The sequence below is a fragment of the Streptomyces sp. NPDC052721 genome, from assembly GCF_040678315.1.
In the GTDB taxonomy this organism is placed as follows: Bacteria; Actinomycetota; Actinomycetes; order Streptomycetales; family Streptomycetaceae; genus Streptomyces.
Genome location: NZ_JBFATL010000029.1, coordinates 57,467 through 110,335, shown reverse-complemented (window position 1 = coordinate 110,335; position 52,869 = coordinate 57,467). Strand labels below are relative to the sequence as shown.

Annotated in this window: 48 protein-coding genes, 1 tRNA gene, 2 pseudogenes and 1 riboswitch (1 of these 52 running past the window's edge); of the genes and pseudogenes, 30 read left to right on the top strand and 21 right to left on the bottom strand. The window is 71.9% G+C overall.

The genetic code is table 11. The features are described from left to right. Positions 1–110: 110 nt before the first annotated feature. A complete protein-coding gene (locus AB0L21_RS25920; protein WP_365786656.1) occupies positions 111–620 on the bottom strand; it encodes an SDR family NAD(P)-dependent oxidoreductase in 510 nt (169 codons plus the stop codon). A gap of 221 nt (positions 621–841) precedes the next feature. On the opposite strand from AB0L21_RS25920, the gene AB0L21_RS25915 reads away from it, so the two are divergent. Next, positions 842–1,558 (top strand): HNH endonuclease family protein, encoded by a 717-nt coding sequence (locus tag AB0L21_RS25915; RefSeq protein WP_365786654.1) that lies wholly within the window; start codon positions 842–844, stop codon positions 1,556–1,558. A gap of 205 nt (positions 1,559–1,763) precedes the next feature. Here AB0L21_RS25915 and AB0L21_RS25910 read toward each other — a convergent pair whose 3' ends face one another. Both AB0L21_RS25910 and AB0L21_RS25905 read right to left on the bottom strand, forming a co-directional pair. Continuing rightward, positions 1,764–2,516, bottom strand: coding sequence for a hypothetical protein (locus AB0L21_RS25910; RefSeq protein ID WP_365703269.1), 753 nt, complete (start codon positions 2,514–2,516; stop codon positions 1,764–1,766). A gap of 117 nt (positions 2,517–2,633) precedes the next feature. Then, entirely contained in the window at positions 2,634–3,323 is a 690-nt protein-coding gene (locus tag AB0L21_RS25905) for a hypothetical protein (RefSeq protein ID WP_365703267.1), read from the bottom strand. A gap of 188 nt (positions 3,324–3,511) precedes the next feature. Between AB0L21_RS25905 and AB0L21_RS25900 the strand changes: the two genes are divergently transcribed. From AB0L21_RS25900 to AB0L21_RS25845, 12 genes are all read left to right on the top strand, one after another. Then, on the top strand, positions 3,512–5,908 hold the full coding sequence (locus AB0L21_RS25900; protein WP_365786652.1) for an N-6 DNA methylase: 2,397 nt from the start codon (positions 3,512–3,514) through the stop codon (positions 5,906–5,908). A 175-nt stretch (positions 5,909–6,083) separates the two neighbouring features. Next, positions 6,084–6,746: a hypothetical protein gene (locus AB0L21_RS25895; protein WP_365786650.1), complete on the top strand. Its 663-nt coding sequence runs from the start codon at positions 6,084–6,086 to the stop codon at positions 6,744–6,746. Between the two features lie 17 nt (positions 6,747–6,763). Then, entirely contained in the window at positions 6,764–8,278 is a 1,515-nt protein-coding gene (locus AB0L21_RS25890) for a protein kinase (RefSeq protein ID WP_365786666.1), read from the top strand. Between the two features lie 369 nt (positions 8,279–8,647). After that, the gene (locus AB0L21_RS25885; RefSeq protein WP_365703261.1) at positions 8,648–9,298 is read left to right on the top strand and encodes a SurA N-terminal domain-containing protein; all 651 of its coding nucleotides are present in this window, start codon (positions 8,648–8,650) and stop codon (positions 9,296–9,298) included. A gap of 109 nt (positions 9,299–9,407) precedes the next feature. After that, entirely contained in the window at positions 9,408–10,397 is a 990-nt protein-coding gene (locus AB0L21_RS25880; protein WP_365703259.1) for a nucleoside triphosphate pyrophosphohydrolase, read from the top strand. A 74-nt stretch (positions 10,398–10,471) separates the two neighbouring features. Continuing rightward, complete coding sequence (locus AB0L21_RS25875; protein WP_365786648.1) at positions 10,472–11,764, top strand: cytochrome P450; 1,293 nt, start codon at positions 10,472–10,474, stop codon at positions 11,762–11,764. A 253-nt stretch (positions 11,765–12,017) separates the two neighbouring features. Continuing rightward, on the top strand, positions 12,018–13,091 hold the full coding sequence (locus AB0L21_RS25870) for a transglycosylase family protein (RefSeq protein ID WP_365786646.1): 1,074 nt from the start codon (positions 12,018–12,020) through the stop codon (positions 13,089–13,091). A 183-nt stretch (positions 13,092–13,274) separates the two neighbouring features. Further along, positions 13,275–13,447: riboswitch (cyclic di-AMP (ydaO/yuaA leader) on the top strand. A gap of 4 nt (positions 13,448–13,451) precedes the next feature. Next, a complete protein-coding gene (locus tag AB0L21_RS25865) occupies positions 13,452–14,144 on the top strand; it encodes a transglycosylase family protein (RefSeq protein WP_365786644.1) in 693 nt (230 codons plus the stop codon). Positions 14,145–14,454: 310 nt separating this feature from the next. Then, positions 14,455–15,741, top strand: coding sequence for a phosphopyruvate hydratase (gene eno / locus AB0L21_RS25860; protein WP_365703251.1), 1,287 nt, complete (start codon positions 14,455–14,457; stop codon positions 15,739–15,741). 105 nt (positions 15,742–15,846) lie between these two features. Further along, on the top strand, positions 15,847–16,323 hold the full coding sequence (locus tag AB0L21_RS25855) for a septum formation initiator family protein (protein ID WP_365703249.1): 477 nt from the start codon (positions 15,847–15,849) through the stop codon (positions 16,321–16,323). A gap of 50 nt (positions 16,324–16,373) precedes the next feature. Beyond that, entirely contained in the window at positions 16,374–16,934 is a 561-nt protein-coding gene (locus AB0L21_RS25850; RefSeq protein ID WP_365703247.1) for a DUF501 domain-containing protein, read from the top strand. Then, entirely contained in the window at positions 16,931–17,872 is a 942-nt protein-coding gene (locus tag AB0L21_RS25845; RefSeq protein ID WP_365786642.1) for a Ppx/GppA phosphatase family protein, read from the top strand. The genes AB0L21_RS25850 and AB0L21_RS25845 overlap by 4 nt, the downstream gene beginning before the upstream one ends. Before the next feature lie 4 nt (positions 17,873–17,876). Here AB0L21_RS25845 and AB0L21_RS25840 read toward each other — a convergent pair whose 3' ends face one another. Both AB0L21_RS25840 and AB0L21_RS25835 read right to left on the bottom strand, forming a co-directional pair. After that, on the bottom strand, positions 17,877–18,146 hold the full coding sequence (locus tag AB0L21_RS25840; protein ID WP_365786640.1) for a type II toxin-antitoxin system RelE/ParE family toxin: 270 nt from the start codon (positions 18,144–18,146) through the stop codon (positions 17,877–17,879). Then, a pseudogene (locus AB0L21_RS25835) lies at positions 18,143–18,244 on the bottom strand (prevent-host-death protein); the annotation flags it as partial. The gene AB0L21_RS25840 and the pseudogene AB0L21_RS25835, both read right to left, overlap by 4 nt. 510 nt (positions 18,245–18,754) lie before the next feature. Here AB0L21_RS25835 and AB0L21_RS25830 point away from each other — a divergent pair. Both AB0L21_RS25830 and AB0L21_RS25825 read left to right on the top strand, forming a co-directional pair. After that, a complete protein-coding gene (locus AB0L21_RS25830) occupies positions 18,755–20,137 on the top strand; it encodes an NAD(P)/FAD-dependent oxidoreductase (protein ID WP_365703241.1) in 1,383 nt (460 codons plus the stop codon). Between the two features lie 222 nt (positions 20,138–20,359). After that, complete coding sequence (locus AB0L21_RS25825; protein ID WP_365786638.1) at positions 20,360–21,652, top strand: cyclopropane-fatty-acyl-phospholipid synthase family protein; 1,293 nt, start codon at positions 20,360–20,362, stop codon at positions 21,650–21,652. A gap of 59 nt (positions 21,653–21,711) precedes the next feature. Here AB0L21_RS25825 and AB0L21_RS25820 read toward each other — a convergent pair whose 3' ends face one another. Both AB0L21_RS25820 and AB0L21_RS25815 read right to left on the bottom strand, forming a co-directional pair. Beyond that, positions 21,712–24,240 carry an FtsX-like permease family protein gene (locus tag AB0L21_RS25820; RefSeq protein ID WP_365703237.1) on the bottom strand — a complete coding sequence of 843 codons (2,529 nt, stop codon included), beginning with the start codon at positions 24,238–24,240 and terminating at the stop codon, positions 21,712–21,714. Further along, entirely contained in the window at positions 24,240–25,010 is a 771-nt protein-coding gene (locus AB0L21_RS25815; RefSeq protein ID WP_365786636.1) for an ABC transporter ATP-binding protein, read from the bottom strand. The genes AB0L21_RS25820 and AB0L21_RS25815 overlap by 1 nt, the downstream gene beginning before the upstream one ends. A 404-nt stretch (positions 25,011–25,414) precedes the next feature. Here AB0L21_RS25815 and AB0L21_RS25810 point away from each other — a divergent pair. Next, positions 25,415–25,498: transfer RNA gene (locus AB0L21_RS25810), tRNA-Leu, on the top strand. A gap of 11 nt (positions 25,499–25,509) precedes the next feature. On the opposite strand, the gene AB0L21_RS25805 is transcribed toward AB0L21_RS25810, so the two are convergent. Continuing rightward, positions 25,510–26,094: an HD domain-containing protein gene (locus AB0L21_RS25805; RefSeq protein WP_365786634.1), complete on the bottom strand. Its 585-nt coding sequence runs from the start codon at positions 26,092–26,094 to the stop codon at positions 25,510–25,512. Between the two features lie 13 nt (positions 26,095–26,107). Continuing rightward, positions 26,108–27,235 (bottom strand): helix-turn-helix transcriptional regulator, encoded by a 1,128-nt coding sequence (locus tag AB0L21_RS25800; RefSeq protein ID WP_365786664.1) that lies wholly within the window; start codon positions 27,233–27,235, stop codon positions 26,108–26,110. Between the two features lie 109 nt (positions 27,236–27,344). Here AB0L21_RS25800 and AB0L21_RS25795 point away from each other — a divergent pair, with 109 nt between their 5' ends. From AB0L21_RS25795 to AB0L21_RS25770, 6 genes are all read left to right on the top strand, one after another. Then, the gene (locus AB0L21_RS25795; protein WP_365786633.1) at positions 27,345–27,914 is read left to right on the top strand and encodes an ATP-binding protein; all 570 of its coding nucleotides are present in this window, start codon (positions 27,345–27,347) and stop codon (positions 27,912–27,914) included. A gap of 601 nt (positions 27,915–28,515) precedes the next feature. Beyond that, positions 28,516–28,776 (top strand): putative ATP-grasp-modified RiPP, encoded by a 261-nt coding sequence (tgmA, locus tag AB0L21_RS25790; RefSeq protein WP_365786631.1) that lies wholly within the window; start codon positions 28,516–28,518, stop codon positions 28,774–28,776. Next, complete coding sequence (tgmB, locus tag AB0L21_RS25785) at positions 28,776–29,741, top strand: ATP-grasp ribosomal peptide maturase (RefSeq protein WP_365786629.1); 966 nt, start codon at positions 28,776–28,778, stop codon at positions 29,739–29,741. The genes tgmA and tgmB overlap by 1 nt, the downstream gene beginning before the upstream one ends. Next, a complete protein-coding gene (tgmC, locus tag AB0L21_RS25780) occupies positions 29,738–30,865 on the top strand; it encodes an ATP-grasp peptide maturase system methyltransferase (RefSeq protein WP_365786627.1) in 1,128 nt (375 codons plus the stop codon). The genes tgmB and tgmC overlap by 4 nt, the downstream gene beginning before the upstream one ends. Positions 30,866–31,017: 152 nt before the next feature. Further along, positions 31,018–32,193 carry a 4-hydroxybenzoate 3-monooxygenase gene (locus tag AB0L21_RS25775; protein ID WP_365786625.1) on the top strand — a complete coding sequence of 392 codons (1,176 nt, stop codon included), beginning with the start codon at positions 31,018–31,020 and terminating at the stop codon, positions 32,191–32,193. Between the two features lie 149 nt (positions 32,194–32,342). After that, complete coding sequence (locus tag AB0L21_RS25770) at positions 32,343–33,197, top strand: Bax inhibitor-1/YccA family protein (protein WP_365703231.1); 855 nt, start codon at positions 32,343–32,345, stop codon at positions 33,195–33,197. Between the two features lie 56 nt (positions 33,198–33,253). Here the strand turns inward: AB0L21_RS25770 and AB0L21_RS25765 are convergent, their stop codons facing one another. Then, complete coding sequence (locus AB0L21_RS25765) at positions 33,254–33,484, bottom strand: DUF4287 domain-containing protein (RefSeq protein WP_030653267.1); 231 nt, start codon at positions 33,482–33,484, stop codon at positions 33,254–33,256. 99 nt (positions 33,485–33,583) lie between these two features. On the opposite strand from AB0L21_RS25765, the gene AB0L21_RS25760 reads away from it, so the two are divergent. Beyond that, positions 33,584–33,895, top strand: coding sequence for a hypothetical protein (locus AB0L21_RS25760; RefSeq protein WP_365703229.1), 312 nt, complete (start codon positions 33,584–33,586; stop codon positions 33,893–33,895). 9 nt (positions 33,896–33,904) lie between these two features. On the opposite strand, the gene AB0L21_RS25755 is transcribed toward AB0L21_RS25760, so the two are convergent. The 3 genes from AB0L21_RS25755 to AB0L21_RS25745 all read right to left on the bottom strand — a co-directional run bounded on the left by AB0L21_RS25755 (position 33,905) and on the right by AB0L21_RS25745 (position 37,380). Further along, a complete protein-coding gene (locus AB0L21_RS25755; protein WP_365786623.1) occupies positions 33,905–34,696 on the bottom strand; it encodes a hypothetical protein in 792 nt (263 codons plus the stop codon). Positions 34,697–34,979: 283 nt separating this feature from the next. After that, positions 34,980–36,200 carry an acetyl-CoA C-acetyltransferase gene (locus AB0L21_RS25750; protein WP_365703225.1) on the bottom strand — a complete coding sequence of 407 codons (1,221 nt, stop codon included), beginning with the start codon at positions 36,198–36,200 and terminating at the stop codon, positions 34,980–34,982. 160 nt (positions 36,201–36,360) lie between these two features. Then, positions 36,361–37,380 (bottom strand): SGNH/GDSL hydrolase family protein, encoded by a 1,020-nt coding sequence (locus tag AB0L21_RS25745; RefSeq protein ID WP_365786620.1) that lies wholly within the window; start codon positions 37,378–37,380, stop codon positions 36,361–36,363. A gap of 158 nt (positions 37,381–37,538) precedes the next feature. On the opposite strand from AB0L21_RS25745, the gene AB0L21_RS25740 reads away from it, so the two are divergent. Further along, positions 37,539–38,930 carry a cystathionine beta-synthase gene (locus tag AB0L21_RS25740; RefSeq protein ID WP_365786618.1) on the top strand — a complete coding sequence of 464 codons (1,392 nt, stop codon included), beginning with the start codon at positions 37,539–37,541 and terminating at the stop codon, positions 38,928–38,930. A gap of 310 nt (positions 38,931–39,240) precedes the next feature. Here the strand turns inward: AB0L21_RS25740 and AB0L21_RS25735 are convergent. After that, positions 39,241–39,393 (bottom strand): annotated as a pseudogene (locus AB0L21_RS25735) (transcriptional regulator); the annotation flags it as partial. 7 nt (positions 39,394–39,400) lie between these two features. Beyond that, positions 39,401–40,813, bottom strand: coding sequence for a cytosine permease (locus AB0L21_RS25730; protein WP_365786616.1), 1,413 nt, complete (start codon positions 40,811–40,813; stop codon positions 39,401–39,403). 129 nt (positions 40,814–40,942) lie between these two features. Between AB0L21_RS25730 and AB0L21_RS25725 the strand changes: the two genes are divergently transcribed. Next, positions 40,943–41,785 carry a MurR/RpiR family transcriptional regulator gene (locus AB0L21_RS25725; protein ID WP_365703217.1) on the top strand — a complete coding sequence of 281 codons (843 nt, stop codon included), beginning with the start codon at positions 40,943–40,945 and terminating at the stop codon, positions 41,783–41,785. 93 nt (positions 41,786–41,878) lie between these two features. After that, positions 41,879–42,463 (top strand): hypothetical protein, encoded by a 585-nt coding sequence (locus AB0L21_RS25720; RefSeq protein WP_365703215.1) that lies wholly within the window; start codon positions 41,879–41,881, stop codon positions 42,461–42,463. 7 nt (positions 42,464–42,470) lie between these two features. On the opposite strand, the gene AB0L21_RS25715 is transcribed toward AB0L21_RS25720, so the two are convergent. The 5 genes from AB0L21_RS25715 to AB0L21_RS25695 form a co-directional block, all read right to left on the bottom strand. Then, positions 42,471–42,845 (bottom strand): hypothetical protein, encoded by a 375-nt coding sequence (locus AB0L21_RS25715; RefSeq protein WP_158921494.1) that lies wholly within the window; start codon positions 42,843–42,845, stop codon positions 42,471–42,473. Positions 42,846–42,855: 10 nt separating this feature from the next. Continuing rightward, entirely contained in the window at positions 42,856–43,335 is a 480-nt protein-coding gene (locus tag AB0L21_RS25710; protein WP_365786614.1) for a roadblock/LC7 domain-containing protein, read from the bottom strand. 31 nt (positions 43,336–43,366) lie between these two features. After that, a complete protein-coding gene (locus tag AB0L21_RS25705; protein WP_365786612.1) occupies positions 43,367–44,221 on the bottom strand; it encodes a transcriptional regulator in 855 nt (284 codons plus the stop codon). Further along, the gene (locus AB0L21_RS25700; RefSeq protein ID WP_014673138.1) at positions 44,218–44,601 is read right to left on the bottom strand and encodes a hypothetical protein; all 384 of its coding nucleotides are present in this window, start codon (positions 44,599–44,601) and stop codon (positions 44,218–44,220) included. The genes AB0L21_RS25705 and AB0L21_RS25700 overlap by 4 nt, the downstream gene beginning before the upstream one ends. Before the next feature lie 149 nt (positions 44,602–44,750). After that, positions 44,751–46,154: a diaminopimelate decarboxylase gene (locus AB0L21_RS25695; RefSeq protein ID WP_365786610.1), complete on the bottom strand. Its 1,404-nt coding sequence runs from the start codon at positions 46,152–46,154 to the stop codon at positions 44,751–44,753. 139 nt (positions 46,155–46,293) lie between these two features. Between AB0L21_RS25695 and hutU the strand changes: the two genes are divergently transcribed. The 4 genes from hutU (at position 46,294) to hutI (ending at position 51,822) form a co-directional block, all read left to right on the top strand. Continuing rightward, positions 46,294–47,958 (top strand): urocanate hydratase, encoded by a 1,665-nt coding sequence (hutU, locus tag AB0L21_RS25690; protein WP_365786607.1) that lies wholly within the window; start codon positions 46,294–46,296, stop codon positions 47,956–47,958. A 107-nt stretch (positions 47,959–48,065) separates the two neighbouring features. Then, positions 48,066–49,268 (top strand): allantoate amidohydrolase, encoded by a 1,203-nt coding sequence (locus AB0L21_RS25685; RefSeq protein WP_365703354.1) that lies wholly within the window; start codon positions 48,066–48,068, stop codon positions 49,266–49,268. Continuing rightward, positions 49,265–50,617: a formimidoylglutamate deiminase gene (locus tag AB0L21_RS25680; protein WP_365786605.1), complete on the top strand. Its 1,353-nt coding sequence runs from the start codon at positions 49,265–49,267 to the stop codon at positions 50,615–50,617. Before AB0L21_RS25685 ends, AB0L21_RS25680 begins: the two co-directional genes overlap by 4 nt. Before the next feature lie 29 nt (positions 50,618–50,646). Beyond that, complete coding sequence (gene hutI / locus AB0L21_RS25675; RefSeq protein WP_365786603.1) at positions 50,647–51,822, top strand: imidazolonepropionase; 1,176 nt, start codon at positions 50,647–50,649, stop codon at positions 51,820–51,822. 13 nt (positions 51,823–51,835) lie between these two features. Here hutI and AB0L21_RS25670 read toward each other — a convergent pair whose 3' ends face one another. Beyond that, positions 51,836–52,869 carry the 3' portion of an RICIN domain-containing protein gene (locus AB0L21_RS25670; RefSeq protein WP_365786601.1) on the bottom strand. 520 nt of this gene lie beyond the right edge of the window, so the window shows 1,034 of its 1,554 coding nt (coding positions 521–1,554); its start codon lies beyond the right edge, outside the window — the gene reads right to left on this strand; it ends in the stop codon at positions 51,836–51,838.

Below are 52,869 nucleotides of genomic sequence, written 5' to 3'. Positions count from 1 at the left end.
ACGAGGGCCGGGGCCCGGCACGCCGAGAGCACGCACCTGACGCCGCGCGGCCCGCCCTCCGGGCGGACGACGGGAGTTTGACGACAGGACCTCGGAGCAGCGGGGCCTGGTCACGTCCGTGCGCACCGCCAACGGCTACCGCGCGTACGACACCGGTACGGCCGTCCGGAGTCGCCGGGCCGGGCGGGCTGCCCCACCGGGGTCGTCACGTTCACCACGACACCCCGGCTCTCGGCCGGCGCGGGCAGCGCGGCCCGGGGGAGCAGTACGGGCGCGAGGAGGCCGGTCTCCAGCAGCGGTCGCACCGACGCGCGCGTGCAGCCGCGCGGGGAGCCGGCGGTGACGACGGCCGCGTCGTCGACGAGCACGTCGATCCGGCCGTACCGCTCCAGCGTGTCCCGTACGACGCTCCCGGGCCCGTCCTCGGCGGTCGGGCCGGCGGACAGCGGCGTGATCCCGGGGTGCCCGCCGGCGGTCTCGGCCAGGGGCGCGGCCCGGGGCCGACGGCGACGACCCGGGCGCCCTCGGCGGCGCACGCGCGCGGCGGCGCGGCCGATGCCGGTGCCGGCGCCGGTCACGAGGACGGTAAGGGGAACTTGGAGGTGGCTGTTCTCGGTCATGCGAGGATCGTCGGACCCTGACCCCAGTGACGAGGTCACGTCCGGCCGAGGGGGGCGCGCGGACCGCAACGGCCCGGCACATTCCTCAACTCGCGCCCGAATTGCTCCTGATACCCCCTTTGTTCTCGCATCTGTTGGGCTGGGGAGGGAAGTTACGGTGGTGAGCGGAACGATCCGCCCGCGCCCGCGGGACGGGACAGGGTGAGGGAGGGAGACGCACTGTGACGCGTCCGAGGGGCGGGGCGGCCATCGCCGTGGCCATGCTGGTCGCCGTGACCGGCTGCACGGCCGAGCAGACCGAGGGGGCCTCCGGGCCCGCGAAGGGCGGGCGCGGGGGTGCGGCCCTCGCCGCCGCCGACTCGCTGACCGTCAAGGGGCGTGCGCCGAAGACCGGTTACTCCCGGGAGCGGTTCGGCACCGCCTGGGCGGACACCGACTCCAACTCCTGCGACACCCGCGACGACATCCTCAAGCGCGACCTGAAGCAGGTGCGGTTCACCGGCGGCAGCTGCAGGGTCTCCTACGGCCTGCTGGATCCCGACCCCTACTCCGGCAGGGACATCACCTACCGGCGCGGCCGCAGCCAGGTCGACATCGACCACGTCGTCGCCCTCTCCGACGCCTGGCAGAAGGGCGCCAAGTACTGGGACCCCAGCAAGCGCATAGCGCTGGCCAACGACCCCCTGAACCTCCTCGCGGTCGACGCGAGCACCAACCGCGGCAAGGGCGACGGCGACGCGGCCACCTGGCTGCCGCCCAACAAGAACTACCGGTGCGCCTACGTCGCCGCCCAGGTCGCGGTCAAGAAGAAGTACGGCCTGTGGGTCACCGCCGCCGAGCGGACCGCCATGAAGAAGGTCCTCGCCGGCTGCCCGGACCAGAAGCTCCCCACCGGCGGCAACCCCACCGAGGCGCCCGAGCGTTTCCGGGCCCGCTGACCCGCCCGGCTCCCGGTGGTGCTCGGCAGGACCGCCACCTGGCCCGGGTTCGTCACCCACGACCTCGGGGGCAACGCCCGCTACGGGCGCATCCCCACCGAACTGCCGGTGTACACCGCAGGGACGCGGCACCCGCCGTGACCCCGCGCCGGGTCCTGTCCGGCACCGGCTGTCACCGGGCATCGGCTGTCACAGCGCCTAGCTGTTACAGCGCGTCCAGGTCGATGATCTCGCCCGTGGGCTTCTGCGCGGGCACCGGCTTGCCGTAGTCGACGAACGACAGGTGCTCCGGCTCCTTCGCGCCGGACGTGCTGTCGACCCGCAGCAGGTAGGGCTTGCCCTCGGTCGCCACGTACGCCGTGTAGCGCTCCTTGCCGTCCTTCTCGTGCAGGGTGATCGCGGGCGTGCCGTCGACCCGCGTGGTCTTCCCGCGGGTGGTGCCCGCCGTGCCGCCGTCGCTCAGGTCGCCGAGGACCGAGTCCAGGTCGCAGAAGCTCGCGATGTCCTTGGCGTCCTGGCCCTTCACGGCCATCTTGGTCCACTTCCCGGCCAGCATGTCCACGGCCGCCTGCGTGTCCTCCTTGGACTCGCCCTCGCTCTGGGCGCGCAGGAACGCCGCGTCGTACTTCATGTAGACGGTGCTGCCCGTCTTGATCAGCTGAGCCTTGCCCTGGCCTTCCATGTTCATCGTGCCGGCGCACTCGCCCTCATGGTTGATCGCCATGTCGATGTCGATGACGCCCTTGCTCTCGTCGTCGGTGACCCGGCCCTTCAGCCGCACGGACGGGGCGTCCGTCGTGGCCTTCAGCGCGCGATCGGCGATCTGGCTGCCGCTCAGCCCGGCGAACGGGCCCTTCGGCTTGCTGTCCGCCGAGTCCTGCCCGGGCTGGCAGCCGGTGGTGAGTCCCGCGGTGGCCGCGGCGGCGAGGCAGAGGGCGGCAAGTGCGGTACGACGCATGACAGTTCCTTGGTGAGAGAAGTGGGTGGTGAGCGGGGAGCCGTGGGGCTCCGCGGGGTGTGGTGGTGCGGGACCGGCGCGGGGTGTCGTACCGCCGCGCCGGGGTGAGCGGATGGGTCAGGCCTTCTTCCAGGTGCCGCAGTCGTTCGTCTTGAAGTAGGCGTCCGACGGGCTGATGGTGACGACGGCCGTGCCGGTGACGTTGTTGTTCGCGATGATCGAGTCGAGCCCGTGGCCGGCGTCCTTCGTGCGCTCCCAGTAGCAGGAGCCGTCGGCGTTGCCGGTCGACCTGTAGGTGCCCGGCGCGATGTCCGTACCGACCTTGAACATGCCCCCGTCGCCGTCCATCGAGGAGGCGGGCGTGCCCTTCGCCTTCGGGTCCACGGCCTGCCAGTCCTCGCAACCGCTGGACTTGAACAGCTTGTCGGTGGGCTTGACGGTCACGTAACTCGTGCCGCTGACATTGTCGTTGGCGAGCATGGAGTCCAGTTCGCCGGAGGCGTCCTTGGCGCGCTCCCAGTAGCACATGCCGTCGTCGTTGCCGGTCGTGCGGTACGTCCCCGGCTTCACGTCGGTGCCGACCTGGTACTCGCCGTCGCCCCCGAAGGCGGCCTTCTTCCCCTCGGCCTTCCTGGCACCCCCCGAGTCCTTCTTGCCGCCGGACTCGTGCTCGGCCGATGCGGAGGACCCGTTGTCGCCACCGCCGGAACCGCCGTCCTTGCCGTCGCTGCCGGCGGTGGCGGACACGGCACCGATGACGACGATCCCCACGACGGCACCGAGTGCGACCTTGGCCTTCATACCCATGGCGAACCCCTCCCCACATGCTGCGGCCTCCCCCTCCGGTGGCCGCTCGTTCGCTGGGTCAATAAGAGCAGAGCCTGTGAACCGAGTCAACACGGTTCACGGATCAATGTCGGTACACGGTCGTGAACATGAGGTCTTGTGTACGTCGGTATGCTCGGTGCTCACATGGGACGAGGGGAGCGGGGCCGGTGCAGGACAACGCGACAGAGGTGACCGCGGCCGGTATCGCGCGGCTGGCCGGAGTGGGCAGGGCCGCCGTCAGCAACTGGCGCCGTCGGCACACCGACTTCCCGAAACCGGTGGGCGGCACCGAGACCAGCCCGTCCTTCGCCCTCGCCGAGGTCGAGGCCTGGCTGCGCAAGCAGGGAAAACTCGCCGAGGTGCCGCTGCGCGAACGCGTCTGGCAGCAACTCGCCGGACATCCGGAAGGACCGCTGACGGCCCTGGTGCACACCGGCTGTGTGCTGCTGCTGATCCACGAGCGGCCCACCGTCTGGCTCGACGCGAGCGCGGGCTCCGACGCACGGCTCGCCGCGATCCTGTCCGGCGCGCTGGATCAGGTGCTGGTCCCGCGTCTCGGCCCCGACGTTCCTGGTGTGAACGCCGGTGGCGGCGCCGCTGGTGTGAACACCGGTGGCGAGGCCGGCGGTGTGAACCGGGCTGCCCACGCCGGAGGTGTGAACGGCGGTGCTCGGGCCGGCGGTGTGAACGCCGGTGCCGGCTCGCCCGGTGTGAACGCCGGTGCCGGCTCGCCCCGTGTGAACCCCGCTGTCGATGCCGTCGGTGTGAACGCCGGAGCCGGCACCGGCCGCGTGAACCCCGCTGACACCTCCCCCGCTGTGAACGCCTCACAGACGCCATCGCCCGTGAACACCCCGCCGGCTATTCACACGCCGCAAGCCGTTCACACCGCCCAAGCCGCCAAAGCCTCCTCAGTCACTCCAATCCCTCAGGCCACCCCCGCCCTGCGCACCCCCACCGGCCCCCAGCTCCTCCTCTCCGCCCCCCTCCTGCGCGGTGCCGCCGAACTGGCCGCAGAGACGGGGGCGCGGCAGGCGTTCGAGTTCCTGCTGGGACGGCACCTGGACGCCAGCCCCCGCCAGTACACGCTCACCCCGGCCGAACTCGCCGGTCTCATGGCCGACCTCGCCGGCCCGGCCCGCACCGTCCTGGACCCGGCCTGCGGCACCGGCGCCCTGCTGCGCGCCGTGGCCGCCCGCCCCGACCAGGAGCTGTACGCCCAGGACAGCGCCCCCGAACTCGCCGCGATCAGCGCGCTGCGGCTCGCGCTGCACAGCCGGGCCACCGTGCGCGCCGCCGCCGGCGACACCCTGCGCGCCGACGCCCACCCCGGGCTGCGTGCCGACGTGGTCCTGTGCCATCCGCCGTTCAACGAGCGCAACTGGGGCCACGACGAACTCGCCTACGACCCCCGCTGGGAGTACGGCTTCCCGGCCCGCACCGAGTCCGAACTGGCCTGGGTGCAGCACGCGCTGGCCCGGCTGACCGACGGCGGCACCGCGGTGCTGCTCATGCCGCCGGCCGCCGCCTCCCGCCGTTCCGGGCGCCGGATCCGCGCCGATCTGCTGCGCCGGGGCGCGCTGCGGGCCGTGGTCGCGCTGCCGGTCGGGGCGGCACCGCCGTACAACATCCCGCTGCACCTGTGGGTGCTGCGCCGGCCCGACCGGGCGCCGGCGACGCCCGAGGTGCTGCTCGTGGACACCGGGAGGTTCGCCGGGGAGGGTCGGGGCGGTCCGGACTGGGAGGCGGTACGGGAGGCCGTGACGGACGCCTGGGGCGCCTTCACACGCGCGGGGCGACTCGCCAAGCGGCCGGGGCTCGCCCGTTCCGTGCCGGTCATCGACCTCCTGGACGACGACGTGGACCTGGCTCCCGCCCGTCATCTGCCGCCGGCCGCGGTGGCCGACGGCGCGGAGCAGCTCACGCGGGTGCGCGAGCGCCTGGGCGCGACCCTGCGCCTGACCGCCGACCTGACCCCGCCCCCGGCCGACCCGTCGCCGGCCGCGCGCTGGCCGCTCACCACGATCGGTGAACTCGCGCGCGGGGGCGCGCTGCTGATGAGCACCGGCGGAAACGGCGGCCACGCGCGCGTGCCGGTGCTCACCGACCATGACGTCCTCGCCGGAACGGCGCCTTCGGGCACGCTTCCGGAGAGCGAGGAGGGGGCCGTACTGACCGAGCCGGGCGATGTCGTCGTACCGGTGCTCGGCGGAGGGTCGGTGGCGCGGGTGATCGACGAGTCGACCGGGGGCGCGGTCCTGGGCCGCAACCTCGTGCTGCTGCGCCCGGACCGGACGGCGCTCGACCCGTGGTTCCTCGCCGGGTTCCTGCGGGGTACGGCCAACAACCGGCAGGCCAGCAGCTACGCCTCCACGGCGACCCGGCTGGACGTGCGCCGGCTCCAGCTGCCCCGGCTCCCGCTGGAGGAACAGCGGCGCTACGGCGACCGGTTCCGTGCGCTGGACGAGTTCGAGCGGGCGCTCAGGCACGCGAGCCGGCTCGGGGAACAGCTCGTGCGCGGGATGTACGACGGACTGACGGACGGCACGGTCGCACCCGACTGAACCCGGCCCGGCCGAACCGCGTGAAGCGACCGAACCGCGTGAAGTGATCAGTGCGACAACGGTTCGGTACAACCCGGGACCGGTTGTCCTTGTCGGCCTATACGCTCGGACTCCGACCGGGACACCGTCCCGTCGGCGTCCGTCCCCATCGGTCCCACTCGGTCCAGGAGCAGTCATGTACGGCCACGGCGCGGTGCCGCCTCCCCGCAGCGCGGGAAAGGTCATCTCCCTGCGCGTGATGTTCGCGGCGGCCGGGGCGCTCACCTGCGGACTGCTGTCGTGCCTGCCGTTGTTCCGGGTGGCCTTCGTGCGGGGCCGCTGGTTCGACTGGCTGACCGCCTGGCTGAGCCTGCCGCTGTCCGTCACCGGGTTCGTGGTGGTCGGTGAACTGCCGGAGAAGGACTGGCGCAGCGACGTCGCCCTGGGCCTGCTCATGCTCCTCGGCGTGGCGTCAGCGGTCTACTACCTGGCCGTGGACATCCGGCTGCACCAGCGGCAGCGGTTCACCGGGTTCGCCCACACGCACGCCACCACCCACGCCCCGCCCGTGCCCGGACCCTACGGCTTCGGGCACGCGGCGCCGCCGTACCCGACGCCCGTACCGGCCCCGCAGCACCCCGTGCCGCCCGCGCGCCCCACGCCGATACCCCCGCCGCACACCGGGACACCCGGGCCGTCGCACACCGGGGCCGCGCCCCCGGCGCCCGTGCCGCCGGCCGAGCCGCCCCAGCGCCCCGCGCCCGCCCGCATCGACCAGGTACGCGCCGAACTGGACGAACTCAGCGACTATCTGCGCCGGCACGACGGACACGAGGGCCACGGCGAGGGCGGACGGTGACCGTGACGACAGGGCGCATGGTCGCCGGCCGTTACGAACTGTCCACGCTCATCGGGCAGGGCGGCATGGGCCAGGTCTGGACGGCGTACGACCGCAGGCTCGACCGGCGCGTGGCGGTGAAGCTGCTGCGCCCGGACAAGGTGGCGGGCCAGGAGGCGGACGAGCTGCGCCGGCGGTTCGTGCGCGAGTGCCGGGTGACCGCGCAGGTGGACCACCCCGGGCTGGTCACGGTGCACGACGCGGGCAGCGAGGGCGAGGAGCTGTTCCTCGTCATGCAGTACGTCGACGGCGCCGACCTGTCCGACCACCTCGCCGAGCACGACCCGTACCCGTGGCAGTGGGCGGTCGCGGTGGCGGCGCAACTGTGCGCCGTGCTGAGCGCGGTGCACGCCGTGCCGATCGTGCACCGCGACCTCAAGCCGCGCAACGTGATGGTGAAACAGGACGGCACGGTCACCGTCCTCGACCTGGGCGTGGCCTCGGTCATGGACACCGACACCACCCGTCTCACGCACACCGGCTCCCCGATCGGCTCGCCCGCCTACATGGCGCCGGAACAGGCGATGGGCGGCGCGGTCGGCCCGTACACCGACCTGTACGCGCTCGGCGTGCTGATGCACGAACTGCTCAGCGGCGAGGTGCCGTTCGCCGGCTCCACCGCGCTGGGCGTGCTGCACCGGCACCTGTACGAGCCGCCGCTGCCCGTGCGCCGGATCCGCCCCGAGGTCCCCGAGGCGCTCGAAACCCTGGTGCTGCGGCTGCTCGCCAAGGACCCCCAGCACCGGCCGGCGTCCGCGCAGGAGGTGTACGAGGACCTGGCGCTGCTCCTGCCCGCGCGCGGGATGCCCACCGGAGCGCCCCTGGACCCCACGCGCCCTTTCCTGCGCCCGCACGCTCCCTGGCCGGACCGCGCGCGGACCCCCGCGCCCCAGCCCGCGCCCGTCGCGCCGGCGCCGCCGGTGGCCGGGAAGCCCGGTGTCGCCGCCGCCGTGGACGAGGTCAAACGCCTGCTGGGCGAGGGCCGTATCACGCAGGCCGTCGACATCCTGGGCGCGATCCTGCCGGCCGCAGCCGAGCAGCACGGCGAGCACTCCCCGGTCGTACGCACCCTGCGCAAGCAGTACGCGGCCACGCTCATGGACGACGGCCAGTACCGGCGCGCGCTGCCCGAACTGCGCCGGCTCGCCGACGAACGCGCCGCCGAGGCCGGCCAGGCCGACCCGCAGTCGCTGCGCTACCGGTACGAGGCCGCGCAGTGCCTGGAGCAACTGGGCGAACCGGCGGCGGCGCTCGCCGAGTACCGCGCGCTGCTGCCGTACTACGAGAACCAGTACGTCTCCGGGGACCCGCAGCTCGCCCACGAGGTGCGCCGCCGCATCGGCCATCTGCTGCTCGCCCTCGGCGACCGGCCGGCCGCCCACGACACGCTCGCGCGGCTCGTCCTGGACGTCGAGCGGCTGCACGGCCCCGGCCATCCGCTGGCCGTGGAGATCCGGCGGACCCTCCAGTGGCTGGGGCAGGTACGCGGGTAGCCGCGCGGAGATTGTGCCGGGCCCTGAGAGAAGCGGCAGGGCTGGGGTTCATGACCGGTCATCGGCAGTCGAGAGGGTGACCAGCGAGGAGGCGCACGCCGGTGTCACGCTGACCGTCGACCGGGACGCGTGGGACGCGCCGGTGGCCATCGTCGGCTGACCCGGCTGAGCCGGCGGCCCCTCCGGGAGCGGCGCGGCGGTGCCCGAAGCGCGCGCGAATCGTTGGTCGAATGGGTTGGCCGCAGCCTGCCCACTGCCTACCATCGATCATCGCAAGATCTTGTGCGCCCGCCCGTCGCCCGACCACCACCCCTGGCGGAGGCGCTGACGCGCCGCACCTGTCGTTGCAATCTCCCCTTGGAGGTCCCCTTGCACCGCCGCCGTCGCACCGCGCTCGTCCTCACCGCCGCGATCGCCGCAGCGGCACCCCTGCTGACCGCCTGCGGAAGCGACGCGCATCCGGGCGCCGCGGCCGTCGTCGGCGGGCAGCGGATCACCGTCGCCCAGCTGGAGAGCCGGGTCGACGAGGTCCGCCGGGCACAGCGGGCCGCGGTGCCGGACGAGACGCAGTACCAGCAGGTCGTCTCCTCCACCAGCACCCTCACCCGCGACACCCTGCACAACATGGTGCTCGACCGGGTGCTGCACCGCGCCGCGCGGGACGCGGGGATCGCGGTCACCCGCAAGGAGATCCAGCAGATGCGCGGCGAGCTGGAGCGGCAGGCCGGCGGCGGCAAGGGCCTGGAGACGGCCTGGCTGCAGAAGTACGGCATCGCCCCGGCCCGCCTCGACGACAACCTGCGCCTGCAACTGGAGGCGCAGAAGCTCGCCGCCCGGCTCGGCACCGACACGAGCCAGCCCGCCTTCTGGAAGGCCCTTTCCAAGGCCTCGGAGGAACTCCACGTCGACCTCAACCCGCGCTACGGCTCCTGGGACGTCCAGAAGAGCAGCCGCGTGGACGCCGAGACGCCGTGGGTACGGGAGGTCACGACGGCGGGCGGGGAGCCGGTGACGGCGTAGACGGGCCACTGACCGGCGTGGCGGACCATCCAGTCATACGATCGCACGACCCCGTCGGGCCTGTGGACAACCCGATCCGCTCCCTCGCCCCGTGGGTTACGTTCGGATCGTGAACGAAACCAGCCCCGAAACCCGTGGGGAAGCCTCCCCCGGCCGCGTCGTCCTGCTCACCACCAGCCACCGCGTCGCCCCCGGTCTGCTGTCCTGGCCCGCCTGGCAGGCCCTGCGCACCGCCGACGCCGTGCTGTGCGCGGACGGCGCCCATCCGCAGCTGCCGTATCTGCGCGAGGCCGGGATAGCGGTGGCGGAGGCGTCCCCCACCGCCCAGGAACTGGTCGAGGCCTGTGCCGGGGGCCGGACGGTGGTGGTCGTGGCCACCGGCGAGGGGGAGCCCGCCCTCACCGACGGGCTCGCCCGGCTGGCCGGCTCCGGCCGGGTCGCGATGCCGGAGCTGGAGCTGCTCCCCGCCTCCTACGACCTGCCCGGCGCCCGCCTGCTGGACCTCGTGCAGGTCATGGACCGCATCCGCGCCGAGTGCCCGTGGTCCTCCCGGCAGACCCACGAGGGCCTGGCGAAGTACGGCATCGAGGAGGCGTACGAACTGGTCGAGGCGATCGAGGCCGGCGACCGCGCGGAGCTGCGCGAAGAGCTGGGCGACGTCCTCCTCCAGGTCGTCTTCCACTCCCGCATCGCCGAGGAGGACCCGGACGCGCCGTTCTCCATAGACGACGTCGCCGGCGGCATCGTCGCCAAGCTCATCCACCGGCACCCGCACGTCTTCGGCGACGAGGAGGCCGAGACCCCGGAGGACGTCAAGGAGCACTGGCTGCGCACCAAGGCCGAGGAGAAGCGGCGCACCTCGGTCACGGACGGCGTCCCGCTCGGCCAGCCCGGCCTGGCCCTCGCCGCCAAGCTCGCCTCCCGGACCCGCACGGCGGGCCTGGACGTCCCGCTGCCGCAGGGGGACGGCATCGGCTACGAGCTGCTGGCGCTGGCGGTCCGCGCCGAGGCGGCGGGCGTGGACCCCGAGGCGGCACTGCGGGCGGCCGCCCGGGCGTACCGGGACGCGATACGGGCCGCCGAGGGCCTGCCCGCTTAGCGGCGCTGCCGCCTCGCCCCCAGCCCGCCCCCACCCCGCCCGACACTCCTCGGCGAGCCGGATACGGTCGAGGAGTGACCGACCAGCCTCACCCCGCCCAGCCGTCCTCCCACCCGGACCAGCCGGCCCCCGCCCTGTTCACCTGGGAGTTCGCCGCCGACCCCTACCCCGCGTACGCCTGGCTGCGCGAGCACGCCCCCGTGCACCGCACGCGGTTGCCGAGCGGGGTCGAGGCCTGGCTGGTCACCCGGTACACCGATGCCCGGCAGGCCCTGGCCGACCAGCGGCTGAGCAAGAACCCGGCGCATCACGACGAGCCCGCGCACGCCAAGGGCAAGACGGGCATCCCCGGCGAGCGCAAGGCCGAGCTGATGACGCATCTGCTGAACATCGACCCGCCGGACCACACCCGGCTGCGCCGGCTGGTCAGCAAGGCGTTCACGCCCCGCCGGGTCGCCGAGTTCGCGCCCCGGGTGCAGGAGCTGACCGATCACCTCATCGACCAGTTCGCGCGGCGCGGCTCCGCCGACCTCATCCACGAGTTCGCCTTCCCGCTGCCCATCTACGCCATCTGCGACCTGCTCGGCGTCCCGCGCGAGGACCAGGACGACTTCCGGGACTGGGCGGGCATGATGATCCGGCACGGCGGAGGACCCCGGGGAGGCGTCGCCCGGTCGGTGAAGAAGATGCGCGGTTATCTCGCCGAGCTGATCCACAAGAAGCGCGAGGCGCTGCCCGCCGAACCAGCGCCCGGCGAGGACCTGATCTCGGGCCTCATCCGCGCCTCCGACCACGGCGAGCACCTCACCGAGAACGAGGCCGCCGCCATGGCCTTCATCCTGCTGTTCGCCGGCTTCGAGACGACCGTCAACCTCATCGGCAACGGCACCTACGCCCTGCTCACACACCCCGAGCAGCGCCGGCGGCTGGAGGAGTCCCTGGCGCGCCGGGAGACGGAGCTGCTGGCGACCGGAGTGGAGGAACTGCTGCGCTACGACGGCCCGGTGGAGCTGGCCACCTGGCGGTTCGCCACCGAGCCGCTCACCATCGGCGGGCAGCACATCGCGCCGGGCGACCCGGTGCTCGTCGTCCTCGCCGCCGCCGACCGGGACCCGGAGCGGTTCGCCGACCCGGACGTGCTGGACCTCGCCCGCCGCGACAACCAGCACCTCGGTTACGGCCACGGCATCCACTACTGCCTCGGTGCGCCGCTCGCCCGTCTGGAGGGCCAGACCGCGCTCGCCACCCTGCTCACCCGGCTGCCCGATCTGCGGCTCGCCGCGAACCCGGCCGAACTGCGCTGGCGCGGCGGACTCATCATGCGCGGCCTGCGCAGCCTGCCGGTGGAGTTCACGCCCCGCGCCTGAGCACATCACCTGGCCCACACCACCGGGCCCACACAGCCTGACCACGCGCCCGAGCACACGTCTGACACGGTCCGGCCGGGCTCCCACACAGCCTCTTCAAGGAAACATGACAGACGTTCAACTCTGTGATCTTCACGTGATCTGCGCGGCATGAACTTGTGACAAGTGATCGTCTGCCGATACGTTCACCCATCAGCGCGGCGACCGGCTCGATCCGCCGCGCCGGTCCTGCTGTCGCTCGAAAGGCTTCTGCATGCTCTCCGGGAACGGCCGACACCGTCGCCCCCGTCAGGCCCCGGCTCTCCTCGTCGCGGCCGGAGTGACCGGTTCCGCCATCGCCATCCCGCTCCTCGGCGCCGCGAGCGCCAACGCGGCCGACGGCACCACGTGGGACAAGGTGGCCGAGTGCGAGAGTGGCGGCTCCTGGAGCGCGGACACCGGCAACGGGTACTACGGCGGCCTGCAGATCTCGCAGGAGGACTGGAACGCCTACGGCGGCGGCCAGTACGCGGCCAGCCCCGACCAGGCCAGCCGCAACCAGCAGATCGCCGTCGCCGAGAAGATCCTCGCCGACAAGGGCACCAGTCCCTGGGCCACCTGCGCCCTGCTGTCCGGTCTGACCCAGGGCTCGGGCTCGACGCACGTCGACACGGGCGTCGGCGGTTCCGGTGGCGCCGGCGGTTCGGGTGACTCGTCCGGATCAGCCGGCAACTCCGGTACGTCCGGTTCCTCCGGCAGCTCCGACTCGTCCGTTCTGCCGGATTCATCGCCCTCCACCGGTGCGGGCTCCGACGCCAACTCCGGTTCCGGTACCGGTTCCTCCTCGGACGAGGCCACCACTCCGAGCGTCAAGCCGGGCAAGGGCGCCGGTACGGCCACCGGTTCCACGGGGGCCAAAACTCCCAAGTCCGACAAGTCCGCCACGCCGGACGCCGGAAGCCCGCGGGAAGCCGACAGCTCTCCCACGGTCACCCCGGACGCCGGCATCGAGGACAACCCGCAGCAGGCCGCCGGTTCTTGGAGCCTGGTCGACACCGGATCCCTCAGCGGCGGACGCCACCGCGGCGCGAGCGCGGACGAGAGCGGTGCGGGCGAAAGCGTGACAAACGGTCAGAATGCCGCTTCCTCCGGCCGGCACGCCTCCCGTGAAACGGACACGTACACCGTCCGTCAGGGCGACACCCTCGCTTCCATCGCCGACTCCCTTGACGTCGACGGCGGGTGGCGCGCGCTGTACGCGGACAACAAGAACGCCATCGGGGCCGACCCGAACCACATCAGTGCCGGTCAGACCCTGGAAGTCGGGGGCGAAACGGGCGGGAAGTAGCGGGAGTTGACGCCCCACTTCACTCCCTAATGTCCGGTTTGGCGAAAGTGTGGGATGAGTCTCAGAAGCCCTGATCGTCTTTGAAATTCCGCGGATCGCGTGTCTACGGTCGAGGCCGCTCGTCACCACGAGCCCCGGCAGCCGCAACGCCGAATCCTGCCAGCGGTTGCCCGGGAACAGTCGTCGCGTCAAGCGCCGTCGGCAGGAGCGGGGGACCCAAGGTAAGTGCCGGGCCCGGCAGTTGATGCCGGAACCGGCTTGGGGTGAAGCCGCATCCCGCGCAAGCGGGGTGCGGCCGGGCAACTCAACCGGCCCGAACCCGACAGCTCACCTCGCAGGCGTCGGTGAGGGGATCGATCCATGCTGTTCTCCAGCAAGGGCAAGCACCGTCGTCCGTCCAAGGCCGTCCGCGCCGTCGCGCTCGCCGGTGTTACCGGTGCCGCCGTCGCCGCCCCGCTGATGGCGGCCGGCAACGCCTCCGCCGCCACCGCCTCCCAGTGGGACGCGGTCGCCCAGTGCGAGTCCGGCGGCAACTGGTCCATCAACACCGGCAACGGCTACTACGGTGGTCTGCAGTTCTCCGCCTCCACCTGGGCCGCGTACGGCGGCACGCAGTACGCCGCCACCGCGGACAAGGCCGGCAAGGCGCAGCAGATAGCCGTCGCCGAGAAGGTCCTCGCCGCTCAGGGCAAGGGCGCCTGGCCGGTCTGCGGCACGGGCCTGTCCAGCACCCCGTACAACGGCTCCGCCCCGAGCACCTCCACCACCTCGGGCGGCTCCACCACCACCCGCTCCACCGACGGGCAGGCCGCCTCCCGCTCCGCCGAGCGTCCGGCCGCGAGCAGGAGCCAGGGCAAGACCGTCACCACCCCGACCGGCAAGAAGGTCAAGAAGGGCGACGGCGAGTACAAGGTCGTCACCGGTGACACCCTCAGCTCCATCGCCGAGAAGCACCACGTGCAGGGTGGCTGGCAGAAGCTGTTCGAGCTGAACAAGGACATCGTCGAGGACGCCAACCTCATCTACCCGGGTCAGCAGCTGCACCTGAAGTGACACCCGGCTCGTAGCCCGAGCGAGGGCCCGCGCGTCCGCGCGGGCCACACTGAAGGCCCCCGTGCGGGCCGTCCCCCCGTCCCCACGGGCTCCCCGCCCCGGTGCGCGTTCCCCCGTGCGCGCCGGGGCGGGGCTTTTTGCGTCCACCGGCCCCGCACCCTTTGTTTCGGCAAGAAACAAAAGGTACCGTCGACTTGTCCACGGGGCGGTCGGTCGGTGGCCGACGCCCCCGGGACGGTTAGGCTCTAGTCGCAAGGCACAGCCGTAAGGCACACCGCCCCGCACTTCCAGCGTCACATCCAAGAAGGAGATGCTCGTGCCGTCCATCGACGTCGTCGTAGCCCGGGAAATCCTGGACTCCCGAGGCAACCCCACGGTCGAGGTCGAGGTCGGCCTCGACGACGGCAGCACGGGTCGTGCCGCCGTCCCGTCCGGCGCCTCGACCGGCGCCTTCGAGGCTATCGAGCTCCGCGACGGCGACCCCAACCGCTACCAGGGCAAGGGCGTCGAGAAGGCCGTCCTCGCCGTGATCGAGCAGATCGGCCCGGAGCTGGTCGGTTACGACGCCACCGAGCAGCGCCTGATCGACCAGGCCATGTTCGACCTGGACGCCACCGACAACAAGGGCTCCCTCGGCGCCAACGCCATCCTCGGCGTCTCGCTCGCCGTCGCGCACGCCGCCTCCGAGGCCAGCGACCTCCCCCTCTTCCGCTACCTGGGCGGCCCGAACGCGCACCTGCTGCCGGTGCCGATGATGAACATCCTGAACGGCGGCTCGCACGCCGACTCCAACGTGGACATCCAGGAGTTCATGATCGCCCCGATCGGCGCGGAGTCCTTCTCCGAGGCCCTGCGCTGGGGCACCGAGGTCTACCACACCCTGAAGAAGGTCCTGAAGAGCAAGGGCCTCGCCACCGGCCTCGGCGACGAGGGCGGCTTCGCCCCGAACCTCGGCTCCAACCGTGAGGCCCTCGACCTCATCCTGGAGGCCGTCAAGGAGGCCGGCTACGCCCCCGGCCAGCAGATCGCCCTCGCGCTCGACGTGGCCGCCTCCGAGTTCTACAAGGACGGCAAGTACCTCTTCGAGGGCAAGGAGCGCTCCGCCGCCGAGATGACGGAGTACTACGAGGAGCTCGTGGCGGCCTACCCGCTCGTCTCCATCGAGGACCCGCTGTTCGAGGACGACTGGGCCGGCTGGAAGGTCATCACCGACAAGCTCGGCGACAAGGTCCAGCTGGTCGGCGACGACCTGTTCGTCACCAACCCCGAGCGCCTCGCCCGTGGCATCGAGGAGGGCGCCGCCAACGCCCTGCTGGTCAAGGTCAACCAGATCGGCTCGCTGACCGAGACCCTGGACGCCGTGGAGCTGGCCCAGCGCAACGGCTTCAAGTGCATGATGTCGCACCGCTCCGGCGAGACCGAGGACGTCACCATCGCCGACCTGGCCGTCGCCACCAACTGCGGCCAGATCAAGACCGGCGCCCCGGCCCGCTCCGAGCGCGTCGCCAAGTACAACCAGCTGCTGCGCATCGAGGAGATCCTCGACGACGCGGCGGTGTACGCCGGCCGCAGCGCGTTCCCGCGCTTCAAGGGCTGACCCATCCTGGCGTAAGGCTTAGCCAGTCGTACGTACGTCCCCGTACTCGGTCCCGTACCGTGTCCGGGGACGTACGCACGTGTGAAAGGGGAGGCGGAGAGCCAGATGGCCGTGAAGGACCGGGACCGTTTCTCCACCGCGACCAGGCTGCGGCTGTTCGGCGAGCAGACCGCGGCCCGCGTCTACCGCTCCCAGACCAAGCGGCAGGCCCGCCGCTCCCGGCTCACCGGCCGCGCGGCCCTGCTCGCACTGGTGCTCTGCACGATGATCGTCGCCCTCGCCTACCCGATGCGGCAGTACGTCTCCCAGCGCGCGGAGATCGCCGACCTGCAGCGGCAGCGGGAGCAGGCCCGTCAGCGCGTGGAGCAGCTGCGCGACCTGAAGGCGCGCTGGCAGGACGACGCCTACGCCGAGCAGCAGATCCGCCGCCGGCTGCACTACGTGATGCCCGGCGAGACCGGGTACGTGGTCGTCGACCCGGGCGCGGCCAGGCAGTCCCGCGCCGACCTCGGGGCCGCCCACCGAGCCTGGTACGCGAACGTCTGGGACGGCGTCGACAAGGCCGACGCCTCCGATCAGTGACCGGTCCGCCGGCCCGCGACAACCGACAGAAAGCCACCCTGAAAGCAGTCATGGAAACCCCTCCGCCGCCCACTCCGCGCACCGAGCCCACCGACGCGGACGTAGAGGCCTTCAAGCAGCAGCTGGGCCGCCCGCCGCGGGGCCTCAGGGCCATCGCGCACCGCTGCCCGTGCGGTCAGCCGGACGTCGTGGAGACGGCACCGCGCCTGCCCGACGGCACGCCCTTCCCGACGCTGTACTACCTGACGTGCCCGAAGGCGTCCTCCGCCATCGGCACGCTGGAGGCGAACGGCGTGATGAAGGAGATGACCGAGCGGCTGGGGCGCGACCCCGAGCTGGCCGCCGCCTACCGGGCCGCGCACGAGGACTACATCCGGCGCCGCGACGAGATCGAGGTCTTGCGGGGCTTCCCGAGCGCGGGCGGCATGCCGGACCGGGTGAAGTGCCTGCACGTGCTCGTCGCCCACTCGCTGGCCGCCGGCCCGGGCGTGAACCCGCTCGGCGACGAGGCCCTGGCGATGCTGCCGGAGTGGTGGCGCAAGGGCGCGTGCGTGACGCTCGACAGCGGCGAGAAGGACGTGCGCGACGACAGCGAGGGGGACGAGAAGTGACCCGCGTGGCCGCCGTCGACTGCGGTACCAACTCCATCCGTCTGCTGGTCGCGGACGCCGACCCGGCGACGGGCGAACTGACCGACCTGGACCGCCGGATGACGATCGTGCGGCTCGGCCAGGGGGTCGACCGTACCGGCCGGCTCGCGCCCGAGGCACTGGAGCGCACCTTCGCCGCCTGCCGTGAGTACGCGGCCGTCATCAAGGAGCACGGCGTCGAGCGCCTGCGCTTCGTCGCCACCTCCGCCTCCCGCGACGCCGAGAACCGCGACGACTTCGTGCGGGGCGTGCTGGACATCCTCGGGGTCGAGCCGGAGGTCATCACCGGTGACCAGGAGGCCGAGTTCTCCTTCACGGGCGCCACGAAGGAACTCACCGGACGCGCCGACCTCACCCGGCCCTACCTGGTCGTGGACATCGGCGGCGGCTCCACCGAGTTCGTCGTCGGCGACGACCACGTGCGCGCCGCCCGGTCGGTGGACGTCGGGTGTGTGCGGATGACCGAGCGGCACCTGGTGCACGGCGGCGAGGTGAGCGACCCGCCCACCGAGGAGGAGATCGCCGCCATGCGGGCCGACATCGAGGCCGCCCTGGACCTGGCCGAGCAGTCGGTCCCGTTGCGCGAGGCGCACACCCTGGTGGGCCTGGCCGGGTCCGTCACCACGGTCTCCGCCATCGCCCAGGAGCTGCCCGGGTACGACTCCGCGCGCATCCACCACTCCCGGGTCTCCCGGGACCGCGTGCGCGAGATCACCGAGCGGCTGCTGCGCTCCACGCACGCCGAGCGCGCCGCGATCCCGTCCCTGCACCCGGGCCGGGTCGACGTCATCGGCGCGGGCGCCCTCGTCCTGCTCGCGATCATGGAGCGGATCGGAGCCGGGGAGGTCGTGGTGAGCGAGCACGACATCCTGGACGGCATCGCCTGGTCTCTGGCCTGACCGCCTACAGGTTCCGGTACACGTCCCGCCGGTCGCCCACCTTGAGGACGAGGATGACGAGCTCACCCTCGTTGATCTGGTAGGCGACCCTGTAGCTTCCGACCCCGAGCCGGTAGAGCCCGGACGGCCCGGTGAGCTTCTTGACGTCGGCGTCCTCGCGGTACGGGTCGTCACCGAGCGCGGTCAGCGCGGCCAGGATGCGCATGGCGTCGGGCCGGCTGATCGCACGGAGCTGCCGCTGCGCCGCCGTGGTGAACCGGAAGGCGTACTTCACGCCGCGTCGCCGTCCCGCTCGGTGAACAGGTCTGCCAGCAGTTCCGCCATCGTCACAGTGGGGCCGCCCTCGGCCAGGACCGCTTCGGCTTCGCGCGCGCGTGTACACGCACTCGGTCAGGGAGCCGCGGTGGGGTGTGGCCCTGGCGGGAGGCGTGGCGTGGCTCTCTTTTGTTACTGAACGGTAGCCGCCTGCTGAGCAGGGTGGATAACGTTTGAGCGGCATCCGGGGGCCCCTTGAGGGGCCCCTGGTCGTACCCGCGCGGGAACCTTCGTGAAGTTCTTCACAAGGAATTCCCTCCCCTCGGGTTCCCGAAGGGGGTCCATTGACCCTTCCGGAGGCTCAAGGCGTGTTTGAACATGTTCAGACGGAGGGTGTGGGAGGGGCCCGGAGGGGGGTGTTCCGGGGGTGTCACGGTGTCCTCACGGTCGCCCCGCCGACCCGGAGAGGCAGCTCACGCGGCCTTGACAACGGGGCGAAGCGCCCTGCGGTTCCCTCGTGCCCCCATGGCGTGCGTCACGCGGGTCGCGGAGTTTAACACAGGCCCTGTCAGACCTTGTGAAGGGGCGCACGAGCGACCCCCCGACGGCGGGTGGATACTCGATGGCATGAGCACCACGGAGCGTCCCAGGATCCTCGTAGTAGGCGGTGGGTACGTAGGCCTGTACGCAGCTCGGCGCATCCTCAAGAAGATGCGCTACGGCGAGGCGACCGTCACGGTCGTCGACCCCCGGTCGTACATGACCTACCAGCCCTTCCTCCCCGAAGCCGCCGCCGGCAGCATCTCCCCTCGCCACGTCGTCGTCCCGCTGCGACGCGTGCTGCCGAAGGCGGAGGTCCTCACCGGCCGGGTCACCACCATCGACCAGGACCGCAAGGTCGCCACGATCGCCCCGCTGGTGGGCGAGGCGTACGAGCTGCCCTTCGACTACCTGGTCATCGCGATGGGCGCGGTCTCCCGCACCTTCCCGATCCCCGGCCTCGCCGAGCAGGGCATCGGCATGAAGGGCATCGAGGAGTCCATCGGCCTGCGCAACCACGTCCTGGAGCAGCTGGACAAGGCCGACTCCACGACCGACGAGGAGATCCGCCGCAAGGCGCTCACCTTCGTCTTCATCGGCGGTGGCTTCGCGGGCGCGGAGACCATCGGTGAGGTCGAGGACATGGCCCGGGACGCGGCCAAGTACTACAAGAACGTGTCCCGCGAGGACATGCGCTTCATCCTCGTCGACGCCGCCGACAAGATCCTTCCCGAGGTCGGCCCCAAGCTCGGCCAGTACGGCAAGGAGCACCTGGAGAGCCGGGGCGTGGAGATCTACCTCTCCACCTCCATGGACTCCTGCGTCGACGGCCACGTGGTGCTGAAGAACGGCCTGGAGGTCGACTCCAACACCATCGTGTGGACGGCCGGCGTCAAGCCGAACCCGGCCCTCGCCCGCTTCGGTCTGCCGCTCGGCCCGCGCGGTCACGTCGACTGCGAGCCCACCCTCCAGGTCAAGGGCACGGACTACATCTGGGCCGCCGGCGACAACGCCCAGGTGCCGGACATCGCCGCCCGCAAGGCCGGCGTGGAGAACGCCTGGTGCCCGCCGAACGCCCAGCACGCGCTGCGCCAGGCCAGGGTCCTCGGCGACAACGTGGTCTCCGGTATGCGGGGCTTCCCGCAGAAGGAGTACGAGCACGCCAACAAGGGTGCGGTCGCCGGTCTCGGCCTGCACAAGGGCGTGGCGATGATCGTCATGGGCAAGATGAAGATCAAGCTCAAGGGCCGCCTCGCCTGGTACATGCACCGTGGCTACCACGGTCTGGCGATGCCGACCTGGAACCGCAAGATCCGCGTCTTCGCCGACTGGACGCTCGGCATGTTCCTCAAGCGCGAGGTCGTCTCCCTCGGCGCCATGGAGAACCCGCGCGAGGAGTTCTACGAGGCCGCCAAGCCGGCGCCGGTCGCCGCCGCGAGCAAGACCGAGGAGAAGGCCAAGGCCTCCTGACCTCCGGTCACCGACAGACCCTCCGGTCGCTGACAGACCCTCCGGTCACCGACCGGCCCGGAAGACCTCCTGCCATCCGTGGTGCGGGAGGTCTTTCGGCGTTCCCGGGCGCCCATCTGCATGGTTTGCCCAGTCGTAACTCCTTCGCGGGACTGCGCTGAAGCCCTCGCGGTGTTTACGTGGTATCCGGCATCCGGGATCGTCGTCTTGGAGGTGTGCGCCATGGCCGACGCCGCGTCGCGGCTGAGGAGTCTTGTCGAGCAGATGCTGGGAGCCCCGCTCCCGCTACGCCTGAAGGCCTGGGACGGGTCGCAGTCCGGTCCGCCGGACGTGCCGGCGCTCGTCGTGCGCAACCGCCGCGCCCTGCGCCGCATGCTGTTCAAACCGGGCGAACTGGGCCTCGCCCGTGCCTGGGTCTCCGGCGACCTGGAGATCGAGGGTGACCTGTACACCGTGCTCGACGCCATGGCGGGCCTGGTCTGGGAGCGCGGGGAGGACGCCCGCAGCCTCGCCCAGGCCGTCCGCGACCCCGATGTCCGGGCCGCCGCCCGCGAGCTGCTGAAACTGGCCGGCCCGCCGATCCCGCCCGCCCCGCCGCGCGAGGAGGTCCGCAGACCCCGCCGGCGTCTGCACACCCGCCGTACCGACAAGCGGGCCATCAGCCACCACTACGACGTCGGGAACGACTTCTACGAGCTCGTCCTCGGCCCCTCCATGGTGTACTCCTGCGCCTACTGGGAGGACGCCGGGAGCCTGGAGTCCGCCCAGCGCGACAAGCTGGAACTGGTCTGCGCCAAGCTGGGCCTGAAGGAGGGTCAGCGGCTGCTGGACGTCGGCTGCGGCTGGGGCTCCATGGCCATCCACGCGGCTCGCGAGCACGGCGTGAGCGTCGTCGGCGTCACGCTGTCCCAGGAGCAGGCGGCGTACGCCCGCAAGCGCGTCGCCGACGAAGGGCTGACCGACCGGGTGGAGATCAGGGTCCAGGACTACCGGGACGTCGTGGACGGCCCCTTCGACGCGATCTCCTCCATCGGCATGGCCGAACACGTCGGCGCCGAGAAGTACCTGGAGTACGCCCGCCAGCTGTACGCCCTGCTCAAGCCCGGCGGCCGGCTGCTCAACCACCAGATCGCCCGCCGCCCGCAGCGGGACGAGTCGGCGTACGAGGTGGACGACTTCATCGACTCCTACGTCTTCCCCGACGGCGAACTCGCCCCCGTCGGCACCACCGTCACCCAGCTGGAGCGGGCCGGATTCGAGGTCCGGGACGTGGAGTCCATCCGCGAGCACTACGCCCGCACCCTGCGCCGGTGGGTCGCCAACCTGGAGGCCGACTGGGACCGGGCCGTCCGCCTCACCAGCCCCGGCCGCGCCCGTGTCTGGCGGCTGTACATGGCCGCCTCCGCGCTCGCCTTCGAACGCAACCGCATCGGCGTCAACCAGGTCCTCGCGATCCGCACCCCGGAGTCCGGCGCCTCCGGACTCCCGCTGCGGGCCCGCACCTGGCACGGCTGACAGCGGTACGGCACAAGGGGACCCCTCTCGCGGGGCCCCCTTCACCGTCGTACGACCGCCTACTCGGCCTTGATGGCCGTCAGCATGTTCAGCCGGGCCGCGCGCCGGGCCGGCCACAGCGCGGCCAGGACGCCGACCACGCCCGCCAGCAGCAGGAACACCGTCATCCGGCCCCACGGCAGCACCAGTTCGTACGTCGGCATCTTCGTGCCCAGCAGCTCGCCGGCCGCCCAGCCGAAGAACACGCCCAGACCGATGCCCAGCACCCCGCCGAACAGGGAGATCACCAGGGACTCCAGGCGGACCATCCGCTTGACCGCCCTGCGGTCCAGGCCGATCGCGCGGAGCATGCCGATCTCCTGGGCCCGCTCGAAGACGGACATGGCCAGCGTGTTGATGACGCCGAGCACCGCGACGATCACCGCCATGCCGAGCAGGCCGTAGACCATGTTCAGCATCAGCGTGAACATCTGCGCGATCTCGTGGGAGATGTCCTGCTTGTCCTGGACCTTGATCGCCGGGTTGGAGCCGAGGACCTTCTCCAGCCTGTCCTTGGCCGCGTCGGAGGCCCCGTCCGCCGTCTTCACCATGACCTGCATGTCGGCCGGGTCGGACAGGTGCGGGGTGAGGACCTTGTTGTCGAGGATGATCCCGTTGAGCATCTCGTTGCCCTGGTAGACGCCCGCGACCGTCAGCCGCTGGGCCTTGCCGTCCTCGAAGTGCGCGGTGAACCGGGAGCCGGCCTTCCAGCCGAAGTCCTCGGCGCGGTCCTCGTCCACGACGACCCGCGTGCCGCCCACGCTGAACGACCCGTCGGTCACCTTCAGATCGGTCAGCTCACCGATGGTCGCGCCGTCGACGCCGGTCAGGTACTCGGTGCCGCCGTCGATGCGGGACTCGCCGTTGCGCAGCGGGCTGCTCGCGGTGACGCCGTCGGCGGAGGCGAGCTTCTTCTCCACGCCCGGGGAGAGCGGACCGCGGTTGGCCATCGAGACGACGTAGTCGGCGCGGATCGCCGAGCCGGCCATCTTGTCGATGGACGTCTGCAGACTGCCCGCCATCACCGTCATACCGGTGATCAGCGTCAGACCGATCATCAGCGCGGATGCGGTCGCCGCGGTACGGCGAGGGTTGCGCACCGAGTTCTGCCGGGCCAGCCTGCCCGACACCCCGAAGGCGCGCAGCACCGGTGCGGCGGCGGCGATCAGCGGGCGGGACAGCAGCGGGGTCAGGATGAACACGCCGATGATGAGCAGGACCGCGCCGACGCCCATCGCGCCCTGGCCGGTGTCGGCGTCCATCCTCGTGCCCGCGAGGACCACCGCGATGCCGGCCGCCGCGAACAGCGAGCCCAGCGTGTTGCGCAGCACCAGCGACTTGGCGGTGGCCTTGGCGTGCACGCTGCTCATCGCCGCCACCGGCGGGATCTTCGCGGCCCGGCGGCCGGGCAGCCAGGCGGCCAGCATGGTGATGAGGACGCCGACCGCGAGCGCGGTGACCACCGTGCCGGGGCTGATCACCAGCGGACCGTCGGGCATGCTCGCGCCGAACGAACCGAGCAGGGAGCGCAGGCCCGCGCCGATGCCGACACCGGCGGCCAGACCGGCCACACCGGCGACCGCGCCGACGGCGAACGCCTCGATGAGCACCGAGCGGGTGACCTGGCGGCGGGAGGCGCCGACCGCCCGCAGCAGGGCCAGCTCCCGGGTGCGCTGGGCGACCAGCATGGTGAAGGTGTTGGCGATGATGAACGTGCCGACGAACAGGGCGATGCCGGCGAACACCAGCAGGCCCTGCTTCAGGCTGCTCATGGACGAGGAGATGGCCTTCGCCTGGTCGTCGGCGAGCTGCTTGCCGGTGGTGGTCTCCACCAGCTTCGCGGGCAGGGCCTTGTCCAGCTCGGCCTTGAGTGCCGTCTGGCTGGTGCCGGCCGCGGCCCGGACGTCGATCTCGTCGTACGTGCCCTTCTTGCCGAACAGGGCCTGTGCGGTCGCCGTGTCGAACAGGGTGAGGCTGCCGCCCGCGGCGACGTTGCCGTCGTCGGTGGTGAAGATGCCGCTGACGGTGGGGGTGAGGACCGGGCCGTCGACGGAGAGCCGCACGGTGTCGCCGACCCGGTAGCCGGCCCGCTTCGCGGTCGCGGAGTCGATCGCCACCTCGTGACCGTTGCGCGGGGCGTGGCCGCTGACCAGCGGGTAGCGGGGGTCCTTGGCGCCCCAGTAGTTACCGCCGGCGGACTGCCAGTCGCCGCCGACGAGCTTGCCGTCCTTGCCGGCGAGGGCGGTGAAACCGGTGACGACACCCGTGGCGGAGGCGGCCCCGGGGACCTCGGCGGCCTTGTCGAGCAGGGCCCGGGTCAGCTCCGGAGTCCTGCCGACCTGGTCGCCCTTGGAGTCCTGGTACTCGGGGCGTACGGCGACGTCGACCCGGTCGAAGCCCTTGGCGGAACTCTTCTGGTAGGCGTCGGAGATGGTGTTGGTGAAGACCAGCGTGCCGGAGACGAAGGCCACGCCGAGCATGACGGCGAGCACGGTCATCAGGAGCCGGGCCTTGTGCGCGAGGACGTTGCGCAGGGCGGTGCGGAACATCAGCTGGTACGGCCCTTCGCATCGAACTGCTTCATGGTGTCGAGGACGGAGTCGGCGGTCGGGCCGTACATCTCGTCGACGATCCGCCCGTCGGCCAGGAAGATCACCCGGTCCGCGTAGGCGGCGGCCACCGGGTCGTGCGTGACCATGACGACGGTCTGGCCCAGCTCGCGCACGGAGTTGCGCAGGAAGCCGAGGACTTCGGCGCCGGAGCGCGAGTCCAGGTTTCCGGTCGGTTCGTCACCGAAGATGATCTCGGGCCGGGAGGCGAGGGCACGGGCGACGGCGACCCGCTGCTGCTGACCGCCGGACAGCTGGGAGGGCCGGTGGCCGAGCCGCCCGGACAGCCCCACCATCTCGATGACCCGGTCCAGCCACGCCTTGTCCGGCTTCCGCCCGGCGATGTCCATGGGGAGGGTGATGTTCTCCAGGGCGGTCAGCGTCGGCAGCAGGTTGAACGCCTGGAAGATGAAGCCGATCTTGTCCCGGCGCAACGTGGTGAGCTGCTTGTCCTTCAGGGACCCCAGCTCGGTGTCCCCGATCCGCACGGACCCGGAGGAGAAGGTGTCCAGCCCGGCCACACAGTGCATCAGCGTGGACTTGCCGGAGCCCGACGGGCCCATGATCGCGGTGAACTCGGCGGCCCGGAAGTCGACGGAGACCCGGTCCAGGGCGACCACCCGGGTCTCACCCTGCCCGTAGATCTTCGACAGCTCCGTGGCGCGTGCGGCCACGGCGGTGGTCCGGCCGGCGGTGGGTGTGGTGGTCACGGGAGGGCGCTCCTGTCGGTACGACGTCTGTTCGCTGGGGACCGGTCCATCGTCCCGGCGGCAAGCGCGCGTGTAGTCAGTCGCTGTTCCGGTTCCGGAGGGCGACTGGGGTCGGACGGAGCGGCCCGCTGTCATACCTGGGGAGGACGGGCGACCCTGACTCCGTCCGTGCCGGGAGCCGTGTCGAGAACAGGTGGAACACCCTCGTTCGGACGGTGAAATTCCGTCATTTCACGTACGCGCGTACACCTGTCACGTCAGGCTATTGGCAAGTGCGGATGGCGCGTTCCGCGGGCTGATGCACCCTCAGACATCAATAAAATAAGACAACATCGGTCCACCCGTCCGCTGTTCGGGGGAGGGGTCCCGATAGGCTCGAACCTCGCAAGCGGAGCCCATGGCCTGCCCGGATGGTGGAATGCAGACACGGCGAGCTTAAACCTCGCTGCCCCTTCGCGGGCGTGCCGGTTCAAGTCCGGCTCCGGGCACTTTCCTCCCCTTACCGCTGTCCCTCTCCGAGCGCCGAGCGAAGCCAGTCCAGCGACCTCGTCTCCAGGACGGCATCGGCGAGCGCCTGGCCGCTCTTGGTGACGATTCGCCCCCGACTGTTGTCAATCCACCGCTGCACGTTGGCGTAGCCCTGGTCCCGGTACTCGACGCCCTGGATCATGCACTCCAGCTTGTCCGCGTCCCGAGCGCACAGCGCCTCGGGCGACTCCTTCGCCTCGTACTCGGTCACCAGCTCCTTGACGGCATCGGCGAGGACCGCGGGCATCCCGGCACACTGATCGGCGGTGATCGCCTCCGGGTCGGCCTCACCCCGCGTGTACTTCTTGCCGAGGTGATTGACGTCACCGGTGCGGGACTCCTGACTGTCGTGCCAAACGGCGAGGAACGCGGCCCGGGCCGGGTCGGCACCCTCCAGCTTTGCGATGATCGAGGCGATCAGGGCGGTGCGCCAGGAGTGATCTGCGACCGACTCGGGGTCCTTGACCCCGGCCATCCACCACCCGGAGCGCTTGGTGTTCTTGAGTGTCCCCGCCTCGTACAGGAAGCGGGCTACCGCAGTCATCTCGTCGGACACCGTGGGACTCCTCTCACGCCTCGGCGAGGCGGATCGCGTACCGGATGCTTTCCAGCTCCCGCCGCCCGCGCGACGACAGCCCTCCGCTATCCAACATGATCGGGAGCCGCTCGCGTAGGGCCCGGGCCGCGGCCCCGGACCGCAGCAGGCCGGGGCGCACCTGGAGCAGGGACCACACGCTGTGGATGTTGAGGTCCACGTATCCGTGCTGGGGCGCGATGCCCTCCACGAGGTGGGCGAGCAGTTTGTTCCCGTTCCAGTGCCCGAGGGAGCCGTCGCCGATGAAGTCGTCGCTCAACTGAGGAACGGACGTCTCGCCGACCCAGTAGGCCCAGTAGGCCAGGTTCGCGGCCTCGCCGGCGTCGTCGTCCATGAGTGCGGTGTCGATGAAGTAGGACATGCGGTCGCGGTCGCCCTGCCGGGCCGCGACCGCCGCGACGGAACGGTTGTTGAGCCAGGCGGCGAGCCAGTCGTCCGGACGGTCGGTGCGCTGCTGGTGGGCGAGCCAGTCACCGGTGTCGGTGCCGCGGTCGTAACCGGACAGATAGAGGGCCTGGCGGCGCAGCAGGAACTGCCGGGGCCCACGCGCCTGCTCGGCCGTACGGCGCATGTTGACGAAGAACACGTGACGTTCGGTGGTGGTCAGCTGCGGCGCGGCCGGTGCTGGTCCGCGGCGCTGCCGTGGCGGGGCGGGCAGGGCTCGTACCGAGGTCGGGGCCACGCCGTTGAGCGGCCACACGAGGACCTCCGCGAGCTCGCGCCGCATGACCATCGCGCCCAGGGGACTCGCCTCAACCGGCGTCTTCTCGTCCAGGGCGCTGGCCAGGAGGATGTCAGCCTCCAGAGCACGCTCCAGTCCCTGAAGCAGGGTGGGGGAGGCGCCCATCTGCATGAGCCGGTGGCGTAAGGCCAGCATCTGGGCGACCGGCACGGCGGTCAGCGATCGTCGGCCGGTCTCCCACCCAGCGATCGTGTCCAGTGACACTTTCAGTTGCTCGGCGGCTTCCTCCTGCGTGTAACCCTGCTGCTCACGGATCACCCGCAGGACGTACCCGCTGAGCAGCCCTGTCCGGGGCCGCTGGCCCCTACCCGTACTAGTGGCCAGGGTTGGCCGAGTGCTTGCCCGCATGCGAGGTCCAATCCCGGTGGTTCTCGTCAAACCACCCGTACTCGCGGTCAGTTCAGGACAACCCTCGGACTTTCTAGGGTCGTAGTGTCCCGTAATCGAGCCTATTGGGAGGCCCCGACACATGGGCTCCGTTCTGCACACTCACCACCCGACGGTGACACCGCGGGTTCCACCTGTCCCGGCTGATGAAGACCCCTCGGCGATGGTGACAACATCCGCGGACGTGAGCGGTGCCGAGACGCCGGCTGGTCGTCGAACACTCGGAGTGCCGGGGGCGGCCGTGACTCTGGCACACAAGCCACTCGGCACGCAGTCCCGCGTGCTGCCCCGGGAGTCGGAATCCTCGTCGGTTGCCAGGAACTTTGTGGCCGACGTGCTCAAGGACTGGGGCCTGGCCAGCGTGCAGGACGATGCCGCGCTGGTCGTGACCGAGCTGGTGAACAACGCGATCCGGCACACCGGGACACCGAGGCTGCGGGTCACCGTGTGCCGGATGTCGCCGGGCAAGGTCAGAATCGGCGTCATCGACAGGCGGCCTGCCCTCGTGCCCGACCTCCGGTGTGCGGGCCCGCTCGACACAAGCGGGCGCGGTCTGGCCCTGGTGGACGCCTTGACCAGGGCGTGGGGCTACACCCGATGGCCGTGGGCGAAATGCGTCTGGGCCGACATCGAGGCGCCCGATGCCTCCTGAGCAGTTCCGGCCGCAATGGCAGCCCGACGAGGTCCCCATGTGGACCAGTCGCCGTGCGCAGGCCGCCTACGTCCTCGTACTGCTGTCCGTGATGGGCGCACTGGCGTACGGGGTTGCGTATCAATGACGTCCGCGGCCGTCACTCTCGACTGGATCACGTGCCTGGCTCACCCAGACATCCGCCACCGGGCCGGGTTCACAGACACCGAGCATTCCAGGAGGCCCCGTGGCTACTGTCATCGACTACTCCACCGATGGTAGTCCCGTGGTCGGCCACAGCCCGGCCGCGGGACTACCGCGCATCACCCAGGTGACCCCGCGCCAGTAGATGGCCATGGACTGCGCGCGCTGCTCCCGCCAACTGGGCCCCACTGGCCGGATCTGGAGGCAGGTGCGTTGGCTGGGTCTGTCTTTCCGTCTCTGGATCTGTGACTTGGGCTGTTCGCCGCTGCCGCCGGGCCGCGCGGTCCGAGTGGCAGCTCGGCCTGCGCCGTCTGCTCGAACGTACTGCTCCACACCCTTGACTCCCGCCCCAGTCCGTAGGCGCCTGAGGAAGGCACTGCGGGGGCCACCGTAGATGCGACCGAGAGAGAAGGAACCCATGGAGACCGCTGTGCGCGATCAGATCACCCCCTGGGGGGTCAGCCGCATGAAGCCGTTCCCCGACGCCGTAGTCCTGCCCGCTGTTCGTGCGGTCCTGGACGCCGAGACGCAGACCGCCGTGTGGGTGGACCCGGACGGCAACCCGGCGCCGACGATGGACAAGCACAAGAGGTCCGAGACGTCGAAGGAGACGTCCACGAAGACCTCGCTCGACGGCAATTCGGACCAGGGCAGCGACCAGTCCGGAGACAGCGACTGATGGCCGCGGGTGGGCCGCCCGTCCTCGTCGTGACACGTGTGGACGATGCTACTGCTGACGGGGTGATCACCGAACTCAACCGACGCCGCGTGCCTGTCGTGCGCCTGGACCCCGGGGACTTCCCCACGGCTGTCAAGATGAACGCCACCTTCAACGGCAATGGGGTCGCCGGCACCCTGTCCACGGAGACCCGCACCATCGACCTGGGCGATGTGCGTTCGGTGTACTGGCGGCGGCCCACCCCCTACGCCGTCGACCTGGCGATGAGTGAGCAGACCGCCCGCTGGGCCGTGGAAGAGGCCCGCTACGGGCTCGGCGGGGTCCTGGCCGCCCTCCCCGGCGCCCACTACCTGAACCATCCCTGGTGCAACCGGGACGCCGAGCACAAGCCGGCGCAACTGGCGATGGCTGCCCGCTGTGGGCTGAACGTGCCTCCCACCGTCATCACCAACGACCCGAACCAGGCCCGTGCCTGCGCGCACACCCACCGGCCGGTCCTCTACAAGCCGCTCCGGGAGACGGAGTACGCCGATACCGGCGGCCGGGCGCTCACCGTGTGGATCGAGGACGTCAGCCCGGAGCAGATCGATGACCGGGTACGCTACACCGCGCACCTCTTCCAGCAACGGGTCGCCAAGACGGCCGACATCCGGTTGACCGTGGTGGGTGAGAACCTGTTCGCCGTCCGGATCGACGGTTCACCCGGGGTGGACTGGCGGCGCCACTACGACCGGCTCAGCTACACCCCCATCGACGTCCCGGCGGAGATCGCCACAGGTGCGCGCGCGTACCTCGACGCGTTTGGACTGGCTTTCGGAGCGTTCGACTTCGGGTTGGACCCGGACGGCTCCTGGCACTGGTACGAGTGCAACCCGAACGGCCAATGGGCCTGGTTCCCTGACGACCTCACTGCCCGTATCACCGCAGCCATCGCCGATCAGCTCCAGTACGGAGGTACCGCATGACCACCGCTCCGGCCGAGTTGCGCCGAGCTCTGGCCGCATCAGTCCCCGTGGACGACCCGGCCTGGCGGGAGGCCCTGGCCGCCGTTCCGCGCGAACTCTTCCTGGACGACGTGGTGTTCCGTCCGTCCGGGACCCAATGGGAGCCCGTGCACCGTCAGGAGGTGGGCGATGAGGGATGGCTTCGTCTCGTCTACCAGGACACCACCTGGGTCACTCAGGTCGACGGCATCGCTGCGGCTGACGCCCCCGGGCCGCTGTCCGGGAACCCCACATCCTCCAGCACCCTGCCGTCGCTGATCGTCCGGATGCTCGACCTCGCGGGTATCCGGAAGGGAGACAAGGTCCTGGAGATCGGCACGGGGACCGGATACTCCACCGCCCTGCTCTGTCGCCGTCTCGGCGACAAGGTCGTGTACTCGGTCGAGTACGACGCCCGGCTCGCCGCCGCTGCGGCCGACCACATCCACGCCGCCGGCTACTTCCCGACGCTCATCACCGGGGATGGTCTCGCCGGGTACAGGGGCGGCGCCGACTATGACGCCATCGTGGCCACCTGCTCCGTGCGGCACGTCCCGCCGGCGTGGCTGTACCAGGTTCGGGGCGGGGGCACCATCACCACCACCATTGGGGGGTGGATGCTCGCCTCGGGGCTCATCCGTCTCACCGTGGACGACGACGGCAGTGCCAGTGGACGCTTCGCTGGGGACCAGATCAGCTACATGCTCGCCCGGCATCACGAGCGCCCGCCGCGGCCGACCTACTACCAGCACCCCGGGGAGGCCCGCCCCACGCTCTGTGACCCCGGCCTGCTGGACGACTGGACAGGTCAGTGGGTCGCCCAGCTCGCCGCGCCTTCCGCGGAACTGCTGAGGGTCGGTGACGGCGTGATCCTCGTGGACGTCGCCACCGGTTCGCAGGCGTGGACCGAAACCGCGGCGGAGGGATGGCGGGTGCACCAGCACGGTCCCTTGCGTCTGTGGGACGCCGTGGAAGACGCCTTGGCGATCTGGCAGGACGCCGGTGCGCCTGCCCAGTCCGAGTTCGGCATGACCGTGGACGGCGACGGTACCCAACGCGTTTGGTTTGCAGACTCTGCCGGACCCGGCTGGAACCTGCCTGTCTGAGGAAAGGCTCATGTCGCTCGGGTCGTCAACCAGCGGGAACCGTCGCACAACCGTTGACAGCGGTGCGCTGCGGTCGGAGACTCGCGCCTAGGTTCGTGAAAGAAACTTCACTATGCGAACACCAGTGAGTTGCCGAGACAAGGAGACGACCGATGCGTACCACCGTCGGGATCATCGGAGCGGGGCCGGCCGGGCTGTTGCTCGGGCGGTTGTTGCACCGGGCCGGGATCGAGTCGGTCGTCCTGGAGAGCCGGGACCGGGCCTACGTCGAGCAGCGGCAGCGGGCCGGGATCCTGGAGCAGGGCACGGTCGACGCGCTGCGCGCCGCCGGGGCCGGGGAGCGGATGGACCGGGAGGGACTGCGGCACGACGGCATCGAGCTCCGGTTCGACCGGCGCCGGCACCGCGTCGACTTCCCCGCGCTCACCGGCGGGCGGTCCGTGACCGTCTACGCCCAGACCGAGGTCTGCAAGGACCTCATCGCGCTCCAGCTGAAGGAGGGCGGGCCGCTGTTCTTCGAGGCCGAGGCGCTGGCCGTGGAGGGGGCGGAGAGCGACCGGCCGCGGGTTCCCTTCCGGTACCAGGGGCGCGAGGACGTACTGGAGTGCGACTACGTCGTCGGCTGCGACGGGTTCTGGGGGGTGGCCCGCCGGGCCTTCCCCGCCGGGGTCTCCCGGGTGTTCGAGCGGTCGTACCCCTACGCCTGGCTCGGCATCCTCGCCGACGTCGCTCCCTCGCACGACGAACTCGTCTACGCCCGCCACGAACGCGGCTTCGCCCTGCTGTCCATGCGGTCGCCGGCCGTCTCCCGGCTCTACCTCCAGGTGCCCGCGGGGACGGACGCCGAGGCGTGGAGCGAGGAGGCGATCTGGGACGAGCTGGAGCGGCGGTTCGAGACGGACGACGGCTGGCGGCTGGAGCGCGGGCCCCTCACCCAGAAGTCGGTCACCCCCATGCGCTCCTTCGTGCACGAGCCGATGCGGCACGGCCGGCTCTTCCTCGCCGGCGACGCCGCCCACATCGTGCCGCCGACCGGAGCCAAGGGGCTGAACCTCGCGGTCGGTGACGTCGTCACGCTCGCCCGGGCCCTCGCCCACGAGAAGGAGACCGGCTCCCCGGACCTCCTCGACGCCTACTCCGCGACCTGTCTGCGCCGGATCTGGCAGGCCGAGCGGTTCTCCTACGACATGACGACCCTGCTGCACCGCGCCCCGGACGCCACCGCCTTCGACGCCCGCCTCCAGCTGGCCCGGCTGGAGCGGATCGCCTCCTCCCGCGCGGCCGAGACCGACCTCGCCGAGGCGTACACAGGGTTTCCGCTCGGTTAGCCGTCCGGCCATGGCCGGGAATCAGACGGCCGCGTAGCGTGTTGCGCAGCACAGCAGGGGAAAGATCCTCCTCAAGTATCATGGTCGATCCTTTGCCAATCCATTACTCTTGAGCCCAAGGCTGCGCTCGGCAGCCATGGAGGAGTGAAATGAGGAGCAGCAACCCGGTCTTCTCGCGACGGGGGTTCAGCCGCGACAACGGCTACGCCGGCTTCAACACCGCACCGCAGGCCGGGTACGCACAGGGCAACCCGTACGCGCAGAACCCCTACGCCCAGAACCCCTACGCACAGCAGGGCGTCGGCGCGCCGCCCCAGGCTCCGGCCACCACCGACCGGATGACCATGGACGACGTCGTCGTCCGCTCGGCCGTCACGCTCGGCACGGTCGCCGTCGGCGCCGTCCTCGCCTGGGCCCTGCTGCCCGTCTCGGGCACCAGCTACGGCCTGGCCATCGGCGCCGCGCTGATCGCCTTCGTCCTGGCGATGGTGCAGAGCTTCAAGCGCACCCCGTCGCCCGCACTGATCCTCGGGTACGCCGCCTTCGAGGGCGTCTTCCTCGGCGTCCTCAGCGAGATGTACAACAGCCGCTGGAGCGGCGCGCCCTTCCAGGCCGTGCTCGGCACCATGGCGGTCTCGGGCGCGACCCTGCTCATCTACAAGGCCGGCTGGATCCGCGTCACCGCCCGTTACGCCCGCATCGGCCTCGCCATCGCGATGGCCTTCCTGGTGGTCATGGCGGTCAACCTGCTGCTGGTCGCCTTCGGTGTCGCCGAGGACGGCGGACTGCGCAGCTTCGGCCCGCTCGGCGCGATCGTCGGCATCATCGCGATCATCCTCGGCGCGTTCTTCCTGACCCTCGACTTCAAGCAGATCGAGGACGGCATCGCCTACGGCGCCCCGCGCAACGAGGCCTGGCTCGCCGCGTTCGGCCTCACCCTCACCCTGGTGTGGATCTACGTGGAGATGCTGCGGCTGGTGGCGATCTTCAGCAACAACGACTAGCGCCGACGCCGGTCATCGGCAGGGCCCCGGGCGATCCGCCCGGGGCCCTGTGCCGTTCAGAGCAGCTTGCGCGCCGCCCTCCTCAGGTCGTACTCGTGCACGATCGCCTTCGCGTGGCCGTACGCCAGGTCGTACTCGTGCCGGAGCCAGCTGACCTTCTCCTCGAAGCGGAAGAGTGCCGGGCCTTCTTCGACGGTGCGCAGCCAGTCGGAGACTTCACGACCGGTGCAGTGCGGGATGCGGGCGAGCAGATTGCGGTGGGTCTCCTCGGAGAAGACGTGGGACATCGGCGCCTCCGAACGCAAAGGGGATGTAAGCCGGTCCTTCAGGTCACCGTGCCTGAGCGTTCGCGTATTGGCAACAGTGCGGGGCGTTACGCTCGGCGGGTGGTTGATACGACGCCCTTGACCCAAGCAGTGGATCACTTCGCCGACCGGTTGCGGGCGGCACCGCAGAGCCGGCTCCAACGGAGCGCCGCGGCGGAGGCCCTGGCCCTGGCCCGGGAGCTTTCCCGGCGGGCCCAGCTGATGGAGGAGCCAGGGCGCGAGCCCCGGGAGATGCCGGACGCGGGGATGTTCGCCGCGGCCGATCAGATCCTGGTGGCCGCGCATGACCTCGCGGTCGTGTTGCAGAGCGACGATCAGGTCGCCGAGGCCGTGCGGCTGGTGGAGGAGGCGCGGAAGAGGGCGGGCGTCTGACGTCAACCGTCAGAGGGACGCGATCACCCTGTCGGCCAGGATGTACACCGTCTCCTCGCCGCACGCGAACGTCAGGGTGTACGCGCCGGAGATGCCCGAGCCGCCCAGGAGGTACGGGGTCTCCCCGGACTCCAGGGCCCTCGCCAGGCGTTCCGCCGTCTCGCGGTGGCCCGGGGTCATGCACAGGGTGGTGCCGTCGGCGAAGACGTAGACGTCGAGCGTGCCGAGCGGGCCGGGGCGGACGTCGGAGAGTTCGACGCGCTCGGCGGCCAGCTCTTCCAGCGTGGCGACGGTGCGCTCGTGGTCGTTCACGGCCGGCGACTGGACCGGGACGAAGTCGGGGTGCGAGGGGTGCCGGCGGCGGGCCGCGGCCAGCTCCGGGGACTCCCCGGCGAACTCGTCGGCGTCGGCGCCCGGCTCGGCCACCGGCTCCAGGGGCTCCAGGCCCGCGAAGTCCGCCTGGCGGGGCAGGAACACATCGGCGTCCGGCAGGCCGTACAGCGAGGGCGAGTCGGAGGCGTCACGGGCCTCCTGCGCCGCCCAGAAGGCGCGCGCCTCGGCCAGCTCCCGCTCCCGCTCCTCGGCGAGCGCCTCGGCCACGGCCGCGCGTATCTGGTCGGCCTCGACGGCGGTACGGGCGTTCGGCAGGAGGGCGCGCGTCGTGGCGGCCTGGCCGTCGGCGAGCTGCCGCTGCAGCTCGGTGAGCTGACGGCGCAGCTTCAGCACGGTGCGCAGGACGGCGACACCCACGGCGCCGGTGGCTGCCGTGGTGAGCAGCAGGGCGATCGGCATGGCGCTCACTGACATACTCCCGGTTCAAAGTCGACCCCCGACTTCCTACATCAGCTTGAAGGGCGGACTAACCAGCTGTCAGTGCGTAACGTCACGAAACGGACAGTCCTTTGGGTTCGTGGTTTCGTCGTGCGTCATGCTGACCCGCGCTGACCTGCACCGATGTGCAGGGCGAGCGAGATAGGTCACATCCTGGGGGAGATTGGATCACGAAAAGGCCCAGAACCAGGGTGTTTCCTGGGTTCTGGGCCCTTCTGTGACGTGACGTGCGCGGCTCGCTACGGACGGTGGGTCAGCTGAGACGCTCGATGACCATCGCCATGCCCTGGCCGCCGCCGACGCACATCGTCTCCAGGCCGAACTGCTTGTCGTGCCACTGCAGCGAGTTGATGAGCGTGCCGGTGATGCGGGCGCCCGTCATGCCGAACGGGTGGCCGACGGCGATGGCGCCACCGTTGACGTTCAGCTTGTCGATGTCGATGCCGAGCTCCCGGTACGACGGGATCACCTGGGCGGCGAAGGCCTCGTTGATCTCGACCAGGTCGATGTCGTCGATGGTCAGGCCGGCGCGCTGGAGGGCCTGCTTGCTCGCCTCCACCGGGCCGAGGCCCATGATCTCCGGGGAGAGGCCGGAGACACCGGTGGACACGATCCGGGCGAGCGGGGTCAGACCCAGGTCGCGGGCCTTGGTGTCGGACATGATGACGAGCGCGGCGGCGCCGTCGTTCAGCGGGCAGCAGTTGCCGGCCGTGACGAGTCCGTCCGGACGGAAGACCGGCTTCAGGCCCTGCACGGCCTCCAGGGTGACGCCGGCGCGCGGGCCGTCGTCCTTGCTGACCACCGTGCCGTCGGGGAGGGTCACCGGGGTGATCTCGCGCTCCCAGAAGCCGTTCTTGATGGCCTCCTCGGCGAGGTTCTGCGAGCGGACGCCGAACTCGTCCATCTCCTGGCGGGTGACGCCCTTCCAGCGGGCCAGGTTCTCGGCGGTCTGGCCCATCGCGATGTAGGGGTCGGGCAGCAGGCCGTCCTCGCGCGGGTCGTGCCAGGTGGTGCCCTCCTGCCGGGCGACGGACTCGGTGCGGGCCTCGGCCTCGGCGAACAGCGGGTTGTGCGTGTCCGGCAGGCCGTCGGAGCTGCCCTTGACGTAGCGGGAGACCGTCTCGACACCGGCCGAAATGAAGACGTCGCCCTCGCCTGCCTTGATGGCGTGCAGGGCCATGCGGGAGGTCTGCAGGGAGGAGGAGCAGTAGCGGGTGATCGTGCAGCCCGGCAGGTGGTCCATGCCCATCTGCACGGCGACGATCCGGCCGAGGTTGTGGCCCTGCTCGCCGCCGGGGAGGCCGCAGCCGAGCATCAGGTCGTCGATGTCCTTGGGGTCCAGCTCGGGGATCTTGGCGAGCGCCGCCTGGATGATCGTGGCGGTGAGGTCGTCGGGGCGCAGGTCCTTCAGGGAGCCCTTGTTCGCGCGGCCGATGGGGGAGCGGGCGGTCGAGACGATCACGGCTTCGGGCATCACGGCTCCAGTGGCGGATTTTTTCGGGCAGGGCAGGTGGGAAGTTACCCGTACGTATGGGCCAGGTCACCGGTGTCGCGGTGTGACACTGACCGCAATTGTCTAAGCGCTTGCTTGGCCGAGGGTGTGTGCTCGTTCTCCAGCCGGCCGCGGAAGGCGGTCAGAGCGACGGGGTCGCCGGCTCGGCCTCCGGCACGCGGCGCCGGCGCCTCCGCTTGAGCAACGCCCACGGCCCTCGCGGACCGGTGGGCATGGCCGCCGTCACCTCGGTGCCGGCCTCCGACGCGGCCTCGGCCGCCGCGCGAGCCACCGGCAGGAAACCCTCGCGGCGCGACACGTCCGGCCGTTCCTCCTCCGCCGGCCACAGGCCCAGCGCCGCGCACACCGTGGGGAGGACGGCCATGGCCGCGGTCGCGTAGCCCTCGGCCGAGGGGTGGTAGTTGTCCGGCCCGAACAGCTCCCGCGGATTCGCCTCGAACTCCGGGCCGAGGAGGTCGCCCAGCGACACCGTGCGCCCGCCCTGCTCCACCACCCCGATCGTCTGGGCCGCCGCCAGCTGCCGGGACGCCCGCCGGGCCAGCCAGCGCAGCGGCTGCTGCACCGGCTCGATCGTGCCGAGGTCGGGACAGGTGCCGACCACCACCTCGGCGCCGGCCGTGCGCAGCCGTCGTACCGCCGCCGACAGGTGCCGTACCGAGCGGGTCGGCGGCATCCGGTGGGTCACGTCGTTCGCGCCGATCATGATCACGCAGATGTCGGGGACGGGGGAGGGTGAGGACAGGACCAGCGCGACCTGACGGTCCAGGTCGTCGGACCGGGCCCCCGGCACCGCCACGTTCCGCAGCTCCACCGGGCGTTCCGCCACCGCCGCCAGCCCGGAGGCCAGCAGCGCCCCCGGGGTCTGGCCCGCCCGGTGCACGCCCTGTCCCGCCGCCGTGGAGTCACCGAGCATGGTCAGGCGGAGCGGCGGTTCGCCGGGGATGCCGTACGCGTGCCCGTACACGCCGTCGGCCACCGGCACCCGCCCGCCGCTGCCGTTGCCCACATGGCGCCGCGCCAGTCGTACCTCCGCCAGCACCAGACCGACGACGGCCGCGCCGATGAGCCCGGCCCCGCCCCCGCCGTACGCCGCTCCGGCCGCGATGCGCCGGGCCACCCGTGCCCTCGACATCCTCGTCATGCGTCGCCGCCACCTCCTCGTAGCCGTATCCACTCCTTGCCCCGTACGGGCCGTGCGCCAATCTCGACGGGGAGTGAAGGACCGCGCTCGCCACACAGGTGGCCTTAGGCTGGCGGCACCACCACGAACAGTTCTTTTTGCAGCGACCGGAGACAACGGTGCGATACCACGACTCGATGATCAGCCTCGTCGGCAACACCCCGCTGGTGCGGCTCAACAGCGTGACCAAGGGCATCCAGGCCACCGTCCTGGCCAAGGTGGAGTACTTCAACCCGGGCGGTTCCGTGAAGGACCGCATCGCCCTGCGCATGATCGAGGCCGCGGAGCAGAGCGGGGAGCTCAAGCCGGGCGGCACGATCGTCGAGCCGACCAGTGGCAACACCGGCGTGGGACTCGCCATCGTGGCCCAGCAGAAGGGCTACAAGTGCATCTTCGTGTGCCCGGACAAGGTGAGCACCGACAAGATCAACGTGCTGCGCGCGTACGGCGCCGAGGTCGTCGTGTGCCCGACCGCCGTGGCCCCGGAGCACCCGGACTCGTACTACAACGTCTCCGACCGGCTGGTGCGCGAGACGCCCGGCGCCTGGAAGCCCGACCAGTACTCCAACCCCAACAACCCGCTCTCGCACTATCACTCGACCGGCCCCGAGCTGTGGGAGCAGACCGAGGGGAAGATCACCCACTTCGTGGCGGGCGTCGGCACCGGCGGCACCATCTCCGGCACCGGCCGCTACCTGAAGGAGGCCAGCCAGGGCAAGGTCAAGGTCATCGGCGCCGACCCCGAGGGCTCCGTGTACTCGGGCGGCTCCGGGCGGCCGTACCTGGTCGAGGGCGTCGGTGAGGACTTCTGGCCGACCGCCTACGACCGCACCGTCGCGGACGAGATCGTCGCCGTCTCCGACAAGGACTCCTTCCAGATGACCCGCCGGCTGGCCAAGGAGGAGGGTCTGCTGGTGGGCGGCTCCTGCGGCATGGCCGTCGTGGCCGCGCTGAAGGTCGCCGAGCGGCTCGGCCCGGACGACGTCGTGGTCGTGCTCCTGCCCGACAGCGGCCGTGGCTACCTCAGCAAGATCTTCAACGACGAGTGGATGGCCGACTACGGCTTCCTGGAGGACGAGGGCCCCAGCGCCCGCGTCGGCGACGTCCTGAGCCACAAGGCGGGCGGCTCCATCCCGTCCCTGGTGCACATGCACCCGGAGGAGACCGTCGGCCAGGCCATCGACGTGCTGCGCGAGTACGGCGTCTCGCAGATGCCCGTCGTCAAGCCGGGCGCCGGTCACCCGGACGTGATGGCCGCCGAGGTCGTCGGCTCGGTCGTGGAACGGGAGCTGCTCGACGCGCTGTTCAGCAAGCGGGCCTCGCTGGAGGACCCGCTGGAGAAGCACATGTGCGCCCCGCTGCCCCAGGTCGGCTCCGGCGAGCCGGTCGGCGACCTGATGCAGGTGCTGGGTTCGGCGGACGCCGCGATCGTGCTGGTCGAGGGCAAGCCGACCGGTGTGGTCAGCCGGCAGGACCTGCTGGCCTTCCTCGCCAAGGGCGGCACCAAGTAGCCGACTCCGGCGAGGGGCGGGGTTCGCGGAAGTGGTACGAGCGCGTCACGCGCGCGCAGCACCCGCTTAACACGGGTCCGGCACATTGGTGGGTGTCGGCAGGGGTGGGAGCGGCTCCCCGCCCAGGCCGGCGCCGAACGGCGCCAAGGACCTCCGGAGCGGCTCCCGGACCTCCATGGACGCCACGGACGCGGAAGCCCGGCCCTGACCCGGCCCGCGTCCCTCGCGGGGACCGCCGTCGTCCCGCCCCCCGGAAACGGGGGTGCGGCGGTCCCCGCGCAACCCTTCTCAGCGGGCCCGCAGATGCTTCTCAGCGGGCTGTGCTCGATGCCCAACTGCCCAGCAGCGCCAGCCGCTCCGCCGTCTCCGGGCCCGGCTGCGGCGTGTGCACCACGATCGTCTCTTCCGGGTCCGCCGGGATCGTCAGGGCCTCGTACGGCAGGGTCAGCAGGCCCGCGACCGGGGGTCGGCTAGGGAGCGGCCGGCTCGACGGCACTGGGGCTGGCTCCCCGCTCCGGGGTCGGGCCGGCCATCGTGTTCCGGCGCGCGACCAGCCAGTACAGCAGCGCCGGTACGGCCAGACCGACGATCCAGGAGATGTCCGCACCGCCCAGCGGGTCCACCAGCGGGCCGGTGTAGAAGCCCGTGGCGAGGAACGGCAGCTGGGCGAGCAGACCGGCCGCGTACACGGCGAGGGCGTCCCAGCGCCAGGCGCCGTAGCGGCCCTGCGGGTCGGCGAGGGCCGCGAGGTCGTACCGCTCCTTGGAGATCAGGTAGTAGTCCACCAGGTTGATCGCCGACCAGGGCGTGAAGAAGGTCAGCAGGAACAGCAGGAAGTCCTTGAAGGAGGACAGGAAGCTGTCCTTGCCCAGGAGGGCCACCGCGGTCCCGGCGACCATCACCAGCCCGATGTACGCGGCCCGGCCCGCCCGGGACAGCCGCCGCTGCCCGCGGAAGCCGCTCACGCTCGTCACCATCGACATGAAGCCGCCGTAGGTGTTGAGGACGTTGACGGTGAGCTTGCCGAGTGCGATGACGAAGGAGAAGAAGGACGCGGCCAGGCCGGTGCCGCCGAGGGCGACGACGTAACCGACCTGGCTGTCCAGGAACGTCTCGCCCGCCGTGGCCGCGACCAGCACCCCGAAGGTCATCGACCACTGGGAGCCGAGCGCCGAGCCGGACAGCGTCCACCAGAAGGTGGCCTTCGTGGACGTCGTCCGCGGCAGATAGCGCGAGTAGTCCGCGACGTACGGCCCGAACGCCAGCTGCCAGGACGCCGACAGGGACATCGCCAGCAGGAACATCGGCAGCGAGAAGTGCGCGTCGTGCAGCAGCGCGGAGGTGTCGGCGCGGTCCAGGAGGCGTACGGCGAGATAGACGAAGGCGAGCGCGCAGACGATGCTCGCGATGCGGCCGAGGGCGTGGATGACCCGGTAGCCCGCGGTCGCCATGACCGCCGTGACGGCCGCGAAGACGACGATCCCGGTGGTGTCGTCCGTGTGGGTCAGCTCGCCCACCGCCTGCCCGGCGAGCACGCTGCCGGACGCGAAGAAGCCGACGTACATCACGATCACCAGCAGCAGCGGTACGACCGCCCCGCGCACCCCGAACTGCGCCCGCGACTGGATCATCTGCGGCAGGCCGAGCTTCGGGCCCTGGGCGGAGTGCAGGGCCATCACCGCCCCGCCGAGCAGGTTGCCGAGCAGCAGGCCGGTGACCGACCACACCACGTCCCCGCCGAAGACGACCGCCAGGGCGCCCGTGACGACGGCCGTGCTCTGGAGGTTGGCGCCGAGCCAGAGCGTGAACTGGCTGAAGGCCGTGCCGTGCCGTTCCTCGTCCGGGACGACGTCGATGGAGCGCAGTTCCACGAGCTGAGCCATGCGTTCTCCCCACGCTGGGCTGTATAACGGTATGCAGCGACACACTGTCTGAATAGAGGGCCCGTGTTTGTCAATGCCTCGGCGCTGTACTCTCCCGGGGCGTCGAGGAATCCGGAGGGGGAGTACGTGATGAGCGGGACCGACAGCCCTGCCAACCGATTGCAGGCGCTCTTCGAGGGCCACCGGCTCACGCCGACCCAGCGCCGCATCGCGCACAGCATGGTGCGCCGGGCCGCCGACGTGCCCTTCCTGTCCAGCGTGGAACTGGCCGAACTGGCCGGGGTCAGCCAGCCGTCGGTGACCCGGTTCGCGGTCGCCCTCGGCTTCGACGGCTATCCCGCCCTGCGCAAGCACCTGCGCGAGGTCGTCCCGGCCGAACCAGCCGCCGGGGTCTCCGCCTACAACGAGTACCAGCAGGCCGTCGAGGCCGAGATCGAGAACCTGAGACACCTCGCCGAGCTGCTCGCCGACCCGCGGCCGGTGCAGCGGGCCGGCCGCATCCTCGCCGCCTCCCGCCCGCTGCCGGTGCTCGGCCTGCGCGCCGCCGCCTCCCAGGCGTACGGCTTCTCCTACTTCGCCGCCAAGGTGCACCCGGACGTCCGGCTGCTCCACGAGGGCGGCACCATGATCCACGACCGCATCGACGCCGCCGTCCGCGCGGGCGCCACCGCCCTGCTGTGCTTCGCGCTGCCCCGGCACCCCCGCGAGGTCGTGGACACCCTCGCCTACGCGAAGGACGCCGGCCTGACCGTGGTCACCGTCGCCGACTCCGCGTTCGCGCCGGTCGCCAAGCACTCCGACCTGCTGCTGCCCGCCGCCGTCGGCACCGGGCTCGCCTTCGACACCGCGTGCGCGCCGATGCTGCTCGGCCGGGTGCTGCTGGAGGCGCTCTGCGACGACCTGCCGGACGCCCAGGCCCGCCTGGAGGAGTTCGACGCGAAGGCGGCGGCCCGCGGCCTGTTCGTCGAATGACCGTGCCCCGCCACTCTCAGATTCGTCTCACGTTCTGCTATTAGCTTTCCTACGAGACACATGCGCTGTGGACACGTGACACGGGAGGCTGACGTGGCGCGCGGAGGACAGGGGCTGGCCCGGGTGGCCGTCGTCGTACGGGCGGGGGCCGCACCGCTGTGGTGGCTCGGGGTGGTCGCCGCGGGGATCGGGGCCGTGCCGGAGGGAGTGACCGGGCGCCGGATCGGCGTGCTGGCCGGGGCGGCGCTGTTCCTGATCGGCGCGGCCGTGGTGGCACTCGTCCGGCGGGGCCGGTACACCGCCCTCGCCCGCGGGGCGGCCCGCGCGGGCAAGTACGACGTTCTGCAGGACCGGGCGGTGACCGTGCGCGCCTGGCGCCGGGGCCACCGCTGGTGGCTGCTGCTGGGCTGGGCGGTCGCGCTCGGCTCCGCCTTCGCCGTACCCGCGGCCGGCGGGATGCTGCTGGCCGGGCTCGGCGCCGGGCTGCGGCTGAAGGCCGCGTGGCTCGGGCGGCTGGAGCGGGCCCGGGAGACGCTGCTGTGGGTGCGGGTCGACTGGCTCGACCGGCGCGGCGGACGCCCGGCGGGCAAGGCCGTGAAGGGCCTGCGCGGTACGGGCGTCGCGGCCGGCGACGCGGCCCCGGGCGGGGCCCGCCGCCGTACCGCCGCACTGGTCTGAGCCGCCGTCAGACCTCCAGGTCCTCCTCGATCCGCTTCAGCTGGTGCCGGGCCATCGCCAGGTTGGCCCGGCCCGCGTCGAGCACCAGGTAGAGGAACAGGCCGTTGCCGCCCCGGCCCTTGAGGAGGCGGATCAGGTGGTACTGGTCCGACAGGGTGATGAGGATGTCCTCGATCTCGGCCTTGAGGCCCAGGTGTTCCATCGTGCGCATCTTGGCGCGGATGACGTCGGTGTTGCCGGCGGCGGCCACGTTCAGGTCGAAGCTCTTGCTGCCGCCCATCGTGCCCAGCGCCATCCCGCTGGTGTAGTCGACGAGCGCGACACCGGTGGCGCCCTCTATGGAGGTGAGGGCTTCCTTCAGCGCGGTCTCGGTGTTGGCCATGGTGGTCCTTTCAGCTGTCGGTTGCGGTGCGCGCCTCGGCGGCCGTGGTGCGGGGCGCGCGGGGAGTGCGGGTCCGTGCGGGGGTGGTCCTCGGGAGCGGGCGTACGGCCTCGGCGGCGTCCAGCAGCTCCCCGATGCGGGCGCCGGCCCGGCGGCCCTCCAGGTGCAGCCGGCCGACGTTGACCCGGTCCTGGGCGAGCAGGGTCAGGACGGCGGTGCGGCCGGCCGCGTAGGTGGCGATGTAGCCGCGCTGGCCGCGCACCAGCAGCTCCCGGAAGCCGCCGTGCCCGGTGGCGTCGGTGACCCGCACGGCGACGCCGAGCGCGGCGGCGGTGAGCGCGGCCAGGCCCTCCGGGTCGACCCCGGGGGTGTCGTGGGCGACGACGAGGCCGTCGACGCCGGCCGCGAGGGCGCCGGTGAGCTGCGGTACCCGGGTGCGCAGCCGGAGCAGCTCCTCCAGGACGGTCCGCAGGTCCTCTTCGGCCACCATCAGGTGTCTCCTCTCGGCGGGGCGGTGCCGTTCAAAGCGCCTCCAGCGCATCCCTGAGCCTCTTCAGCAGCGCGATGTCGGGGTCGGTGGTGACCTGGCCGAGCGGGGGCGGGGGCGGTGGGGCGGGTGGTGCCGTGGGCAGGGGTGCGATCTGCCCGGCCGCCGTCAGCCGGCGCACGTCGACCAGCGTGTGGAACGCCTGCCGGCCCAGGTTCCGGGCGATGTCGGCGGCCGTGCGGACGCCGTCCACGCGGTCCAGGACGGCCCGCTGCCGGGGTGTCACCGGGGCAGCGGGGGCGGCCGGGGTGCTGGGCTCGGCCGGCTCCGCCGGGGCGTGGCCGGTGGCCGGGTCCGCGCGGATCAGCGGGGCGGTGTCGGCGGCCGGGTCGGGCCACAGCCGGTGCAGCAGCAGCCGGCGGCGCAGCGTCTCGCGTTCCAGCGCGACGACCGGGACCGAGGGCAGCGGGCCCGGCCGGGGCGTGGAGTCGTACCGGAACCGTCCCGGCGTGCTGCTCGGCGCCAGCGCGAAGTACCCGGCGTCGTACAGCGCGTCCAGATGGCACAGCTCCAGCGCACCCGTGGGCAACACCCCGGAACGCAGCAGGAGTTCGGCCGCGTGCAGCGGGCCCGTGGTCCGTGCCGCCGCCTGCTGCCAGGCGGTGGCCGCGAGGGTGCCGTGGGCCGTGAGGAGCACGTCGAGGCCGGGGGCGAGGGGGCTCTCGGCGTGCACCACCCGGCCCTCGGCGAGGTGCAGGACGCCGTGTTCGCGGACCAGGATGCCGGTGGCCCGTTCCTCGGCGAGCCGGGTGAGCATCGGGGACAGGGCGCGGCCTGCCGCCTTGTCCCGGACCGGGAGGGCCGGCGGCGGGGTGCCGACCACGGTCATCCCAGCACCAGCCGGGCGGCCATCTCACCGAGCCGGATCCGGGCGAGCGCCAGGTTGCCCTCCTCGCGGCCGAGCCACAGGTGCAGGAACACGCTGCTGTCGAAGGACGTGTCCACGAAGCGCAGCAGGTGGTAGCTGTCCCCGTTGCTGATGATCACGTCCTCCACGGGAGGCAGGTCGTCGCCGCCCGCCGCGAAGGTGCCGTGCTCGGCGGCCATCCGGGCCAGTTCGGCGGCCTCGGCGGCGGTCGTCTCGTGGTCGCCGCCGGGCGCCTCCCCGACCGCGCCGAGGGCCAGTCCGCTCGTCCAGTCCACCAGCGCGGCTCCCCGGGCACCGGGCAGCCGCATCGCTTCCAGCAAGCACTCGTCGATTCCGGGCACCGTGGCTCCCCTCCCGCCTGTGACTCCGGTTGAGTGACGCCGACACTACGCAACGTGTGTGCGGGAGGTGAGGCCTTTGGCATTTTCCGTTGGAACATGCGTCGGGCGTACTAGTGTGGGTCAACTGGCCTGCCGGACGCGGGAGTTGATCATCGCGGCGAGGGGTGTGCGCCGGTCGCGACCGGGAGGCCGGTCAGCGCGGACGCGTGCGCCCCTCCCGACTCCGCCACCACCTCCGCGACGGTCTGCGGCTCCCGGACGGTCGCGAAGGCGACGCCCCCCTCGCCGTCCGGCGCGTAGCCGTAGATGCCCGGCCGGGCGAGGGAGTTGTAGGCGTAGTGGTGGGCGAAGTAGTACGCGCCCGTGTCCAGCGCCGCCGCGTAGTCGCCCTGCTCCAGCAGCGGCAGCGCGCGCCCCTCGGCGAGCAGGTCGCCCGAGAAGCAGGCCGGCCCGGCCACGTCCTGCACCACCTCCGGCCCCGCCTTGGGCCGCCCCCCGGCGTCGTACGCGGCGATCCGCAGCGGCCACGCCCCCGGCACGTACACCGTCCGCGTCGCCACCTGCACACCCGCGTGCGTCACCGCGATCCGCCGCCCGCCCGCGCTCTTGGCGTACTCCACCCGGGCCACCACCGTCCCGTACTTGGCCAGCAGCGACCGCCCGAACTCGGTCACCAGTCCGTACCGCCCGTCGAACAACCCCGGCACCTGTTCGGCCAGCAGCCGCGCGTACGCGGCGTACGACGGCGTCGTCTCCTCCGACGCGAGGTTCACCGGCAGCCCGCCGCCGATGTCGATGGTGTGGACCTGCCGCCGCCCGACGACCGCGTTGATCTCCTCCGCGAGCGTGTACGCCTCCGCCGCGCCCCGCGCCAGCAGCGGCAGCGGGATGCCCTGCGAGCCGGTGTGCGCGTGCAGCCGGGTCAGCCACGGCCGCTCGGCGTACGCCCGGACGACCCAGTCGCGCGCCCCCTCGTCCCGCAGCGCCACCCCGAACTTGGAGGTCCGCGTGGCCGTGGAGGTCGCCCCGATGGAGCCGCCGCCGATCTGCGGGTTGACCCGGAGCCCGATCGGGGACCGGGTGGGCGTGGCGTGCACGAGGGCGTCGAGCCGGTCCAGCTCCTGCGGGTTGTCCGCGTTCACCGCGATGCCGAGGTCCAGCGCCTCGCGCAGCTCCGCCGGGGTCTTCGCCGGCGAGTCCAGCACCGTGCGGGCGGGCGGCACCCCGGCCGCCCGGGCCAGCGCCAGCTCGCCGGGGCTCGCCACCTCCGCGCCGATGCCCGCCTCGTGCAGCAGCCGCACCACCGGCACCAGCGGGGTCGCCTTCACCGCGAAGGCGTGCAGCACCGGTGTGCCGGCCGGCACGACCGCGTCGAACGCCGCCCGCAGCGCCGCCGCCGACTCCCGGATGCCGAGGACGTCCAGCAGGCCCACCACGGCCGCGTCGGGGCCCAGCAGCCCCCGCTCGACGGCCGCCCGCACGGCCCGGTCCCGCCGCGCCGCCCGCCCCCGGGCCTCGCTCCCGATCTCCTCGGCCGTCTCGATCTCCGCCACGGCTTCTCCGTCCTGTCTCGGCCACCGGTGCTTCCAGCCAAACACCCGCCGCGCGCGGACGGGGCCGTCCCGACGTATTGACTAGCTCTATTCAGACAGACAGGATGTGAATAGACGTAGGCACAGGAGGAGGCAGACGATGTCGGGACCCCGCCCCGTACGAGCACCGCGCGGCACGGAACTGAGCGCCCTGGGATGGCAGCAGGAAGCCGCCCTGCGCATGCTGCAGAACAACCTCGACCCCGAGGTCGCCGAGCACCCCGACAAGCTCGTCGTCTACGGCGGCACCGGCAAGGCCGCCCGTGACTGGCGCTCCTTCGACGCCATGGTCCGCACGCTGAAGACCCTCAAACAGGACGAGACCATGCTGGTCCAGTCCGGCCGCCCGGTCGGCGTGATGCAGACCCACGAGTGGGCCCCGCGCGTCCTCATCGCCAACTCCAACCTGGTCGGCGACTGGGCCAACTGGGAGGAGTTCCGCCGCCTGGAGGCCCTCGGCCTGACCATGTACGGCCAGATGACCGCCGGCTCCTGGATCTACATCGGCACGCAGGGCATCCTCCAGGGCACCTACGAGACCTTCGCCGCAGTCGCCGCGAAGAAGTTCGACGGCACCCTGGCCGGCACCATCACCCTGACCGCCGGCCTCGGCGGCATGGGCGGCGCCCAGCCGCTCGCCGTGACCATGAACGACGGCGTCGCGATCTGCGTCGACTGCGACCCGCGCGCCATCGAGCGCCGCATCGAGCACCGCTACCTCGACGTCAGGGCCGACTCCCTGGACCATGCGCTCCAGCTGGCGGTGGAGGCCCGCGACGCGCGCCGCCCGCTGTCCATCGGCGTCCTCGGCAACGCGGCCGAGCTGGTCCCGCAGCTCCTCGCGATGAACGCCCCCATCGACATCGTCACCGACCAGACCTCCGCACACGACCCGCTGTCGTACCTCCCGGTGGGCGTGGCCTTCGAGGACATGGCCTCCGAGGCGGCCAAGGACCCGGCCGGCTTCACCACCCGCGCGCGCGAGTCCATGGCGAAGCACGTGGAAGCCATGGTCGGCTTCATGGACGCCGGCGCCGAGGTCTTCGACTACGGCAACTCCATCCGGGGCGAGGCCCAGCTCGCCGGCTACGACCGGGCGTTCGCTTTCCCCGGCTTCGTCCCCGCCTACATCCGCCCGCTGTTCTGCGAGGGCAAGGGCCCCTTCCGCTGGGCGGCGCTGTCCGGCGACCCGGCCGACATCGCCAAGACCGACAAGGCGATCCTGGAGCTGTTCCCCGAGAACGAGTCCCTCGCCCGGTGGATCAGGATGGCCGGTGAGCGGGTCCACTTCCAGGGCCTGCCCGCGCGCATCTGCTGGCTCGGCTACGGCGAGCGGGACAAGGCCGGTGAGCGGTTCAACGACATGGTGGCGAGCGGGGAGCTGGCGGCGCCGCTGGCCATCGGCCGCGACCACCTCGACGCCGGCTCCGTCGCCTCGCCGTACCGGGAGACCGAGGCCATGCTCGACGGGTCCGACGCGATCGCCGACTGGCCGCTGCTGAACGCGATGGTCAACGTGGCTTCGGGCGCCTCCTGGGTGTCCATCCACCACGGTGGCGGCGTGGGGATGGGGCGGTCCATCCACGCGGGACAGGTCACCGTGGCCGACGGCACGAAGCTGGGCGGCGAGAAGATCCGGCGCGTGCTCACCAACGACCCCGGGATGGGTGTCATCCGGCACGTGGACGCGGGGTACGACATCGCGGAGTCGGTCGCGGCCGAGCGGGGGGTCCGGGTGCCCATGCGTGAGGGTGACGAGGCGTGACCGTCGGCGAGGGCGGGCACGGCGACCCGTCGGTGGGGGCTGGGGTCTCGTCGCCGGGTGCGGGTCCGGCCGCACGGTCCGCCGGTGCCGCCGACTCCTTCCATGAGATGTGGGCCGAGCTGCTTCCCATCGGCCGGCACCCCGAATCCGGCGGTTACCGGCGCTACGCCTGGAGCGGCGCCGATGCCGAGTGCCGGGCCTGGTTCCGGCAGCAGGCCGAGGACCGTGGGCTCACGTACGAGGCCGACCGGAACGGGAACCAGTGGGCCTGGCTGGGGGATCCGGCCGCCGGGGACGCCGTCGTCACCGGGTCGCATCTGGACTCCGTGCCGGACGGCGGGGCCTTCGACGGCCCCCTCGGGGTCGTGTCCTCCTTCGCCGCGCTGGACGAACTGCGCGGGCGGGGCGTCGAGTTCGCCAAGCCGCTCGCCATCGTCAACTTCGGGGACGAGGAGGGGGCCCGGTTCGGGCTCGCCTGTGTCGGCTCCCGGCTCACCGCCGGGCAGCTGACCGTCGAGCAGGCCCACCGGCTCACCGACGGGCAGGGAATCAGCCTTCCCCGGGCCATGGAGGCGGCCGGGTACGACCCGGACGCCATCGGGCCCGACCCCGAGCGGCTGGACCGGATCGGCGCCTTCGTGGAGCTGCACGTCGAACAGGGCCGCGCGCTGGACCTGTCCGGCGACCGGGTCGGCATCGCCAGTGCCATCTGGCCGCACGGGCGGTGGCGGTTCGACTTCCGGGGCGAGGCCAACCACGCCGGCACCACCCGGCTGGTGGACCGCCGCGACCCGATGCTGTCGTACGCCGAGACCGTGCTCGCCGCCCGCCGCGAGGCCGAACTCGCCGGTGCCGTCGCCACCTTCGGGAAGATGGCCGTCGAGCCCAACGGGGTCAACGCGATTCCGTCCCTCGTGCGCGGGTGGCTCGACTCCCGTGCCGCCGACCAGGACACCCTGGACACGGTGGTGGGCGGCATCGAGAAGGCGGCCCGGGAGTACGCCGACGCCCACGGCGTCGACCTCGACGTCGTCCGGGAGTCCTTCACCCCGGTCGTGGAGTTCGACCACGCCCTGCGGGACGAACTCGGCCGCATCCTGGGCAAGGACACCGGCCTGACGGTGCCCGTCCTCGGGACCGGTGCCGGACACGACGCCGGAATCCTGTCCGGGAGCATCCCGACCGCCATGCTGTTCGTGCGCAACCCCACCGGTGTCTCGCACTCCCCGGCCGAGTTCGCCGCTGAGGACGACTGCGTGGCCGGGGTGCGCGCACTCGCCGACGTACTGGAAGGGCTGGTCCGCAGGTGACCAAGGGGACCTACTGGCTGGAGCACGCCTGGCTCGGCACCTATGTCGAGCCGGGGGTCACCGTGGAGGTGGCGGACGGGCGGATCGGTGCCGTCCGCACCGGGACGCCCACTCCGCCGCCCGGCGCCGAGGTGCTGCGCGGGCTCACCCTGCCGGGGCTCGCCAATGCCCACAGCCACGCCTTCCACCGGGCGCTGCGCGGCACCGTCCAGGTCGGCTCCGGGACCTTCTGGACCTGGCGCGAGGTGATGTACTCCGTCGCCGACCGTCTGACCCCGGAGACCTACCACGCCCTGGCCCGCGCGGTGTACGCCGAGATGGCCCTCGCCGGCATCACCTGTGTCGGCGAGTTCCACTACGTGCACCACGCCCCCGGCGGCACCCCCTACGCCGATCCCAACGCCATGGGGGAGGCGCTGATCGCCGCCGCCGCCGAGGCCGGCATCCGGATCACCCTTCTCGACACCTGCTATCTCTCCTCCGCCATCTCGAACAAGCACAGTGGTGAGCCGCCCACCGCCCACCAGCTGCGGTTCTCCGACGGCAGCGCGGAGGCCTGGGCCGAACGCTGTGCAGTTCTCAAGGAGCGGGACCACGCGCGGATCGGGGCGGCGATTCACTCCGTACGGGCCGTGCCCGCCGGGCAGTTGGCGACCGTGGCACGCTGGGCCGAGGAGCGGCGGGCCCCGCTGCATGTGCACCTGTCGGAGCAGACCGCCGAGAACGACGCCTGCCTCGCCGCGTACGGCCGCACGCCCACCCGGCTGCTCGCCGACCACGGCGTCCTCGGGCCGCGCACCACCGGGGTGCACAACACCCACCTCACCGACGAGGACATCGCGCTGCTCGGCGGCTCGGGCACCGGCACCTGCATGTGCCCGACGACCGAGCGGGACCTGGCCGACGGCATCGGCCCGGCCGTCGCCCTCCAGCGGGCCGGCTCCCCGCTCTCCCTCGGCTCCGACAGCCACGCCGTCATCGACCTGCTCGAAGAGGCGCGCGCCATGGAGCTGAACGAGCGGCTGCGCACCCGCACCCGGGGCCACTGGACGGCCGCCGCCCTGCTGCGGGCCGCCACCGCCGACGGCCACGCCGCCCTCGGCTGGGACGAGGCCGGCACCATCGAGCCCGGCGCGCTCGCCGACCTGACGACGATCGCCCTGGACTCGGTCAGGACGGCCGGGCCACTGCCCAGGCTGGGCGCCGAGACGGCCGTATTCGCGGCGAGCGCGGCGGACGTGCGGCATACGGTCGTGGGCGGCCGGCACGTCGTACGCGACGGCGTGCACGCGCTCGTACCGCATGTGCCGCAGGCGCTGGCCGCCGCCGTCGACGCCCTGCGCGGCTGAGCAACGCCGACCCCCACGAGGACGACACCATGAGCAGCAGCACCGTCATCACCAACATCGCCACGCTGGTCACCAACGACCCCTCCCTCGGCGACAACTCCCCCCTCGGTCTGGTCCAGGACGCGGCCGTCGTCATCGACGGCGACCGTGTCGTGTGGACCGGTGAGTCAAGCAAAGCACCCGCCACTGACAACCGGGTCGACGCGGGCGGCCGGGCGGTGCTGCCGGGCTTCGTGGACTCCCACTCCCACCTGGTCTTCGCGGGCGACCGGACGCAGGAGTTCAACGCCCGCATGTCCGGCCGCTCCTACACGGCGGGCGGCATCCGCACCACGGTCGCCGCCACCCGGGCCGCGAGCGACGCGGAACTGGAGGCGAACCTCACCCGTTACCTCGGCGAGGCGCTCCGCCAGGGCACGACCACCTTCGAGACCAAGTCGGGCTACGGCCTCACCGTCGAGGACGAGTCCCGCGCCCTGCGCCTCGCGGCCAAGCACACCGACGAGGTGACGTACCTCGGCGCGCACATCGTCTCCCCGGACTACGCCGACGACCCGGCGGCCTACGTCGCCCTGGTCACCGGCGAGATGCTGGACGCCTGCGCGCCGCACGCCCGCTGGATCGACGTCTTCTGCGAGAAGGGCGCCTTCGACGGCGACCAGGCCCGCGCGATCCTCACGGCCGGCAAGGCGAAGGGCCTGCACCCGCGCGTCCACGCCAACCAGCTCTCCCACGGCCCCGGCGTCCAGCTGGCCGTCGAACTGGACGCGGCCAGCGCCGACCACTGCACCCACCTCACGGACGCGGACGTGGACGCCCTGGCCAACAGCGCGACGGTCGCCACCCTGCTCCCCGGAGCCGAGTTCTCCACCCGCGCCGCGTGGCCGGACGCCCGCCGCCTGCTGGACGCGGGCGTGACGGTCGCCCTCTCCACCGACTGCAACCCCGGCTCGTCCTTCACCTCCTCCCTCCCCTTCTGCATCGCCCTGGCCGTACGCGACATGCGGATGACCCCCGACGAGGCGGTCTGGTCGGCCACGGCCGGCGGCGCGGCGGCCCTGCGGCGCACGGACATCGGCCGCCTCACCCCCGGCGCCTACGCCGATCTGACCCTCCTCGACGCCCCCAGCCACGTCCACCTGGCCTACCGCCCGGGCGTACCCCTGGTCAGCGGCGTGTGGCGGCGGGGGGTCCGGGTGGTGTGAGCGTGGGGGACGCTCACCTCGCCCCCGCCCGCCACCGCTGGCCGCGGCCGTCGGACAGGGCGCGCAGGGTCACGCCGTCGCCGTAGTCCGGGGTCACCGCCGTCTCGATGGCGACGGCCGGGCGGATCGTGCCGTCGGGGTCGACGGTGAAGCGGAGGTTCTCGCCGTTGCGGCCGTAGACCGAGTCGCACTCCCAGATGCCCACGCCCCGGTCGACCGAGCCCCGGCTGTCCAGGCAGAAGTCGTCGTCGGCCGCCGAGCGGAGCACGCCCAGGGAGGCGTCGACGCTCCAGCGCTGGGTCGCGGAGGAGTCGCAGGGGGCCGTGACGACGTCGTTGCCCTTCGACAGGTCGCCGTCGCGGATGTCCAGGCAGCGGCCCGTGGCGAGGTTGACCACCTGGGCGTAGGCGGCGCCCGGCGGGGCGGGCGGGGGCGTCGGGCTGGGGGTCACGCGGCGGGGCGGGGCCGGAGTCGGACGGTGCGAGGCCTGGGTGGGGGACGGGGACAGGGACGGGGACGGGGACGGGGACGTGGGGGACGGTGAGGGGGAGTGGGACGGGGGCGGGGGGACCGCGACCGTCGCCGTGACCGTCACCGAGGACGGTGCGGGGGTCGCAGCCGCCGGGCGGCGGTCGGGGGAGTGCGCGGGGCTGAAGAGGAGGACCAGGAGCGGGGTCAGGGCCACGCCCAGGGCCGCGGAGCCGAGCAGGAGGCGGCTGCGGGGCGGCCGGCCCGGCGTGTCCGTCGTCGCGGGTACGGCGGCGGCCCCGGGGCGCTCGTCCTGGCGCAGGTACGCGGTTCCGCGCCACGGCAGCAGGCCCTCGGCCAGCGTCTGCCGGGGCGTGTCCCGCAGCGCCCGCAGCTCCTCGAACGCGGCCGTGCAGTGCGGGCAGCGCGCCATGTGGGTGTCCAGGTCGGCGCTGCGGCGCGGGGCGTCCGGCCGTACCGCCTCCTCGATCAGCCGCCGGAAGTCCGCGCAGCGCGGGTCGTCGGAGGCGGCCAGCCGGTGCCGCAGACAGGCCTGGGCCAGGGCGGTGAGGGCCTGCG

Excerpts from the sequence above, each read along its gene's own strand:
- AB0L21_RS25685 (WP_365703354.1), top strand. The coding sequence starts at position 48,066 with ATGTGGGCCGAGCTGCTTCCCATCGGCCGGCACCCCGAATCCGGCGGT.
- AB0L21_RS25730 (WP_365786616.1), bottom strand. The coding sequence starts at position 40,813 with ATGGCTCAGCTCGTGGAACTGCGCTCCATCGACGTCGTCCCGGACGAG.
- AB0L21_RS25770 (WP_365703231.1), top strand. The coding sequence starts at position 32,343 with ATGAGGAGCAGCAACCCGGTCTTCTCGCGACGGGGGTTCAGCCGCGAC.
- AB0L21_RS25820 (WP_365703237.1), bottom strand. The coding sequence starts at position 24,240 with ATGTTCCGCACCGCCCTGCGCAACGTCCTCGCGCACAAGGCCCGGCTC.
- hutU (WP_365786607.1), top strand. The coding sequence starts at position 46,294 with ATGTCGGGACCCCGCCCCGTACGAGCACCGCGCGGCACGGAACTGAGC.
- AB0L21_RS25725 (WP_365703217.1), top strand. The coding sequence starts at position 40,943 with ATGAGCGGGACCGACAGCCCTGCCAACCGATTGCAGGCGCTCTTCGAG.
- tgmB (WP_365786629.1), top strand. The coding sequence starts at position 28,776 with ATGGCCGCGGGTGGGCCGCCCGTCCTCGTCGTGACACGTGTGGACGAT.
- AB0L21_RS25710 (WP_365786614.1), bottom strand. The coding sequence starts at position 43,335 with ATGGTGGCCGAAGAGGACCTGCGGACCGTCCTGGAGGAGCTGCTCCGG.
- AB0L21_RS25795 (WP_365786633.1), top strand. The coding sequence starts at position 27,345 with ATGGGCTCCGTTCTGCACACTCACCACCCGACGGTGACACCGCGGGTT.
- AB0L21_RS25715 (WP_158921494.1), bottom strand. The coding sequence starts at position 42,845 with ATGGCCAACACCGAGACCGCGCTGAAGGAAGCCCTCACCTCCATAGAG.
- AB0L21_RS25865 (WP_365786644.1), top strand. The coding sequence starts at position 13,452 with ATGCTGTTCTCCAGCAAGGGCAAGCACCGTCGTCCGTCCAAGGCCGTC.
- AB0L21_RS25775 (WP_365786625.1), top strand. The coding sequence starts at position 31,018 with ATGCGTACCACCGTCGGGATCATCGGAGCGGGGCCGGCCGGGCTGTTG.
- AB0L21_RS25870 (WP_365786646.1), top strand. The coding sequence starts at position 12,018 with ATGCTCTCCGGGAACGGCCGACACCGTCGCCCCCGTCAGGCCCCGGCT.
- AB0L21_RS25920 (WP_365786656.1), bottom strand. The coding sequence starts at position 620 with ATGACCGAGAACAGCCACCTCCAAGTTCCCCTTACCGTCCTCGTGACC.
- eno (WP_365703251.1), top strand. The coding sequence starts at position 14,455 with ATGCTCGTGCCGTCCATCGACGTCGTCGTAGCCCGGGAAATCCTGGAC.
- AB0L21_RS25910 (WP_365703269.1), bottom strand. The coding sequence starts at position 2,516 with ATGCGTCGTACCGCACTTGCCGCCCTCTGCCTCGCCGCCGCGGCCACC.
- tgmA (WP_365786631.1), top strand. The coding sequence starts at position 28,516 with ATGGAGACCGCTGTGCGCGATCAGATCACCCCCTGGGGGGTCAGCCGC.
- AB0L21_RS25895 (WP_365786650.1), top strand. The coding sequence starts at position 6,084 with ATGTACGGCCACGGCGCGGTGCCGCCTCCCCGCAGCGCGGGAAAGGTC.
- AB0L21_RS25905 (WP_365703267.1), bottom strand. The coding sequence starts at position 3,323 with ATGGGTATGAAGGCCAAGGTCGCACTCGGTGCCGTCGTGGGGATCGTC.
- AB0L21_RS25850 (WP_365703247.1), top strand. The coding sequence starts at position 16,374 with ATGGAAACCCCTCCGCCGCCCACTCCGCGCACCGAGCCCACCGACGCG.
- tgmC (WP_365786627.1), top strand. The coding sequence starts at position 29,738 with ATGACCACCGCTCCGGCCGAGTTGCGCCGAGCTCTGGCCGCATCAGTC.
- AB0L21_RS25765 (WP_030653267.1), bottom strand. The coding sequence starts at position 33,484 with ATGTCCCACGTCTTCTCCGAGGAGACCCACCGCAATCTGCTCGCCCGC.
- AB0L21_RS25750 (WP_365703225.1), bottom strand. The coding sequence starts at position 36,200 with ATGCCCGAAGCCGTGATCGTCTCGACCGCCCGCTCCCCCATCGGCCGC.
- hutI (WP_365786603.1), top strand. The coding sequence starts at position 50,647 with ATGAGCAGCAGCACCGTCATCACCAACATCGCCACGCTGGTCACCAAC.
- AB0L21_RS25825 (WP_365786638.1), top strand. The coding sequence starts at position 20,360 with ATGGCCGACGCCGCGTCGCGGCTGAGGAGTCTTGTCGAGCAGATGCTG.
- AB0L21_RS25745 (WP_365786620.1), bottom strand. The coding sequence starts at position 37,380 with ATGACGAGGATGTCGAGGGCACGGGTGGCCCGGCGCATCGCGGCCGGA.
- AB0L21_RS25705 (WP_365786612.1), bottom strand. The coding sequence starts at position 44,221 with ATGACCGTGGTCGGCACCCCGCCGCCGGCCCTCCCGGTCCGGGACAAG.
- AB0L21_RS25855 (WP_365703249.1), top strand. The coding sequence starts at position 15,847 with ATGGCCGTGAAGGACCGGGACCGTTTCTCCACCGCGACCAGGCTGCGG.
- AB0L21_RS25890 (WP_365786666.1), top strand. The coding sequence starts at position 6,764 with ATGGTCGCCGGCCGTTACGAACTGTCCACGCTCATCGGGCAGGGCGGC.
- AB0L21_RS25830 (WP_365703241.1), top strand. The coding sequence starts at position 18,755 with ATGAGCACCACGGAGCGTCCCAGGATCCTCGTAGTAGGCGGTGGGTAC.